This window comes from Caballeronia sp. A2-2 (assembly GCF_057612605.2).
The window spans coordinates 2,851,868-2,909,538 of sequence record NZ_CM172587.1 but is presented as its reverse complement, the minus strand read 5'-3'; the positions used below and the strand labels follow the sequence as shown (position 1 = coordinate 2,909,538).

Sequence of the window (57,671 nt, the reverse complement as noted above, 5' to 3'; positions counted from 1 at the left end):
ATACGGTCAGAACCGCTGGCTCGCCAACGTGACGCGCTTCATCAACGACATTCTGTTGTCGGCGCCGTCGATCGTGGTCGGTCTGTTCGTGTACGCGCTCGTGGTCGCGAAGATGGGCCGCTTCTCGGGCTGGGCCGGCGTGATCGCGCTCGCGTTGCTGCAAATACCGATCGTGATCCGCACGACCGAGAACATGCTCAAGCTCGTGCCCAACGCACTGCGCGAAGCCGCGTTCGCACTCGGCACGCCCAAGTGGAAGATGGTGATGTCCATCACGCTGAAGGCGTCGGTGGGCGGCATCGTGACGGGTGTGCTGTTGGCGATCGCGCGGATCGCGGGCGAAACCGCGCCGCTGCTGTTCACGGCGCTGTCGAACCAGTTTTTCTCGCTGGACATGAATCAGCCGGTGGCGAATCTGCCGGTCACGATCTACAAGTTCGCGATGAGTCCGTTCCCGCAGTGGCAATCGCTCGCGTGGGCCGGTGTGTTTCTGATTACGCTCGGCGTGCTGGGTCTGAATATCCTGGCGCGCGCGATCTTCTCGAAGAAATAAGGGCGGAGTGATTCCATGAACATGGTCGAAAGTGGTGTCAACCACCTCAATTCGAAGACTGAAGAGACGCCGGTCGAACGCGGTCCCGTGCCGGGCAGCGTGCGTCCGACGCATGGCTCGCAGCCGGCGGATTCCATCAAGCCGAAGATCGAGGTGAACAACCTCAACTTCTTCTACAACAAGTATCACGCGCTGAAGAACATCAACCTGCGCATTCCCGAGAAGAAGGTGACGGCGTTCATCGGTCCGTCGGGTTGCGGCAAGTCCACGCTTTTGCGCACCTTCAACAAGATGTACGCGCTCTATCCCGAGCAGCGCGCGGAAGGCGAAATCCTCATGGATGGCGCGAACCTGCTCGACACGACGAAAGACATTTCGCTGCTGCGCGCGCGCGTCGGCATGGTCTTTCAGAAGCCGACGCCGTTCCCCATGTCGATCTACGACAACATCGCGTTCGGCGTGAAGATGTTCGAACAGCTTTCGCGTTCGGAGATGGACGACCGCGTGGAATGGGCGCTCACCAAGGCGGCGTTGTGGACCGAAGTGAAGGACAAGCTGCAGCAGAGCGGCTACGGTCTGTCGGGCGGTCAGCAGCAGCGTTTGTGTATTGCGCGCGGCATCGCCATTCGTCCGGAAGTGCTGTTGCTGGATGAACCGTGTTCCGCGCTTGATCCGATTTCCACCGGCCGTATCGAAGAACTGATCGCGGAACTGAAAAGCGATTACACGGTGGTGATCGTCACGCACAACATGCAGCAGGCGGCGCGTTGTTCAGACTACACTGCGTATATGTATCTCGGTGAACTGATCGAATTCGGCGATACGGAAAAGATCTTCATCAAGCCGGCTCGCAAGGAGACGGAAGACTACATCACGGGCCGCTTCGGCTGATTTTTCTGCCGGACAAAAAGGACTTCAGGAGCATACACATGTCCGATAAACATCTGTCGAGCCAGTTCGACGCCGACCTCAACGCGGTGTCGTCGAAAGTGCTGGAAATGGGCGGTCTGGTCGAATCGCAGATCATCTCCGCGATGCAGGCGCTCAACGAATTCGATATCGGCGTCGCGGATCAGGTGATCGCCGCCGAAGTGCGTCTGAACATGATGGAAGTCGAGATCGACGAAGAGTGCAGCAACATCATCGCGCGCCGTCAGCCGGCTGCACGCGATCTGCGTCTGCTCATGGCGATCTCGAAGACCATCACTAATCTCGAACGCGCCGGCGACGAAGCCGAGAAGATCGCCAAGCGCGTGAAGCGCATCAACGAAGACGGCGCGGGCCGCACGGTGAACATCGCGGAAATCAAGCTCTCGGGCGAGATGGCGGTGTCGATCCTGCGCCGCGCGCTCGATGCCTTCGCGCGTCTGGACACGGTGGCCGCCGCGCAGATCGTGCGCGACGATAAAGCCATCGACGATGAATTCCGCGCCTTCGTGCGCAAGCTCGTGACCTACATGATGGAAGACCCGCGCACCATTTCGGCGGGCCTCGACTATCTGTTCATCGCGAAGGCGGTGGAGCGGATCGGCGACCATGCGAAGAACATCGCCGAGTTCATCATTTACATCGTGAAGGGCACGGACGTGCGGCACATTTCGCGCGACCAGCTCGAACGCGAAGCGCTCGGCTGATTGCTGCACTTTCAGCATCAAGCGCAAAACGTTTCACTATAAGCCCAAGGTCAAGAGGTGCCGATGCCCAGCAGTATTCTCGTCATCGAAGACGAACCCGCTATCTCCGAACTGATCTCGGTGAACTTGCAACACGCGGGACATTGCCCCATTCGCGCGTATAACGCCGAACAGGCGCAAAACCTGATCAGCGATGTGCTGCCCGATCTCGTGCTGCTCGACTGGATGCTGCCCGGCAAGTCGGGTGTGGCGTTCGCGCGCGAGTTGCGCAACAACGAACGCACGCGGCATATCCCGATCATCATGCTGACGGCGCGCGGCGACGAGCAGGACAAGGTGCTCGGCCTCGAAATCGGCGCGGACGATTACGTGACCAAGCCGTTTTCGCCGAAGGAACTGATGGCGCGCATCAAGGCGGTATTGCGCCGCCGTGCGCCGCAGTTGACCGAAGACGTGGTGGCGATCAACGGCTTGCGGCTCGATCCGGCGACGCATCGCGTGGCGGCGAGTCATTCGGGCAACGACATCAAGCTCGATCTCGGTCCGACCGAGTTCCGTCTCCTGCACTTTTTCATGACGCATCCGGAGCGCGTGCACAGCCGCACGCAGTTGCTGGATCAGGTGTGGGGCGATCATGTGTTCGTCGAAGAGCGCACGGTCGATGTGCATATCAAGCGTCTGCGCGCCGCACTGAAGCCCGCAGGCTGCGATGCTATGATCGAAACGGTCCGCGGCAGTGGTTATCGGCTGGCGAAGAGTGCTTGAAGAGGTTTGAGATAGGTTCGGTTTACTGGAGTCATCGCGTTAGTTCAAGCGTTGCTTGCATGACCTTACGCTAGACATTGCCGCATCAACCCGACGAACCCTACGCAACATGAATATCATCTGGACGCGGTCGATCGTGTCCCTCGCGCTGCTCGCCGTGCTATGCGCCGCGATCGGTGCGCTTGTCGGCGTGCGCACCGCGCTTGGATTCGCGGTGTTCATGCTCGTTTTGCAAAGCTTCTTTTCTACCTATCACACTCAGCGTCTGTGGCGTTTGCTCGAAGCGCCGGTTTATGGCGAGGTGCCGAGCGCGCTTGGTATCTGGGGTGAAATCTATTATCGGCTGCATAAGCTTGCCAAGCGTTGGCATGCGCAAGTGCGTCAGGTCGAGCAACAGCATTCGCGTTTCATTCAGGCCATTCAGGCGTCGCCGAATGGCGTGGCGATGCTGGACGATCACGATCAGATCGAGTGGTGCAATGCCATCGCCGAGAAACATTTCGGGCTCGATGCCAAGCGCGATCTTCGTCAGCACATCACTCATCTGGTGCGGCAGCCGGATTTCATTCGGTATCTGAATTCGCATCATTACGAAGAGATGCTCATCATGCGTGGCATGGGGGCGAACCGTCAGCGTTCGATCTCCGTGCAGGTTTTTCCTTATGGGGATAATCGAAAGCTCATTCTCACGCAGGATATTACGGAGCTTGAGCGCACGGATTCGATGCGGCGGGATTTCGTGGCGAATGTCTCGCATGAGTTGAAGACGCCGTTGACCGTGCTTTCCGGGTTCCTCGAAACCATGCGCGATTTGCCGCTCGATGAGGCCGATCGCTTGCGGTATTACGACATGATGGAGCAGCAGGCGCTACGCATGCAGAACATCGTGAGGGATTTGCTGGTGCTCGCGAATCTCGAAGGCGATATGCGGCCGCCGGGGGATGAGTTGCTCGATATGCGTGCTGTCCTTCGGCATCTTGAGGATGATGCTAACTCGTTGTCGGGGGGGAGGCATCGGATCGCTTTTCATAACGATGATTCTTTGACCGTGGCGGGGGTTGAGACTGAGGTTATGAGTGCGCTTGGGAATCTCGTTAATAACGCTGTGCGGTATACGCCTGATGGCGGGGCTATTGATGTGTCCTGGCAGCGCGCTGGAGAGCGGGCGGTCTTTACGGTCAAGGATAGTGGGTTCGGGATTCCCGCTGAACATATTCCTCGGTTGACCGAACGGTTTTATCGGGTGGATCGGAGTCGGTCGAGGGATACCGGCGGGACTGGGTTGGGGTTGGCTATCGTCAAGCACGTTTTGCAACGGCATCATGCGGAGCTTGATGTGAAAAGTGAAGTGGGGAGGGGGAGTACGTTTATTGTGCGGTTTCCGGCGTCTAGGACTGCTGCTCGGAGGTCGTTGGCGGCGTAGTTTTGTTTGGGGTGGTGTCGTGCAAGGGGCTGCTGTTGTTTGTGTCTTTATTGCAGTAGCCGCCTCCCCGGCGGGGGGGTAACTTTCTTTGCTGCTGCAAAGAAAGTCACCAAAGAAAGCAGCTTTTTACCCCATGCACGATGGCTGGAAAGGGTTGGTCTGGATTAATGGATGCAGTGGCCGCAATAGGACTTGCCACGTTTAACGGCCGCTTAGGCAACCTCGCGATTACACGCTCCAAAAATCTTCTCTCAGTGGACCGCATTCATTCCTTCGGCCAAGCGCTACGCGCGCCGAGAACTTCAGAACGGAATCCCGCAGCGTGCACGTGCCCAGCCACCCCACGCGCCATCGCTGTATTGTTATTCGGCCCTACGTTCGTTAGTGCTCCGACTAAAAGGCAATCGCTACCGTGACACCACGGCCCACGCGGGTTGAGCCTTGGCGCTTGCGTGACAGCCGCGCGTTTCGCGAAGGCACTAACCAAGGTAGGGCCGAATAGCAATCTTGCGGGGAGGTGTGAGGTGGCTGGGCGCTTATAGGCTGCGGGATTCCGTTCTCAAGCTCTCGGCGCGCGCAGCGCATGGCCGAATGAATGAGCGCGGTCCACTAACACCAAAAGATTCGAGCGCGTAATCGTTAGGTTGCCTACGCGCTTAACGAAACGTGGGACATCCTAACGCGGCCACTGCATCGTTAATCCAGACCAACACTCTCCAGCCAGCGTGCATGGTGTAAAAAGCTGCTTTCTTTGGTGACTTTCTTTGCAGCAGCAAAGAAAGTTACCCCCCCGCCGGGGAGGCGGCTACTGAATAAACAGCCCAAAAAACAGAAGCCCCTTCCACGACAACCAACCAACCCAAGCAAAACCTCAAGAGCAAAACTTAGCCAACAGTCCTAATTGCGCATTCCGAATAGCGCGCCCCGAGCGCCTCTTCCGATAATGCCCATCACTCTGCATGACCCACGCCGACTGATTATCCCCAAGACAAACCGAAAGCCCTTCAGCGATAACCCTTCTCTTGAGCCTCCGATCGCGAATCGGAAACGCCACCTCAACCCGTCGAAAGAAATTCCGATCCATCCAATCCGCGCTGGAGAGGAACACATCCTCCTTCCCATTAGCGTAGAAATAGAAAATCCGATGATGCTCCAGGAACCTTCCAACAATCGACCGAACGGTAATGTTCTCCGATAGATCCTCAACTCCGGGTTTAAGCGAACAAACCCCCCGGACGATCAAATCAATCTTCACCCCCGCCCGCGAAGCCTCATAAAGCGCGGCAATCACCGTAGGCTCGAGCAACGCATTCATCTTGGCCACAATCCGCGCCCGCCGACCCTCACGCGCATGATCGGCCTCGCGGCGAATGGCATCGATCAACTTGGCATGCAGCGTGAACGGCGACTGCCACAGCAGATGCAACGGAATCTCACCGCCGATCCCCGTGAGCTGCTGAAACACATGATGCACGTCCTCGCACATCTGCTGATCCGCGGTCATGAGACCGAAGTCGGTATAAAGCCGAGCCGTGCGCGGATGGTAATTCCCGGTCCCAAGATGCGCATACCGCTTGAGCACCATCTTCCCGCCTTGCGAAACCCGCCTGACGATCAGCATCATCTTCGCGTGGCACTTGTGGCCCACCACGCCATACACCACATGCGCGCCCACCGCCTCGAGCTGAGAAGCCCAGTTGATATTGGTCTCCTCATCAAAGCGAGCAAGCAACTCGACAACAACAGTCACTTCCTTGCCATTGCGCGCCGCCTGCATGAGCGCATCCATCAACGGCGAATCGGTGCCCGTGCGATAGATGGTCTGCTTGATCGCAACAACCTGCGGATCTTTCGCCGCCTGCAAGAGCAACTCGAGCACCGGCTGAAAGCTCTCGTACGGGTGATGCAGCAGGATATCGCCCTGATCGATGGCATCGAAGAGATTGGTGGTATTGGCGATGGCCTTCGGCACGGACGGAATATGCGGCACGAACTTGAGATCAGGCCGATCCACCATCTCCGGCAACTGCATGAGCCGCACGAGATTCACCGGCCCATTCACGCGATAGCAATCCTTGTCGCTCAACTGGCTCTCGTCGAGCAGACGGCGAATCATGTGCGGCGGCGTCTCCGATGACACTTCGAGCCGCACCGCATTACCCAGATGCCGCGCGGGCAATTCACCCTGCAACGCCACGCGCAGGTTCGTGATTTCATCCTCATCGACGAACAGTTCGCTATTGCGCGTGATGCGAAACTGATTGCAGTTCCTCACCATGAGATGCGGGAACAACTCGTTCACGAAGTGCTGCATGAACGACGACAACAACACGAACCCATGCGGATAACCCGACAGCGCTTCCGGCATGCGCACGAGCCGCGGCAACGCACGCGGCGCCTGCACGATGCCCATCATCGCCTGACGGCCGAACGCATCGGTGCCTTCGAGTTCGACCACGAAGTTCAGGCTCTTGTTGAGCACGCGCGGAAACGGATGCGCAGGATCGAGCCCGATCGGCGTCAACACCGGCAGCAGTTCGTTCAGGAAGTACTCGCGCGCCCAGGCGGTCTGCTGCTCGCTCCAGCTTTCCGCGCCGTGAAAGTAGATGCCTTCCATCTCCAGCGCGGGCAACACGATGTCATGCAGCATCGCGTATTGCTGATGCACGAGACGTTGCGCGCGTTCGGAAACGAGGTCGTACACGTGTTGCAGCGACATGCCATCCGGTGAAAGCGAGCCGGGGTTGTCGCGCATCTGCTCCTGAAGGCCCGCCATGCGGACCTCGAAGAATTCGTCGAGATTGGAGCTGGTGATGCAGATGAAGCGAAGGCGTTCCAACAACGGCACCGATGTATCGGCGGCCTGAGCGAGCACGCGCTCGTTGAAACCAAGAATGCCCAGTTCGCGATTGAAAAGCGGGTAGCGTATGGACATCGGGGGCGGGGAATAGATCTCTATAGGACAGGGACGAAAACTCTCGGATGTTCTCACAGTATGATGTACTTTTTATGACACAACGTATGACACAAATTCTACTCACATTGCAGGTAGCGTCGCTAGCGCGCGCCGTGCGTGTGGAAGAAAGTCTGTCGGCAGTCGGCTTAGAATAGAATTCGTGCGCTGCAACAGCAGCCTCATCCACCTCACGATTCCTGGATCTCCGATGGTCACTCATCCCCACTTGCTCGCAGCGGTAGACCTCGGATCGAACAGCTTCCGGCTGATCGTCGGTCGAGTCGAGGAAACGCCTGCCGGTAGTCAGATTTATCAGGTCGATGCACTGCGCGAACCGGTCCGGCTCGGCGGCGGTCTGTCGAAGGACAAGATGCTCGACCGCGCCTCGCAGGTGCGCGGGCTGGAAGCGCTCAAGCGCTTCGGCGAACGGCTGCGCGACTTCCATCCCGAACAGGTGCGCGCGGTCGCCACCAACACGCTGCGCGTGGCGAAGAACGCGCACGACTTCATCGTCGAGGCGGAAGCGGCGCTCGGGTTTCCCATCGAAGTCATCGCGGGGCGCGAGGAAGCGCGTCTGATCTACGCGGGCGCGGCGCATTCGGTGCCGGCGAGCGCGGGCAAGCGGCTCGTGGTGGATATCGGTGGCGGCTCGACGGAGTTCATCATCGGCTCGCATTACACGCCGATTCACATGGAAAGCCTGTATATCGGCTGCGTGAGTCATAGCCGCCAGTTCTTCCCGGCAGGCAACGTCGATGAATACACCATGCGTCAGGCCGAACTCGCGGCCAAGCGCGAAATCCAGATCATCTCGCGCGAATACAAGCAGACCGGCTGGGATCAGGCGATCGGTTCATCGGGCACGGCGCGCGCGCTCGCCGAACTGATCGAAGCGAACGATTTCAACGATCCGGGCATCACGCACGGCATTTCGCGTGGCGGGCTGGAACGGCTGAAACGCGCGGTCATCAAGGCGGAAAACGTCAATCGGCTGAAGCTCATCGCGCTCAAGCCCGACCGCATTCCGGTGCTCGCGGGCGGTCTGTCGATCATGCTCGGCGTGTTTGAGGAACTGGGCGTCGATTACGCCGATACGACCGATGCCGCGCTGCGTCTGGGCGTGCTCTACGATCTGCTCGGACGTTCGCAGCATCAGGACATGCGCACGGTGACGGTGGAAGGTTTCAAGCGCCGTTATGCCGTGGATGCCGCGCAGGCCGACCGCGTCGGCGAACTGGCGATCAGCTTCTACGATCAACTCGAAGAAGAGGACGAAGACTTGCGTCAGGAAAACCGCATGTTCCTCGCGTGGGCTTCGTCGCTGCATGAGATTGGCCTGTCAATCGCGCATAGCGCGTATCACAAGCATTCGGCGTATATCGCGAGCAACGCGGACATGCCGGGCTTTTCGCGCACGGATCAGGCGCGGCTCGCGGCGCTCGTGCTCGGTCACGCGGGCAAGCTCGGCAAGCTGGCGCAGGCGCGCGACATCGACTGGAAATTGTTGTTCTGTTTGCGGCTGGCGTGGCTGCTGTCGCGGCGTCGCGTGGATGTCGGTTTGCCCGGCATCGAGGTGAGGGAAGTGGCGGGCGGCTTCGAAGTGCGTCTGCCCAACGAATGGGTCGCGAGCAATCCGCTCACCGATTACAGCCTCGTGCAGGAATCGATGGAGTGGGAGAAGATCGGCCGGCCCTATCGCGTGATTTATACGGACGACTGATCTTTTCCCGATGCTTTCCCCGATGACTCAACGCGCCGTCATTTCGCCCATGAAGTGACGCGCGTATCGTGCGTTGATGTCCGACAGACGAAACAGCGTGAGAAAGTCCGCCGTGTTGAAATCCGGGTCCCATGCAGGCGCACCGCAAATCTTCGCGCCCAGACGCAGATAGCCTTTGACGAGCGGCGGCGGGCTGACTTCCACGCCCGTGCGCAGTTCTTCCACCGGCAGCGGCGTATGCGCGAACGCGCGATATTCCGGCGCCGTCAACGCGCTCGCAGCCAGCGAGCAATACAGATTGGCCGCGTAATGGCCGCCATCGACCATGCCGACGCTCGCGCAGCCGAGCATGGTTTCGTAGCCGTTCTGCATCATGTAGGTGGCGAGTCCACCCCACAGCGACATGATCACCGCGCCGTTCCGATAATCCGGATGCACGCACGAACGGCCGACTTCCACGAGCTTGGGACGCAGATGCGTGAGGCGCGAGACATCGAACTCGCTCTCCGCATACAACCGGCCGATGCGCGCGGCCTGATGCGGCGGCAGCACGCGATACGTGCCGACCACTTTCAGCGTGTCGAGATCGCGCACGAGCAGGTGATCGCAGAAGGCATCGAAGGCATCGACATCGAGTCCGGCGGGGCCGGAGAGGCGCGCGCCCATTTCTTCGGAGAACACACGATAGCGCAGACGTTGCGCTTCGCGAACCGCATCTTCCGAACGCGCCCACGAAACCTGAAGGCGATGCTGCTCTGTGACGGTTTCCGAATTGCGCGGGAGCTTGCGGCGCGAATCGAGCGTGCGCGATGACGCTCCGAGTTGCGGGACAGGCGTCGGACGATCTTGCATGGGCGTTCCTCGGCGAACTTAAGCGGGTGGCTTGAATTTCCGCCAGAGTAGTAACGCCGGGTGACGCTCGCATGGCATGGCAATGACGTTTCGATGAAACGACATTCGCATGAACGTGCGCTGACGCCTGCTTTCACCTCTTTAAGCTGCTCAAAGCATGTCGGGATTGATGACCGCGCGCAGCACCACTTGCCCGTCGCCATTGCGTGCGCGCTGCTGGAACCACCAGACGCCCGACTTCTTGATCGACCATTCGGCTTGCTGTCCGGTCATCAGCAACGACGCGACGCGCCCAAGCGTCGGTTGATGCCCGATTACAACAATCGTCTCCGCGATGCCTTCCGGCCAGCCCACTGCATCGAGCACGGTCTGCGCGCTTGAGCCGGGCGCGAGATCGTCGACGACGCTGTAACGGTCGCCGAACGCCTCGGCGGTTTGGATCGTGCGCGTGGCGGGGCTGGCGAGGATCATCGCGTCATCGTCGATGCGCGCCTTCAGCCACTTCGCGATGCCTTGCGCCTGTTTGCGTCCGCGCGGCGTGAGCTGGCGGGCGAGATCGCTCGCGGCCTGATCTTCCGCTTCGGCGTGACGCCAGAGAATGAGGTTCATCGAATGTCTCCTTGGATGATGCGGCGGACGACGTCCACACAGGCTTTCGGGGCAACAATCGTGCCCTTCACCAAGATATTTAGCAAAGACATTTGCGGCAATGAACATGACACGCTACAATCCGTGGCTCGACGGAGCGTAGCGCAGCCTGGTAGCGCATCTGATTTGGGATCAGAGGGTCGAAGGTTCGAATCCTTTCGCTCCGACCACGATACATGAAGGGGTTACAAGTTCAGGCTTGTAACCCCTTTGTCGTTTTCCAGGTTCCCAAGCTCAGGAAGGACAAGGACTCTCATGCCGCGTATCGTCGTTTCGCTCGTACTTGCAGCTTCCTTCACGTTGGCGCTCGCCGCGTGTTCCGCCGAATCGCCCAGCCAGAAACATCCGCCGCAAGATCCGCCCGACTACAAGGGCGTGCCGACCGACATGACGCCGCCGTCCATGGATACGCCGCCGTCTTCGAAGCCTCAATAAAGCCTCGATAAAAAGGCGAAGCCCCGATGCGGGCACACCGGGGCTTCTGACCCGCGCACACTGTTCGCGCAGAGAAAAACGCGGGCTGGCGACATTCTAGAAAGCACGCCGAACGATTGCTGTGTGCGCTTGTATCGGACCGTAACCGCTTGCAAGCCATCACGCACACAAACCTACGCGTGCATGGCACGCCAACCGTTTGCGCGGTAAAAATGTCGATCGGTCACGAATACTTGACCAAATAATGCTGCGGGCATTTGAGCGCATTTATTTCCGCCAGCGTATGATCCGATGACTTCATTGCAAAATGTCATCGTCATGGCTCTGCTGCTGGTTTTTGCCGCCGTCGCACCGCTCGCCATCGGATCGCTCGTGGCGTTCGCGGCGCATATCGATCCGCTGTCCGGGCACTGGAAAGCGCGCCGCGCGAAGCATCATCAAGCGAGCAGCCTGGACGATGCCGCGCTTACTGCTTGCAGCGGATCACCATCGACCGGTTCTTGACGTTCGCGCCGAAGATTCCACCCACCGAACCGCCCGCCGTCGCGCCGTTGTCGGTGTCCTTCGACACCACTTCGTAGCCGTACGCGCCGCACATCTCGCCTGCTTGTTTGTAGCACGCCGCCCAGCTCGTGCTGGCATCCGCGCCGCTGCAATTGATCGCAAAGCCCGTGTCGCCCGAAGGCAGGTAGGTCATGGTCGGGCCGTGCGCGCAGCCGGCCAGTGTCACGCTCAATGTCACGCCCAGCGCCGCGAGCAATGCGGCGGGTTTGATCCTCTTCATCGATAAATCCTCGTAGTCTTTTTTGGCCTTCTGTGTCCGGCGTTCAGCGTGCCGGCAGATAGCGCGCCGGGTCCGTCGAGCGGCCCAGATATCGCACTTCGAAGTGCAGCATGGTGCGATCGCTGTCGGTGTCGCCCATTTCGGCGATCTGTTGTCCTTGCCGGACCTGCTGGCCTTCTTTCACCAGCAGCACGCGGTTGTGTGCGTAGGCGGTGAGATAGTCGTCGTTGTGCTTAAGGATCAGCATGTTGCCGTAGCCGCGCAGGCCGTTGCCCGCGTACACCACGTTGCCCGCCGCCGCCGCGACGACCGGCGTGCCCGCCGCATTGCCGATGTCGATGCCCTTCGAGTTCTTGCCATCGAAGCCACGGATCACGCTGCCCTGCGCGGGCCAGACGAGCGACACGCCCGGTCCTGCCTTGGTTTGCGCGAGCGTGTCGGCGCTGGCGTCGCTCTTGGCGGTATTACCCGGCGTGGCAACAGTCGCCGTTCCCGCCGGCGGCGCGATACGCAGCACTTGCCCGACTTCGATCGCATCGGGATTGGCGAGCGTGTTCCATCGCTTGATATTGGCGACCGACGTGCCCTTGTCGCGCGCGATCTTGCTCAACGTGTCGCCACGCTCGACGCGATAGAAGCCCGGACCGACCGGAGCCGAGCCGCATGCCACCAATGTCGTGACCACGCACGCCGTCAACGTGGCGGCGAGAAGCTTTTTAAATCCTGTGTGCAAAACCAAAACCTGACCTCGCAAAGCGCCGCCGCGCAAGAGGGCGCGCGGCGGATCGAAAGGCGCGATTTTACCGGGTTGAACTTCGTCGTACAAAAGACCTCGATAACGCACGGTTCAATCGAGCGGTGTGACGACGAGCCTGAGCGATGCCGTCTCCGTCTTGCCCGGCGCGAGCCAGCGCAGACCGCGCCCGTTGTGGATGGCATCCGGCAGGCCGATCCACGGCTCCACGCAATAGAAGTCCGCCGTATCCGATTCGGTCCACGTGGTGACGGCGTACCACGGCACCGAATCCGGCTGATGCAATTCGAAGCTGATCGTGCGCTTCAGCCCCGGCAGATTCAGCCGCACCGGCTGGTCCGACGGTCCCGTGAAGCAATGGAAAACATCCACGATGCTTTTGTCGCCGAGCGAATAGCGCGGCTTGCCGGGCGTCGCTTCGCTGATCGCGCCATCGGGCAGTTGATGCCGTTCTTCCGTGCGCGGAAACTCCACGCTGCTCTCGGCGCGCTGCTCATGCGGCAGATGAAAATAAAAGTGATGCCCCGCGTAATAGGGCAGCGCGACTTCGCCCGGATTCGACGTGGTGAGTTCCACTTCGAGCGTGTTCGCATCGACGATGCGGTACGCCGCCTCGAAGCGAAACGCGAACGGATAGCCGGAACGCGTGGCATCGCTATCGACGAGCGTCATGCGCAGGCCGTGGCCGTCGGCATCGCGCGTGGACGAGAAGGGCAGATTGCGCGCGAAGCCGTGCGTCGCGAGATCGTGGACCACGCCTTCCGGATCGCGCCATTTGTTGATCTCGCCGTTCACGAAATGGCGGCCGAGAAACGGGAACAGCAGCGGATTGCCACCGCGAATCTTGGGCGCGTTGGCCCACGCGGCAGGGTCGAGCGGGTCCGGCCAGTGGATGACCGGCTGGCCGCCCACGCGCCACGACATGAGCCGTCCGCCTTCGGCAGGCGCGAGCTGGATCGCCGCGCCGTCGCGCTCGATTTCGATGATCTCGGGTTCGGATGACATGTTGGCTCGCCGTGTCGGTTGAATCGTTGAGTGAAATGGGCCGGCGGATTGCACACCGGACGCGACGATTCTGCCTGTGTTTTGAGTACGGAGAAACCCTTTGCGGGAAATCGCGACTGACGCCAGGAAGGGTGATGTGTTGTTATACGGTTCCAATGTGAGGAAGCAGACGGACAGGAGTCACCATGGACTTGGCGATGGCAATGGGTGTGTTGATGTTCGGCCTGTTCGGCGCGAGCACGGCTATTTTCCTGTACAAGCTCAAGGGCTGAGCGCAAAGCGGCTTTCTTAGTCGTTCGTTAGTGCCGTCTTAGCGAAGACTTTCCCCGAGCCTCCCTTCCGCCGACGATCTGCTTTCGTACACCTTTCTTGCGCGATTCGATGCGCATATCGCTTGGCGCTCGATAACCGGCTAGGCATAATCGGTCCGTTTCGCGCGCCGTATTCTCGTATCAATTCCCCGTTCCCATCCTTCCGGTTGCGATCTTCGCGATGTTTGCGAACTGCGGGGCACGGCGCGTCCATCCTCTCTTTTCACAAAGGACCGACGCGTGACTCTCTGGTTTCTCGTTTTCTTGAGCGTGCTGCAAGGCGTGACCGAACTCTTTCCGGTCAGCAGTCTCGGCCATACGTTGCTGGTGCCGGGGCTCATCGGCATGCATATCGACAAACATGCGCCGCAATTGCTGCCGTTTCTCGTGGCGCTGCATCTCGGCACGGCGCTCGCGCTGCTCTGGTATTTCCGCACGCGCTGGGTCGCGCTGATTCGCGGCTTCTTCGCCTCGCTCGGCGGTCGCCGCAACGACGATGGCCATATGATGTGGGCGCTCATCATCGGTACGATTCCGACGGGTATCGTCGGTCTCGTGCTCGAAAAGCGGCTCGAAGCGTTGTTTCATGATTTGCGGATCGTCGCGGCTGCGCTGATCGTCAATGGCGTGCTCTTGTGGTTCGGCGACCGCCTGCAAAAGCGCCGCGCGATGCAGGCGCCCGACAAGCTCACGTTCAAGCAGGCGTTTCTGGTGGGTCTGGCGCAGATCGGCGCGCTGATTCCGGGCTTCTCGCGCAGCGGTCTCACGATGATCGCGGGCGTCGGCGCGGGGTTGACGGCGGAAGCGGCGGCGGAGTTTTCGTTCTTGCTCGGCACTCCGATCATCTTCGCGGCGGGCGTGCTGGAACTGCCGAAGCTCTTTCACGCACCGTCGCAACTCGCCGATGCCTTGCTCGGCGGTGTGCTGACCGGCATCGCCGCTTATCTGAGCGTGCGTTTCCTGATGCGTTACTTCGAAGGCCACGGCAAGCTGGCGTCGTTCGGTGTGTACTGCGTGATCGCGGGGATTTTCTTCCTCGGCTGGTTCATGACGCATCCGCAGCCGCTTTGACGATGCAAGGCCGCGCGTTCTGGCGGATGAGGTAAAATCCCGCTCTCTTTGCCGGGCACGTGCTTGTGCTCGTGCTCGTGCAGAAACACCCGCCCTTAGCTCAGCTGGATAGAGCAACGGCCTTCTAAGCCGTAGGTCACACGTTCGAGTCGTGTAGGGCGGGCCAAGTGGGACAAGGAAAAAGCCCGGTCGGTGTGACTGGGCTTTTTGCGTTATGGGCTTCGTGTTGGCTCATGAGGAGATGAGCGTTTGAATGAAATTTGGCCTGTGTCGCGTCGATGCAATATCGGGTAGCGCAATAGTTATAGGTCAAGAGAAATTCTCGCCTTACTGTAATGATGCAGCATGCTTTAGTTTGATTAGCTCGCTGTCATCCAAAGCTCGAAACTCTCCGTCAAGTTCGGTGTGGCACAAGAATCGAGTGCCTTTATATGTTGCCGCGTACACGCCGCCTGACATCTGTTTTGGATCAAAAAGGTTCGGAGGATCGGAAAAGCAACCGTCCAACCCACACCAGCTGATCTCCGCTCCAGAGTCCACGAAAAACAACAATGTTCTTTGTGTCGCCGCCTTCCAATCCTCCGGATAGGCTGAAAATTTCAGATCCCACAGCCATACAACCCAGCTATCCCCATGTAACTTATGTTTTTTAACCTCAGTATTTTTGGGCCAAAGGAACAAAGGAAAGTCAGGCGAACTATATGCAATATCTTTCTTTAGAAGATAAAAAGTTTGTCCGCCTACTTCGCCAACGACACTGTCCCAATAAATTCCCAGTACCTGTTTCGTTTTCATAGTGTGATTCCCCAATTTGTTGCTTGCGCAGGACTTGGAATGACGGCCGTGGCGATTTGCCCTTGATTTGGCCCAGTTTTATAAACCATGATCGCAACTGTTTGTCCGTCGACAATACCAGAAAAACCTTTTACAGCATTTCCATCCCTTAAAACATGCTCGAATGTTTCAGCAGGATTTTCCAATATAGACACCGCTAAAGCTTTGAATGCAGCAGCGGTACTTTTATTCCAATTAGGAAGAACGCCGGCGTCGATCAAATGGCGAGCTGCATGCTGATTACGCGAGCCGTTTGAGAGGGCGCTTTCTCCTGCACCTTCAGCAAATCCAATGACATTTCCACAGCTTAATCCAAGCGGATCAGCCCATCCCAAACTGCTTGGTGCAAATTGATACGGATTGAGTCCACCAGCAAGTCCGATCGGATCTTGAGATATAAACGAGCCCGTACTCGGATCAAAGTACCGATGGCGGTTGTAATGCAGGTTTGACTCCGCATCGTAATACTGGCCTTGCAGCCGAATGGGCTGATCGATCCCATGTGCCTTTACGTGATCGACCGCACCCGTCACACCATAACGCGCTTCCCAAACAATGCTTCCATCGCCCGTGCGCAATCTCACTGGCGCACCATTGACGTCGTTCTGGTAATAGTACAAGTGCGCAGGCGGTGTCGGTACAGAAGCGGCGCCCGTAGCCGCATCAACCAACGCCACTTGCATCACCAACGGCACAAAGCTATCCGCATGGTACGCATAAAACCGCCCCTGCTGATTCGACAACGTACGCCGCACTTCACCCGCCATCGCATCGCCGTCCCACAGGAACCACGTCTGGGACCCATCATCGCGATGCGTCATGCCAACGTATTCCACCCCCGCCGCCAGCTTGCCGATGCGCCGCCCAAGCGCGTCATAGCGATACGCCCACCGCTCATTCTGCGTGTTCTCGAAGCGCGCGAGCCGCCCGAACGCATCCCACTCGAAACGTTGCACGCCGAGTTGTGCACCGTACCGCCCGATCAGTTGCCCGGCCGCGTCGAGCCGCCAGCGCGTGCCATTATCGTGTTGCAACTGGCGTCGGCCTTGGTCGATGTGCTGACCGATGAAGCGGTCGCCTTGCTTGTCGTACACGAAGTGCCGCAGGCGTTCGCCCGGATCGGTGTGCGCGATGATGCGCCCCAGCGGATCGTAGCGGTACTGATCGATTCCGAGCCGCGAATCGTCGCGCAGCGTGAGGTTGCCCAGCACGTCATAGCGGTAGGAAACCTGATCGATCGACTGCGCCCCGCGCATCGTCGTCTGACGCGCGAGCCGCCCCGCGCGATCGTATTCGTAAAGCTGCTCCAGCTCGCCGGTGAAGCTCACGCGGCTCAGACGTCCGGCCCGGTCGCGCGTGAAGCGGATCGGCGCCCGATCGTCGATCTGCAGAGATTGCGGCTGGTTCAGCGCATCGTAGCCATAGGTCAGCTTCTGCTCGAAGGCTGAGCCCGCGCCCGCTTGCATCGTGCGATGTTGCGTGGCGAGCCGTCCGGCTTCGTCATATGCATAATCGATCGCACCGCACAGCGTGGGCTGCTGCTGCGTCTCGCGCGTGAGCCTGCCATCGGCGTCGTAAATGCGACTGACCGTGCTGTGCGCGTTCGTCGCCTGCGTGAGTTGGCCCTTGCGGTTGTAGACGTAGCGTTCCTCATCGCCCGCCTGCGTGGTTCGACTGACGATGCGTCCCAGCGGATCGCACTGAACGGCCAGCGCCTGTCCCAACGGATCGAGCGTGCGCGTCAGATGCCCGGCGGGATCGTACGCGTAGTGCCGCGATTGCCCCCAGTAATCGACTTCTTCGATCAGCCGTCCGCTCGCGTCCCGTCTGAGCTGCCACGTTTGCCCGAGCGGATTGCTCACGCCGACGAGTTGTTCCTCGGTGTTGTAGTGATAGCGCGTGATGCTGCCCGGCGGCGTATTCGAAGGTGCCATCCGCGTCGGTGCGCGTATGTAACCGGCCCTGTCCGAAGTAGGTGAAGGAGGTGACCAGATCGCCGACATCATTCTGTTCGTAGCGCACGAGCGGGTGACGGTGGCCTTGTGCATCGTGCAGCGTGATGTTGCCCAGACATCCGCGAACGCTGCCGTGCCCGCCATGCACGACACGGCCCGTCGCCCGATCGCCCGCATACTCGACCAGCCGCATCAACGCCGAGGAGGATGCCGCTTGCCATTCGATGCGCCACGCGTTGCCGTTCAGATCGTTGAACCGGTCGGGCCAGAGCGCCAATGGCCGGTTCAGAGGTGCCGCGCAGGCGCGCTCCCGCCACTGATCGGACAAGGGGAAACGATATTCGACCCCTTCGCGCGTGCGCACGATCAGGCATTCGCGATCGAGATAGAGCGCATGACCACCGATACTTTCGATGATGCGCGCATCCCACCCTTGAGCGGACGGCATCTGATCGAAGGCAACGAGCTTGTCCGCAAACCAGACGATGCCGCCGATCTCATCGTCGTGTTCGAACAGTTCGAGGCGGATATCCGCGGGCGTGCGCCAGCCATGTCCGGCTGCGCCCGCCTGCATGTCGTGGCTGGCGTAATAGCGGTTCCACACGAGCGGCAGGCGTCCGCTCACGGTGAAATCGTGTTGCTCGACGATGACTTCGCCGGTCACGCCATCGACAGGCTCACCGAAGAACCATTGCGAGGCTTTCTTGACGAACTTGCCCCACCAGCCGTCGCCCATGCGATCCTGAATCGCCTTCGAGAGCTTGCAGAACTTCGGCTCGCGTTTCATGGCATGCGCTTTGGCCTTCTGCATGGCCATGCCCGCGAGCGCGGTGATGCTCGGCACGGGCGCACCGCCCACCAGAACCGGACGCCCGGCGGGAATGGGCAGCATCGTCGAGGTCGGCAGCGAGGCGGATTCGCGTTGGGTGTGCTCGCTGTTATGCGCGAACGATGCCATGCCCGCGAACCAGCAACTCAGCGCGGGCAGCACCGCGTAGGACATCGGATCGCCGTTGGCGCGCACGGACAGGCTGCCGAGGAACGATTCGCTGTTGCCGGCGGGCCTGGGCGCATCGGGGCCGGTGAAGACGCCGGGGAGGATCGGGAAGTGCAGACCGGGCAAATGCATGGTCTGCGTGCCGGCGGTGGTGCGCATCAGTCCGTTGACCCAGATCGGCCCGCCACCGCCGCCCGCGGCCATCATGACGCCCATGGCCGCTGCGCCGGCCGCCGCCGCGCCGACACTGCGCATGCCCATCTTGACGATGGAGCCGACCTGCATCGCCATCATGCCCATCGAGACCATGCTGCCCACGCCTTCGGGCAGCATGCTCAGATACTCCATCGGATCGAGCACCAGTCCGACGTGCGGATGCGGCAGGACCACCGGCGGCGCACCGACGGGCTGGATCATATGAGCGTCGACGCCGATGACCGGCGTGATGTGCGTGACCGCGAGCAAACCCATTACGCTCGCCCTTCGGTCTCTTGCGGTTGCGCCGCATGTGGCATTCGGTCGATGTACTGCCGTGTCACTTCTTCGGCGGGGAGTGGCCGGAGAGTGTCGGGCCAGTCCTCGCCATAGAGGGCGGCGAGGCGTGAGGTCAATTCGCTGCGCTGCTTATGAAATAGGCCGATACGTTTGAGCAGGCTGTGCGCGACGATTTGCAGGTTGCTGTTGGCGCGCAGTGGCACGGGAATCAAATGGCCCGCATCCAGCGCACGAAGGCCGGTATCGATGGCGCGTTCCTCTGCGCGCAACTGTGCGGAACACTCGCTGCACATGCGCCAGCCTTCGACCGCGAGCAAGCCATCCCGATCCGCTTCGGCCAGTCGCGCGGCTTGTTCGTAGCGATTGGCGGCGCTGCGATAGTCGGCTTGCATCCAGTAGACGGACGCTTCGCCAAACAGACCGTTGATGGTCAGCTTGTTGCCCGCAGGATGCTGAGTCTGGATTGCTTGCTCGCCGGCACGCGTCGCTGCCTCATAGGCAGATAAGGCGAGTTGCGGTGAATTCCACTTCAAGTAGGCCGCGCCCGCGATCAGATGAACGACCACGCTCTGATCGAACCATGCGTGAGCGTGAGTGATCGCCAGCGCTTGCGAGCGCAGTGCTTCGAGTTGCGAAGGCGTGCCGTTTTCCATGACGCCGCTCATCGCGACGAACATGCGGCGAAAGTCCGCTTCGGGTCCGCGTTGATCGGATTCGGCCACCAGTTCGCGCGGCAGCGCTTCCATGTGATAGCGACCGTGCAGTACTCTGATTTGATGGGCGCGCCGCTTCGTGAGCCACGGCAAGGGCTCAGGGTTCGTGCCGGTCAGCACGATACGCAGGCGGCGTGATTGCCACGCATCGCGTTCGAGGCAATCGAGCAGGGCATCGAGCCAGCGCTCGAAAGCGGAGGGCTTGCGGATCGGCTCGGGTTCGAGGATCAGCACGAGTTGCGGGAATACGTCCGGGTGATGATGCACAAGGCTATGCGTCAGCCTGAGCAGGTAAGACGTAGCGCCTTCGTTGCGGTCTCGCGCGGGCGATATCCAGTCCGCTCTGACGCCGTGCGCTTCCGAAGCTTCCTTGCCGTTCTCGTACCAGGCAGTGACTTCAGCGGCCAGGTCGGTGGCGTACTGGTCGGCATTGTCAAAACTGGATTGCAGACGCAGCACCGCGCTCGACAACGTGTCTTGTCGTTGAATGTAGGCCGCAAGGATGCGTTGATCGGCTTCGCTTGTTTGCCAATAAAGCAGATTGGCGTGCTCATTGTTGGCAAAAGTCATCCAGTCATCGTGAACGGCCATGAAGCGGCGTTCGACCGGATTGGTGGGAAGCCAGTTACCCATGAATTGCGTTCGCTTCTGAAAATATCGTAGGCCGAATTTTTAAGCCATTAACGAAGCGAAAGCAAAGCGAGTAATCCTAAAAGTGAGCGGCTTTTGCTTGTTGATTGTGATGAGTGTGATTGCTTATTGTCAGGGATTTTGAGTCTTGGATTTATGGTTTTCTGGGAGATGGGTTTGGCGGTTTCTCTTTTTGGGTCAGGACGTTATGATCTAGGGGTTGCTCTGCGCATGCGGAGATAGACCATCGGCGAGCGTGAAGCCGATCAGCGAGTTGTCGGTTGCTCTGCGCATGCGGAGATAGACCGCTACCCAAACTGTTCGCTCCGAGAGCCATCCGGGTTCCTCTGCGCATGCGGAGATAGACCCAAGGTCGCCTCAGGCATGGCGATGCATAAAAAGGTTCCTCTGCGCATGCGGAGATAGACCCGTCTCGACACGCGTGCGGCTGTATGCAGCCGTGGTTCCTCTGCGCATGCGGAGATAGACCCGGCGGATCCGACCGAGGAAATGGCGACTGAGTGGTTCCTCTGCGCATGCGGAGATAGACCTCCTTCAGTACGGTGAGTGAAGACATCGAGTTGGGTTCCTCTGCGCATGCGGAGATAGACCGGTCATGATGGCTTTGATCGGAGGCGCGACATTGGTTCCTCTGCGCATGCGGAGATAGACCGGTCATGATAGCTTTGATCGGAGGCACGACATTGGTTCCTTTGCGCATGCGGAGATAGACCGGCGCAGACGAGGCTGAAGGAAGTGGCGATGCAGGTTCCTCCGCGCATGCGGAGATAGACCGAATGTATGGCGCTTCAGATGATCTTCTACAGAGGTTCCTCCGCGCATGCGGAGATAGACCCGACGCGCCGGTCCATTCGTAGACATCGGGCACGGTTCCTCCGCGCATGCGGAGATAGACCGACTGGAAGGAGGCGCAGGACATCGCCTTTGAGGGTTCCTCCGCGCATGCAGAGATAGACCTCAGACGTACCGCTTTAAAGGTCTGCAATCGGGGGTTTCTCCGCGCATGCGGAGATAGACCGGACGGGTACGGCTGGACTGCTGATCCGCGTCGGGTTCCTCCGCGCATGCGGAGATAGACCGGGATGCTCGACTTTACGAAAGCGAACAATGAGGGTTGCTCCGCGCATGCGGAGATAGACCCACCTATTGCGAGAGAGAAATGAGCGAGATCACGGTTCCTCTGCGCATGCGGAGATAGACCCGGCTCGATGTCGGCCGCGTATCAAGACGCGAAGGTTCCTCCGCGCATGCGGAGATAGACCCACGATCGACGCATATCATCAACAATGCAGGCTTAAGCTTTGTTTGTTGGCGGGAAGATCAAGCGTCACTCGAAACGACGACATCTCATCCAACCTTCTCCGATGAGTCGAGTACCGGCTCAATTCATACGAATACTCACCAAGCCTTCTATTCTTCCAAAACCAACTCAAGGCCCCGGCCGCTCCACCACCTCACCCACCCCGCGCACCACCACCACATCCTCCACCACATCCTCCACCCCCACCACCCGCCACTCCGTCTGTCCAATCCTGATGCTGTCGGCAGGCCTCAACGCCGCCACATTCAAAAGCCGCGCCCCATTCAGATACGTCCCACCCCGCGACCCCAAATCACTCAAATACAGCACGCCCGACTCGAACCGAATATTCGCATGCCTACGCGATACCGAATCGTCACGCACGACGAGATCCCCGGCATCATCGGAACCGATGCGAACGTTCGGCTTTTCAATCGCGTATCGAACAGGCGCGCGCAGTGGCGCTTCACTGACGAGCACAGCAGCAGGACGGCCCGAAGCAGGCGGCGGAAACTGCGCAAAAATCGGCTCAGGCTGTCGGGCTACCGGTTGCGGCGACCAATCGGAACGCGGCGCGTCGGCCGGTTCTTGCGGTTGTTGCGGCTTGCCTCGAAACCGATAGGCGACCACCGAAAGCACGATCGCCAGTCCAACCAACGCGGAGAAGCCGAAGCGAGCAAGCGGATGATGGTGAACGCGCACGATGCCAGCGTTCACAGCACTCCCGCCCGCGCCCGACGCAGCCGCGCCGGCCCTCGCATAAATCGGCTGCACCGCGCGCACGATCATGCGCGTGACGTCCGGCTGAAGCATCGTCGCGGCATGCGAATCGACGCACGCCACGACGAGCACGCTCGCCGCGAACACGCGCAACGCAGAGGTCAATCGTCGGACAGGCAAGATGCCTCCGCTCTCGATCGGGTGCGGACGAGCCGGACGCATCGTGCGCCGGCTGAGCTTCGGCATGTGCAACAACGCACGAACGCTGGGTCAAATGGTCGACGCGAGATATTAGGGGAAACTAAGTATTTTCGATGCGCGTATCGCGTGCCCGACCTGCCTGCCTTCGTTTAGTCATAGCTCATGCCGCGCGAATCTTGCCGACATTGATCCGTCCATCGCCGCCACGCGCATCGCACTCAGGAAAGAAAGGCAAAATCAGAGATTTGATCTGATCATTCCGCCAAGAAAGCGCTGCGCAGGTTGGCCCACTTCCTGCCCTATGTTCACCGATGCCTCCATCGGAGCGGTCCGTGAAGCCGCCTCTGGCAAGGCATCGGAAAAAATTAACCATCTCGTACAAGACAACGCTCGGCCCGGTTCCGGTGCATGAATGCGCCATCGTGACGCATTCATGCGCGAATCCGCCTCATCGAAAGGGATCACGCAACCAGTGAACAATCGAGCATACGAAACCAGTCCCGCGCAATGCTCGCTGTGGAATCGCAAGCAGACGCGCGTGCTGCCAGAGTCGCGGCGCGTGTTGATCGCGCTGACCGAGCGCGTGCTCGGCGCATCGCTCGTGTCGTTGTTCGAACTGAAGGGCTTTCCGTCGCGGCTCGCGGTGGATGTCGCATCGCTCAGGGACAATGTGACGGAGTGGCAACCGCACGTGCTCTTTCTCGACACACGTGTTGGCGGATGCAACAACTATCCGCTCGTGCGCGAATTGCGCGAAGAGAGCGACAAGGCCGGAAGATTAGTGATCGCGATGAGCGGATTCCTGCCGGAAGAACCCATCGCGATACTGAAGGACGCAGGCTACGACGGACATTGCAGGCGTCCATGTCCGGTCTGGCAAATGACGGACTTGCTCGACGAATACTTCGCGTCTCACGCGGTGAGGTGAGGGCGCGCACGCTTCGTTTCGTGTTGCTGCAAGGCGCGCGCGTAACCGTTCGGCCCAAAGGCGCAATTCAAGGCGATCATCGCGATGAGGCTGGCGGCAAGCATCGCCCATGACAATGTGAAGCCGCCGCTCATGTCGCGCACGAAGCCGGCTGCAACCGGGGCGAGCGCCGCGATCACGAAGCCCACGCCCTGCACGAACGCAACGAGTTTCGCGGCGAGCGCGTGGTCGTCGGCGTGATCGAGCGTCAGCACGAGCGTGAGGGCGAACACGCCGCCCAGCCCGCCGCCGAGCATCGCGACGGCGGCGATGGGCGCAGCAAGTGGCGCGAACAGCAGCAACGCAAAGCCCGCCAGTTGCGCAAGAAGCCCTAAGGCGATCCACGGACGACGATCCTTCGCATCGCCAAATAAATGTCCAAAGCGCGATGCTGCCATCGGCAACAACAACGCGGACGATGCCTGAAACACCGTGAGCAGGGCGAGCAACGCGCCGCTCGCCTTCACGCTCTGGCCGAGTTGCTGATAGTACGCGGGCAACCACGCGACGAGGCTCGTATAACCGCCGTTGACCAGCCCGAAGAAAATACCCAATGCCCACGCGCGGCGGTTCGTGAAAAGCGAAGGCGCGTTCGATGCATCGACGTGCGTCGATTTGCGTGTATCCGCACGCGTCAGCAGCAACCATGCGATAAGCGCCACGAGTGCGGGAATGGCCCATGCGGCAAGCCCCGTTTGCCACGTGGCACGCGTGGCGATGGCAGGCGTGATGCTCGCGCCGAGCCCGCCGCCCGCCATGATCGATGCGGAATACAAGCCCATTGCGAAGGGCAAACGCGCGGCGAAGCGCGTCTTCATCACGCCCGGCAAAAGCGCCTGAATGATGGCGACGCCGGTGCCCGCGACCGCCGCGCTCAGCACGAGCGCGATGGCATCACCAGCAAAGAGGCGACCGGCACACGCCGCCGCGATGGCCAGCAACCCGATGGCCACGCCGCGCGCTTCGCCGATGGCACGCGTCAACGCACTCGCGCCGAACGCGCACAGACCCATCGCGACGACCGGCAATCCGGTCAACATCGATGCCCCGCGATACGAAAGTCCCGTGTCACGCAGGATCACGCCCATCAACGGACTCACGGACGTGAGCAAAGGCCGCAGATTCAACCCGATCGCGACGATGGCCGCAAGCCAGACAACTTGTGTAGCGCGCGTGTTCATCGTGTGAAATCCGCCGGGATGATGACGCCATTCGCCATGACAAGCCGCCGTGGCGGACGCATTGCGACGGCATGCGCGATGCTGTCGGCATCCACGAGCACGAGGTCGGCACGCTGGCCCGGCGCGAGTCCATAACGCGCGAAGCCGCATGCTTTCGCGGCCTGCGTCGAGACGCATTCGAAGGCGGCGGCGAGATCGTCGTCGCGACGCAGGTCGTAGCGCATGGCGATCAGCATCGCGCGTTCGAGCATGTCGGGCGAGCCGAACGGCGTCCATGTATCGCGGATGCCGTCATTGCCGCCGAACAGCGTCACGCCCGCCGCGCGCGCTTCGCGAAACGGCGGCACCGCAACGGAAGCGGGCGCTGTCGTGAGCAACGCGACATCAAGCCGCGCGATGCGTTCGAGCAGCTTGCCGCGCCGCGCATCGGGCAATGCGCCGAGACAAAACGCATGGCTCACGACCACGCGCCCTTGATAACCGTGCGCCTGCACGCGGTCGAGCAGCAGATCGAACGTGAACGCGCCGAGTTCGCCCGGTTCGTGCAGATGCAGGTCGATCGGTTTCGCGTACTTCGCGGCGACCGCGAAAGTGATATCGAGCGAGGCGGCCGGATCGCCATCGATGGAAGCGGGATCGAGCGCGCCGAGCACATCCGCGCCATCCTGCAACGCGCGATCGAGCAGTGCGCGCGTGCCGGCGCGTTTCATCACGCCGGATTGCGGGAACGCGACGATCTGCATGTCCAGCACGTCGGCGAGTGCATCGCGCGTGGCGGCGACGCCTTCGAGATGGCGCAGGCCGGCATCGGTATCGATATCCACATGCGTGCGGATTCGCGTGGTGCCGCGCCGCAAAAATTCAAGCGCGAGCGCGCGTGAGGCGGTGGCGGCATCGTGACCGCTTTGCGCGCGCCAGCGCCGTTCGTTGTCGATACGATCGGTCAGCAGCGGCCCCACGGCATTGCGATACCACGGCATGCCCCACGTGGTTTTATCCAGATGCGTATGACCTTCGACGAAACCGGGCAGCAATAGCGCGCCCTTGGCGTCGATGACCGTATCGCCTGCGTCCGGCCTGCGTTCGCCGTGCGCGGTCACGCTGTCGATGATCGCGCCATCGATGCGCATATCCACGGATGCATTGCCGAACGGTCGTGCGTCGATGATCCAGACCGGTGGTTTCATGAGCTTGACTCCTCGGTTTTGGTTGACCATTCTAACAATCTTTGGTCAACCAAACATGCGCGCGCGGTGATAGGCGAAATTTGCGCACGCGCTCGCTACAATGCGGAACCACTTCATATCGCACGCTTTCATGGCATCCCGCAAGGACACATCATCGAACGAAATCGCGCCGGACGAGCGCGTTCATGCCGCGATCACCTCCGCCTTGCTGCAGGGCAAGCTCGCGCCGGGCGCGCAACTCGTGGAGCGTGATCTGGCGGCCGCGTTCGATTGCACGCGCGGCACCATCCGCAAGGTGCTCGCGCGGCTCGGGGCGGAAGGCAAGCTGGTTCTGGAGGCGAATCGCGGTGCGTTCGTGCCGTCGCCATCGGTCGAGGATATCCGCGAGGTCTATCGTGCGCGGCAAGTGGTGGAGGCGGGCATCGTCGCGGTGCTGTGCGGTGCGTTGCGAACGCAGGACAAGCGGGCGTTGCGCGCGCATGTGAAGGAAGAAAAGCGGGCGCAGAAAAGCGGGAACGTGGCGGAAGGCGTGCAGCTTGCCGGGCGGTTTCATCTGCTGCTCGCGGAGATGGCGGGCGCGGCAGATGTTCAGGCGTTTCTCGGCAAGCTCGTTTCGCGCACGGAGTTGTACAAGGCGCTGTTCGATCCGACGAAAGGCTCGAATTGCGCCTGCGACGAACACGCGCGTCTCGTCGATGCGCTGGAACAAGGCGAACGGGATGCCGCGCTCGAAGCCATGCGTGAGCATCTCGACGAACTCGAAGCGCGCGTGCTGGCGCAAGCGAGCGGCACACGCACGAGCGATCTGGCATCCGTCTTCGCGAATCCTTGAAGTGCTTTCATTGCTTTCGTCGATGCTGTCGGAAACATGACGTCATCGTCGTGCAAAAGTAAGCGGGCCGCGTCATCAAGACCGCGGCCCGCTTTCACATCACCACGCGAGACTTACTGGCTGAAATCCAGCGCGTTGGTCAGATCGCCCATCGCCTTGCCGCCATTGGCGACCAGCGCGGCATCGCGTGCGGCGAGGCCCGTGAGCGTCGGCAGGCTATAGCGTTTCGTGATGAAGCGCAGGATCGACGTGGTGTCGTATTGCGTGTGATCCACGAAGCCCTTCTTCGCGTACGGCGAGATGATGAGCGCCGGAATACGCGTGCCCGGACCCCAGCGGTCGCCCTTCGGCGGCGCGACGTGATCCCAGAAGCCGCCATTCTCGTCATACGTCACGACGACGACCATGTTCTTCCACTGCGGGCTCTTCTGCAGATGGCTGATGAGGTCGGCGATGTGCGCATCGCCCGAGGCAACGTCCGTGTAACCCGCGTGCTCGTTCAGGTTGCCCTGCGGCTTGTAGAAGGACACGGACGGCAGCGTGCCCGCATCGATCGCCTTGATGAACTCCGTGCCCGCCGTGCCGCCGTCGAGCAAATGCTGCGCGCGGTTGGTCGTGCCCGGCGCGAGATCGGCGAAGTAGTTGAACGGCTGATGGTGCGTCTGGAAGTTCGGCACCGAGTTGGTCGAACCGTAGATCACCGAACGGCTCGCCAGCGCCGCGCCCCACGAACCGCCGTACCACGCCCAGCTCACGCCCGCGTTGTTCAGCAGATCGCCGATATGCTGCTGCGTCTGCGGCGGCAGCGTGGTGGCGGCGTTCGGGTCGGCCAGCGTCGCGTCGCCGCCCGTGGCCGGCGTGTTGCCGCTCGGCTGATACGGCGGCTGCATCGTGTTGACCGCGAAGAAATCAGGCGTGAGGTTGCCCGAGTTCTGGAACTTCGGAATGCCCGTCAACGCGGACGCCGGGGAATTCGACGCCAGTGTGAGCGTCACGCCATCCGGATTCACGACCGAGATCGACGGCTTGGCCGCGGCCTTGTCGGCGTTCGGATAAGTCGGCGTGCACGCGCAGATGAGCCATTGATGGTTCAGGAACGAACCGCCGAACGCGCCCATGAAGAAGTTGTCCGCGAGCGCGTATTGCTGCGCGATCTTGTAGAGCGGAAGCTGCTGCGGCGGCGTGCTGTAATGGCCCATCACCAGACCGCCCGAATCGGCCCATGCGGCGAACTTGTCGTTCTTGCCGCCGTCGATCTGCATCTGGTTTTCATAGAAGCGGTGATACAGATCGCGCGTCGTCACGTTGAGCGCGGTGTTGAAACCGTTCGCATCGTCGATGGCGAAGGGCGCGTTCGGCAGATTCGCCGTCATCGCTTCCGAGACCACCGGCGTGACGCCCGTTGCCGTCAGACCGCCCCAGACCTTGGGCAGCGTGGCGAGCACCGTGCCGTCGCGATCGAGCTGTTGCGCGCTCGCGGCCGTCACGTTCTGCAGACCGTTCGCGCCCGGAAAGTTGCCGTAGAGGTTGTCGAAGCTGCGGTTTTCCGCGTAGATCACCACGACGTTCTTCACTTCGTTGATGTCGTGATGGTCGTCGTTGCCGCCGCAGGCGTAGAGGCCGAATGCAGCGGTCGCCGCGAGCGGCACCGCGCAAACGAGTTTCTTGTTCATGAGCTCTCTCTTGTGTTGGGGACCGGCGCGAAACGCGGGCTTTGCTTTCGATGAAAGCCTTTGTCCGCCGGCGTGCGCAGTGTGGCGACGACGTTTTACATCTCCATGTAAAATCGCTTTCAATAACGTAATGTTGAGGAAATAAAGTTTCGATACGGCTTTCTGGGAACCGTCATTTTTGTTTGACACATGAAAGTCATCTCGACGACATACGCTTGCGCATCTTTCAATTTGCCTTTGCCAAGTCATGTCTTCGATGCGTTTGCCGTTGGTTCTATGTTCCCTTGCGCTGATCGTTTCCACCGTGGCCTTGAATGGCTGCGATTCACGCCCGGCGGATGCAGCGGAAACCACGGCAGTCAAGGTCGCGGCATCGCAAGGACAATCGCGCGCGGAAGTCTTCGCGCACGTCCGACAGATGTCCGCGCTTGGCGAAAAGCTGTTCGCCGATCCTTCGCTTTCCGGTTCGGGCAAGCTCGCGTGTGCGTCGTGTCATAGCCCGCAGCACGCGTTCGGGCCGCCCAATGCGCTGTCCGTGCAACTGGGCGGAAGCGACATGCATCGGCCGGGATTTCGTGCGGTGCCATCGCTCAGATATCTGCAATCGGTGCCGCAGTTCACCGAGCATTTTCACGATTCCGACGATGAGGGCGACGAGTCCGTGGATGCCGGTCCGACCGGCGGTCTGACCTGGGATGGCCGCGTCGATCACGGTGCGGATCAGGCGCGCATTCCGTTGTTGTCGTCGTTCGAAATGGGCAGCACGCCGGCGAAGGTGGTGGCGTCGGTGAAGGCGTCGCCTTATGCGGACGACTTCAAAAAGACCTTCGGCGCGAATGTGTTCGACAACGACGATCGTGCGTTCGAGTCCGTGCTGCAATCGCTCGAAGCGTTCGAGCAGTCGCCGCAGAAGTTCTTCCCCTACACCAGCAAATTCGATGCATTCCTCGCCAACCGCGCAAAGCTCAACGATGCCGAACTGCACGGTCTCGAACTCTTCAACGATGAGAAGAAAGGCAATTGCGCCGCGTGTCACATCAGCCAGCGCGCGAAGGACGGCACGCCGCCGCAGTTCAGCGATTTCGGTTTGATCGCGCTGGGCGTGCCGCGCAATCGCGATCTCGCCGTCAACAAAGACCCGAAATATCACGACCTCGGCGCATGCGGACCGGAACGCACCGACCTGAAAGGGCGCAGCGAGTTTTGCGGCATCTTCCGCACGCCGTCGCTGCGCAATGTGGCGACGCGCAAGACGTTCTTCCACAACGGCATCTACCATTCGCTCGATGAAGTCGTGCGCTTCTACGTGATGCGTGATACCAATCCGGAGAAGTTCTATCCGGTGAAGAACGGCGTCCTGCGCAAGTTCGACGATCTGCCGAAGCAGTATTGGGAGAACGTGAACGTCGAGCCGCCGTTCGATCGCAAGAAGGGCGACAAGCCCGCGCTCGATGAAGCGGAGATCAAGGATGTCGTGGCGTTTCTCAACACGCTGACCGATGGGTACGATCCCGCGAAGGATAAGGACTCGCAGAAGGGGACGGCGATCGGGGAGATGAAGGAGGCGAAGGAGTGAGCGGACGCTGATCCGCGGGGCGGCCGAACGCCCGACGTCATGCTATCCTCGTTGCGGCCCGCATCTTGCGCACGGCGCGCCGAGCGCCGTTCGTGAGTACCGCTTCACAAACGAATTCGCAACGAGGACACCACCATGCTTTCCCGACACTGCATTCGCGCTGTCATCGCCGGGGCGCTCATCGCGACGAGCGCGGGCGCGTTCGCCGCCAATCTCGGCTTCCTGAACAACACGCCGGTCACCTACATGAAGGAGCGCGATTTCACCGCGCTCAATACCGCCGCGCGCGAGGCGCTCGAAACGAAGAAGGACGGCGAATCGCTCGACTGGAGCAACAAGGGCACGGGCAACAGCGTGGCGATCCACGGCACGATCACGCCGAAGGAAACGCTCGACGAGGGCGGCCTGAAGTGCCGCAAGGTCGAACTCATCGCCATCGCCAAGGGACAAACGCAAACCTGGACGCCGACCGCCTGCAAGCAGGCCAGCGGCAAATGGGCGCTCAAGAAACAGTGATAGCAGTGATGACCGGGGAAGACACGCCATGACCGCCCGCAGCGTCTCCTGCGGCGTGGTCATCATCAATACACAGGGCGATGTCCTGCTGTGCCACGCAACCGAAACCACGCACTGGGACGTGCCCAAGGGCGCGTCCGATCCCGGCGAAGCACCGGTCGATGCCGCCCTGCGCGAACTCATGGAAGAAACGGGCATCGTGCTGCCGGCGTCGCGCCTGAAGGATCTGGGGCGCTTCGTCTATCGGCGCGACAAGGATCTTCACTTGTTCGCCGTGCGTGTGTCGGACGACGAAGTGCGGCTCGAAGACTGCACCTGCGTCTCCTACTTCCCGCGCTACAGCGACGGCACGATGATCCCCGAAATGGACGCCTACCGCTGGGTCAGCCCGCTCGACGTGGACCGCTACGCCAGCCGCAGCCTCGCGCGCCTGTTCCAGACCACGCTGTCGCTCGCCGACCTTCACGACACGCTCTGATCAATCCACCGTCCGGTCGTTCGGATGCGCGAAGAGCGTCTTCATTTCCTGCGACATCGGAAACTGAAGGTTGATGCCGTCCGGCGGAATCGGCTGCATGAACCACGTTTCGTAGAGCTTCGCCGCCGCGCCCGAGCGCTGCATGTTGGCGATGGTGTCATCCACGATGCGCTTGAACACCGGATCGCCCTTGCGCATCATGCAGCCGTAGGTTTCGTTCGCGAGCGAATCGCCTGTCACCATGTATTGCCGCCGCGCCGCGCCTTCCTGCGCGATCTTGCCGTAGAGCAGCGGGTCGTCCATCACGAAGGCGACCGCGCGATCGCTCTTGAGCGCGGCGAACGCCTCGGCGTGATCGCGCGCGCTGATGATGCGCAGGCTTAAGTTTCGGTCGATCGACATCTGCCGCAGAAGGCGTTCGTCGGACGTGCCCGCCGTGGTCGCGACGGTCTTGCCCGCGAGATCGTCGTAATCGCGGATACCCGACTTGCGCTTCACCACCATGCGAATGCCGTACTGAAAGAAGCTGTTGGAAAAGGACACGAGCGTGTCGCGGTCCGTCAGATGCGCCGTGGACCCGCACTCCAGATCCACCTGGTTGTTCACCACATACGAAATGCGGTTCGACGATGTGACGAGCACGTTCTTCACCGCGAGTTTCGGCAGATTCAGACGTTGTTTGATGTCGTCCACCACGCTGAGCGCGATGGCATAGGAATAGCCGACCGGCTGCTGTTTGTCGTCGAGATAGGAAAACGGCACCGACGATTCCCGCACGCCGAGCACGATCGCGTTGTTCTCCTGAATCTTGCGCAAGGTCGCGGAAGGCGGCGCCGGATCGGCGGTGGGCCCAACGAGATCAGCGGGTGTGGCGATGCACGGCCAGAGCGCCGCGATGAAACACAGCAACGCCGACGCACGGCGTCCGGCATTCGACGATACCCGCGCGGAAGAATGCGCGGGGGAGTGCGGCAGCTTCATATCGTCCTCGTTCGAAGCGGCGGCCAGACTCGATGAAACCGATGAGCCTGCGCCGGCCGCTGCGTGATCCGTTGCGATAACCGCCGAACCGCTCGCTCAGGCGGGCTTGCCCCAACTGTCGCGCAGGCTGACGATGCGGTTGAACACCGGCTTGCCCGGTTGCGAATCCAGCCGGTCCGCGACGAAATAACCGTGCCGCTCGAACTGGAAGCGGTCCTCGGCGTTCGCCTCGCGCGCGCCGGGTTCGAGATACGCGTTCACCACGCGCTTCGAGTCCGGGTTCAGCGCATCCAGAAACTCCGCGCCGCCCGCGCCCGGTTGCGGCTCCTTGAACAGACGGTCGTAGATACGCACTTCCGCCGCATACGCGCTCGCCGCGCTGACCCAGTGAATGGTGCCCTTGACCTTGTAGCCGTTCGCGCCTTCCGTGCCCGACTTGCTGTCCGGAAAGTAGTTGCAGTGAACCGCGATGATCTTGCCGTTCTCGTCTTTCTCCGCGCCCGTGCACTCGACGACGAAACCATACTTGAGGCGCACTTTATTACCGGGGAACAAACGGAAATAACCCTTCTGCGGCGCTTCCTGAAAGTCTTCGCGCTCGATCCACAACTCGCGCGAGAACGGGAACGTGCGAACGCCGCGCTCTGCATGATGCGGATGCACCGGCGCGCTGCACGACTCGCTCTGTCCTTCCGGATAGTTGTCGATGATGAGCTTGAGCGGGTCGAGCACGGCAATCGCGCGCGGCGCTTTCTCGTCGAGATCGTCGCGCAGCGCGCCTTCGAGCACGCTCATGTCGATCCACGAATCCACTTTTGTCACGCCGACGCGTTCCACCATCAGACGAATGCTTTCCGGCGTGAAGCCGCGCCGCCGAACGCCGACGATGGTCGGCATGCGCGGATCGTCCCAGCCATCAACATGATTTTCCTGCACGAGCTGCAGCAGCTTGCGCTTGCTGGTGATCGCGTAGGTGAGGTTCAGGCGCGAGAATTCGATCTGTTGCGGTAGCGGCCGCGCGAACACGCCGTCGTCCGCGAGTTGCGCGAGGAACCAGTCGTACAGCGGACGATGATCCTCGAACTCCAGCGTGCACAGCGAATGCGTGATGTTCTCCAGCGCGTCCGACACGCAGTGCGCGTAGTCGTACATGGGATAGATGCACCACGTATCGCCCGTGCGGTAGTGATGCGCGAAGCGAATGCGGTAGATGACCGGATCGCGCATGTTGAAGTTCGGCGCGGCCATGTCGATCTTCGCGCGCAGCACGTGCTCGCCTTCCTTGAACTCGCCCGCCTTCATGCGGCGGAACAGATCGAGGTTTTCCTCGGGCGACCGGTCGCGATACGGCGAGTTGATGCCCGCTTCCGTGGCCGAACCGCGCGTGGCGCGCATTTCCTCGGCGGTCTGGCTATCGACATACGCCTGACCTTTCTTGATGAGCATCTCGGCGAACTCGTACAGCTTGTCGTAGTAGTCGCTCGCGAAGTACTTGTGCTCCGTGCCGTTCTTGTTCCAGTCGAAGCCGAGCCATGTCACGGCATCGATGATCGAATCGACGTATTCGGTGCTTTCCTTCTCGGGATTCGTATCGTCGAAACGCAGATGGCACACGCCGCCGTAATCTCCGGCCAGGCCGAAGTTCACGCAGATGCTCTTCGCATGGCCGATATGCAGATAGCCGTTCGGCTCGGGCGGGAAGCGCGTTTCCACCCGCTGCGACCATTTGCCGGAGCGGTTGTCGTCTTCGATGATGTTGCGAATGAAATTGGATGGCGCGGGGGCGTCGTTGCGATCGGTGTTCATGCGAAAAGAGTGGCCAGCGGGTGCGCTTGCGCGCGTGAGCGATAGGGCAAGCGCTCCATGCAGCCGGAACGCTTTCGTATGCCATTGATATGAGGTTGATTCTACATGACGCAACCCTCGAAGGCTGACGGTTGCGACGCAGCGGTCAAAGCGCGTGCCGTCGCGGGTGCCGGGGCGCTTTTTCAAGGGCTTTATAATGCTCGTCCTCCGCGCGTTCGCCGCGCGACGAATAGCCCGCCAGATTCCCTCGAATCTCGCTTTTTGTAGTCGAAGTCCTGCTGTCGATGCAGGTGAAGTAAAAGGAAGGCCCGCGTGGAGCATCTTTTCCAGACCGTGAACGCATTCTTCGCGTTCATTGCGCCCATCTCCGACTTTCTCTGGGATTTCCCGACGAACTTTTCCGCTTATGCGCGCCTTCCCGTGCTCGGGCAGTTTCCGTTTGCGATCCTGCTGCTGATCGGCGTGGGCGTGTATTTTTCCTGGCGCACGCGCTTCGTGCAGACCATGAGCCCGCGGCGCATCGTGCGGATGATGTTGCGGCGTCAGACATCGCGCACCGGCGTCAGCGCGCTTGCGTCGTTCATGCTCGGACTCGCGATGCGTGCGGGGCCGGGGAATATCGTCGGCATTACCGGGGCGATTTCCGTGGGCGGGCCGGGCGCGTTGTTCTGGATGTGGATCGCCGCGTTCTTCGGGATGGCGACGGCGTTCATGGAATCGACCCTTGCGCAGTTGTTCAAGGAAAAGAAGGGCGATGAATTCGTCGGCGGGTTGCCGTTTTATGGGCGGCGCATTCTCGGCGATCGGCGCGCGGTGGGGACGTTTTTGTCGCTGGTGTTCATCGTGTATGCGTTGTTCAATGTGCCGCCGCAGACGTTCAATGTGTTCACGGCGATTGGCACTATTGCGGATACGGTTTCCGGCGAGCATCTCGCGCGTACTTCGAGTGTGTATTACGGGATCGCGGTCGTGCTGGTGGTGGCGTGTTCGTTCATCATCATGGGCGGGATTCGGCGGGTGACCGCTTATACCGATGTTTTGGTGCCGATCAAGGCGACGTTGTTTTGTCTCATGTCGCTGGTGATCATCGGGATCAATCTGCCGTTGGTGCCTTACTTTTTCCATGAGGTGATCGTGGGGGCGTTCGCGCCGCATGCGCTTTTCGGCGGTGCGATGGGGACTGCGTTGGCGCAAGGGGTGAAGCGTGGGCTCATGTCGAATGAGGCGGGGCAGGGGACCATTACGATGGCTGCTGCTATTGCGGATAACGATCATCCCTGCGAGCAAGGGTTCGTGCAGAGTCTCGGCGTGTTCTTCGACACCATGGTCATCTGCACGATGACGGGCTTTATCGTCGTGATGGCGCATGTATGGACCGGGGCTTTGGATGGGCAGGCGTGGGAATCGGTCAGGGCTTCGAAGATCACGGTTTATCTGGGTTCTGTGCAGGCGTTGGTGCCGGGGTTTGCGGCGCATGCGGTCAGGATCATCATGTGTGCGTGTTATGGGCTTTTTGCTTTTACCACGCTGCTTGGGATGATCTCCTTTGCCGAGATTTCGGCGAATTTCATTTCGCGGAGTTCGCGGTTTATTCTTGGGATTCGGGTTTTGGGGTCGCTGGTTTTTGTGCCCTTCGGTGCTTTGACTGTGCTTGCGGGGCTTGAGCTTCCTAATTTATGGGCACTGTCGGATCTTATGAATATCGTGATGGTTTTGTTGAATGTGCCGATTTTGTTGGTGGGGCAAGGGGTGGTTTATCGCGCGCTTGAGGATTATCGGCGGGGGACGAAGGGGGTGTTTGAGTCTTTGAGGATTGGAGTTCTTACTAGGTGTTGGAAGGGTTAAGGGCGTTGGTGTCGTGCAAGGGGCTGCTGTTGTTTGTGCTTTATATTCAGTAGCCGCCTCCCCGGCGGGGGGGTAACTTTCTTTGCTGCTGCAAAGAAAGTCACCAAAGAAAGCAGCTTTTTCAACCAGACAGTGCAGCTTGAAAGGGCAAGGGGATTAATGGTCGCTCTTGGTGACAATAGTCACCCACCTCGGAGGCCTGCGCGGGGCTTGGTACGCAGAGATCACGCACCTCTCTTGGTCAAGCAAAGTGGTCCGCAGTCATACGCGCGGCGTTTTTGGCGCTCACGCGCCATCGCCGTAGGGGTCTGCACGTGAACCCGGCAGATCGCCGAGGCTCACAACTCATCAAATCTCCCCGCTTTAACGCTATTCGGCCCAACCACGTTTGGCGCTTCTTTGCTGATGATCTCAAAGCCACGCTGAGGCTGAATGGAAGCATCAGTTTTAACTACTGGCCAACGGTGTTTGGCGCTTCTTTACTGCCGACCTCAAAGTAACGGTAGGGCCGAATAGCATTAAAGCGGGGACATGTGATGAGTCGTGAGCCTTGCTGATCTGCCGGGTTCACGTGCAGACCCCTACGGCGAAGGCGCGTGAGCGCCAAAAACGCCGCGCGGATGACTGCGGACCACTTCGTTTGGCAAAGAGAGGTGCGTACTCGTTGCGTACCAAACCCCGGGCAGGCTTCCGGGGCCGGTAACTATTGTCACCAAGGGCGCGCATTAATCCCGTTGGCCTTTCAAGCGGCAGTGTCTGGTTGAGAAAGCTGCTTTCTTTGATTACTTTCTTTGCAGCAGCAAAGAAAGTGATCCCCCCGCCGGGGAGGCGGCTACTGCAATAAAAACACAAACACCAGAAGCCCCTTGCACGACACAAACCTCAAATAACCTTAAGCCGCCGCAGCAAAGCAACCTCCTCCACCCCATACCCCAACAAATCAGCAAGCACAGAATCAGTATGTTCACCCAACAACGGCGGATGCCGCAAAACCTCAACCGGAGTGCCACTCATCTTAATAGGACTAGCCACAACCTTAACCACCCCCGCAGAAGGATGCGGCAACTCAATCTGCATCCGCCGAGCCACAACCTGAGGATCCTCAAAAACCTCGGCAAGATCATTGATAGGCCCACAAGGCACCCCGAGCGCCTCAAGCGCAGAAAGCCACTCATGCTTACCGCGACCAACAACCATATCCGCGAGCAAAGGCACAAGCACATCCCGATTCCTAACCCGTGAAGGATTAGAAGCAAACCGCGGATCATCCGCAAGAAACCCGCATCCCCCGGCTTCGACGAATCGACGAAACTGCCCGTCGTTACCAACAGCAACAATGATCCACCCATCGCTCGTCTGAAACGTCTGATACGGCACGATGTTCGGATGCGCATTCCCCCACCTGACCGGCGCCCGCCCGCTAGCCAGAAAATTCGTGTTCAGATTGGCGAGCATGGCCACCTGCACATCGAGCAAAACCATGTCGATATATTGCCCCTCGCCCGTGCGATCCCGATGGCTCAACGCCGCCAACACGCCCACCGTCGCATACATCCCCGTCATGAGATCGGCGATCGCCACGCCCGCTTTCTGCGGCCCGCCACCCGGCTGCCCGTCGCGCTCGCCCGTCACGCTCATGAACCCGCCGATACCCTGAATGATGAAGTCATACCCCGCGCGCTGCGCATAAGGTCCGGTCTGCCCGAACCCCGTCACCGAGCAATAAACGATATCCGGCTTCACCAACTTGAGCGATTCATAATCCAGCCCGTATTTCTTCAACTGCCCGACCTTGTAGTTCTCCAGCACGACATCGCTCTTAGCGGCAAGCTCACGCACGATCCGCTGCCCCTCGGCCGTCGCGATATCCACCGTCACCGAACGCTTGTTGCGGTTCGCGGCAAGGTAGTACGCCGCCTCGCGCGTGTCCTCGCCTTCAGGCGTCCGAAGATACGGCGGCCCCCAATGACGCGTGTCGTCGCCGACCTCGGGCCGCTCGATCTTGATGACGTCCGCACCCAGATCGCTCAAGGTCTGCGCGCACCACGGGCCCGCCAGCACACGGGTCAGGTCCAGCACGCGGATATGGCTCAACGCTCCCATCGATGTCTCGCTCTCGAAGTAGTGGCTCGGGAACGGCGACTTTCGCACAGAACGCACGCGCGCGCGACAGTCGGCCTGCATCGCATCGCCCGAAAAGCCCGGCGCCACGGCCTGCGCGCCCGGTCCGGCGTGCCGAATCCCGTATAATCGAAAATCACCTGAATCTGGCAGAAAACCCTGATAACGCATAGCCGCAGGGCTTATCCAGACGCCATCAAAACCGCATCAGAAAACGCAAACGCGCCACGTACGCCATGAAAGCCGCCGAAATACGAGAGAAATTCCTGAAGTTCTTCGAATCGAAGGGCCACACGATCGTCCGTTCGTCGAGCCTCGTGCCCGGCAACGACCCGACGCTGTTGTTCGTCAACTCGGGCATGGTGCAGTTCAAGGACGTGTTCCTCGGCACCGAACAGCGTCCGTACAAGCGCGCCACCACCGCACAGCGCAGCGTGCGCGCGGGCGGCAAGCACAACGATCTGGAGAACGTCGGCTATACCGCGCGGCATCACACGTTCTTCGAGATGCTCGGCAACTTCTCGTTCGGCGACTACTTCAAGCGCGACGCCATCCACTATTGCTGGGAACTGCTGACCAAGGTCTACAACCTGCCGCCGGAAAAGCTCACCGTCACCGTGTACCAAGAAGACGACGAAGCCTTCGATATCTGGGCGAAGGAAATCGGCGTGCCGGTGGAGCGGATCATCCGCATCGGGGATAACAAGGGCGCGCGTTACGCATCGGATAATTTCTGGCAGATGGCCGATACCGGCCCGTGCGGCCCGTGCTCCGAAGTGTTCTACGATCACGGCCCGGAAATCTGGGGCGGCCCGCCCGGATCGCCCGAAGAAGACGGCGACCGCTTCATCGAGATCTGGAATCTCGTGTTCATGCAGTTCAATCGCGACGCGCAGGGCAACATGACGCCGCTGCCCAAGCAATGCGTCGATACGGGCATGGGTCTGGAACGTCTCGCCGCCGTGCTTCAGCATGTGCACAGCAACTACGAAATCGATCTGTTCCAGACGCTCATCAAGGCGGCATCGCGCGAAACGAACACGCCCGACCTGGAAAACAACTCGCTGAAGGTGATCGCGGACCACATCCGCGCATGCTCGTTCCTGATCGTCGATGGCGTGATTCCCGGCAACGAAGGCCGCGGCTACGTGCTGCGCCGGATCGTGCGCCGCGCCATTCGTCACGGCTACAAGCTTGGTCAGAAGGGCGCGTTCTTCCACAAGCTGGTGGCGGATCTCGTCGGCGAAATGGGCGCGGCGTATCCCGAACTCACCGAAGCGCGACAGCGCGTGACGGACGTGCTGCGTCAGGAAGAAGAACGCTTCTTCGAGACCATCGAGCACGGCATGTCGATTCTCGAAGGCGAACTGGCCGAACTGGACAAGAAGGGCGTGAAGCAACTGGACGGCGAACTCGCGTTCAAGCTGCACGATACGTACGGTTTCCCGCTCGATCTGACCGCCGATGTCTGCCGCGAGCGCGGCGTGACCGTCGATGAACCCGCCTTCGACGATGCCATGGCGCGCCAGCGCGATCAGGCGCGCGCAGCGGGCAAGTTCAAGTTCGCGGCGGGCCTCGAATACAGCGGCGAAAAGACCACGTTCCACGGCTACGAGAAGGAAGCCTTCGACGACGCGAAGATCATCGCGCTGTACGTGGATGGCTCGTCGGTGAATGAAGCGAAGGCTGGCCAGCAAGCAGTCGTCGTGCTGGATCACACGCCGTTCTACGCGGAATCGGGCGGTCAGGTGGGCGATCAGGGCGTGTTGGTGAACGCATCCACGCGCTTCGCGGTGACGGACACGCTGAAAGTGCAGGCCGATGTCGTCGGTCATCACGGCACGGTCGAGCAGGGCACGCTCAAGGTCGGCGACGTCATGAACGCGCAAATCGACGCCGTGCGCCGCGCCCGCACCGCGCGCAATCACTCGGCCACGCATTTGATGCACAAGGCGCTGCGCGAAGTGCTCGGCGGCCACGTGCAGCAAAAGGGTTCCCTCGTCGATGCCGACAAGACCCGCTTCGACTTCGCCCACAACGCGCCGATGACCGACGACGAGATTCGCCGCGTCGAGCAGATCGTGAATCAGGAAGTGCTGCTGAACTCGCCGGGCGTGGTGCGCGTGATGCCATACGATGAAGCGGTGAAGGGCGGCGCGATGGCGCTGTTCGGCGAGAAGTACGGCGACACGGTGCGCGTGCTCGATCTCGGTTTCTCGCGCGAGTTGTGCGGCGGCACGCATGTCCGGCGCACGGGCGATATCGGCTTCTTCAAGATCGTGATGGAAGGCGGCGTGGCGGCGGGCATTCGCCGGGTCGAAGCCATCACGGGCGATAACGCCGTGCGTTTCGTGCAGGAACTGGATCAGCGCATCAATGCGGCGGCGAGTGCGCTCAAGGCGCAGCCGGTGGAACTCACGCAGCGCATCGTGCAGGTTCAGGATCACGTGAAGACGCTGGAAAAGGAACTGGCGGCGCTCAAGTCGAAGCTCGCTGCAAGTCAGGGCGATGAACTCGTCTCGCAAGCCGTGGATGTCGCTGGCGTGGCGGTGCTCGCGGCGCAACTCGAAGGCGCGGACGTCAAGACCTTGCGCGAGACGGTGGATAAGCTCAAGGACAAGCTCAAGAGCGCGGCCATCGTGCTGGCTTCGGTCGATGGCGGCAAGGTCAGTCTGATCGCTGGCGTGACGGCGGATGCATCGAAAAAGGTGAAGGCGGGCGAACTCGTCAACTTCGTGGCGCAGCAAGTCGGCGGCAAGGGCGGTGGCCGGCCCGACATGGCGCAGGCGGGCGGCACGGAACCAGCAAATCTGCCGGCGGCGCTGGCTGGCGTGACGGGTTGGGTGCAGCAGCAGATGTGATCTTCTTTTAACCAAGAAGATGGGCGGCCCGGTCGGTGTAAATCGACCGGGCCGTTTTCATTTGGCTGACAGGCATACCCCGTGCATCTCCATCGATTACCAACCAGAAAGGGAGATGAATCATGAGTCGCAAACTTACATCGATCATGTTGACGGCGGCGCTTCTCGCAACCACGGGTCTCGCGCAAGCGAAGGGCTGTGTCGAAGGCGCGGCGGTGGGCGGCGTGGCGGGTCACGTCGCGGGCAAGCACGGTACCGCGGGCGCGGTGGGCGGTTGCGCGATCGGCCATCACGAGGCCAGCAAGAAGGATAAGAAGGCGCAGGAAGCCAACGCGGCGAGCGGAACGGGCGCGAAGTAAGCGCTAGCTGCCTTCACGGAAAGACGGGGCGCCCCACACGGCGCTCCGTTTTTTTTATGGCCTCATCGCGCTTAAGCTCAATAACCCACGGCGTAGTTCAGAACGTAGTGACTCGGATAACCCGTTCCGTTTTGCGTGACGCCGAAATCGCTCTTGAGCGCCGCGAAGAACAGCCGGAAACCATCGGTGTAGTCCGCCGCATAAAACTCGGAGCAATACTCCGTGCCGTCTGCGGTGCGAAGCGCGTAACCAATCGCGACGTAGCCGTTCATGTTCAAGATGTACGGAATGGTGCCGGTGCGCGTGTCGAGCAGTTGCGCGTTTCCGCATGAGAGCGGAGGCGAAGCCACGGTAGACGCGCCGAGCGAAACACCGCTCACCACGCCGTTGTTCGCGATGAGCGTCACCGGCAAGCCGAACTCCAGCGAAGGCATCAGCAAGACGTCTCGGTTCTGCGTGGGATCGGTGGCCGGTGGAACTTGCGCACAGTATTGAACGCCTCCGGGAAGCTGAAGGACGTAATTGACCGTGCTCAGATCATCGCGATGAATCTTGCCGACGATCACGCCGCTGGCCGTGCCGTTCAGCACGTTCTGCACGCAACTCAGCGATGGCGCTGCGCCGACTGCCAGTTGTGTGACCACGTGACTGGCATCGCCGGTGATGACGACCGACTGGCCGGTCCTCAGCGCCATCATCATTGTGCTGATCTTGTCGCTTTCGCTGGCCGGCGTCTGGCAGCAGTAGTCCAGGCCGTCGTTCGCGTGCAGAACGTAGTTGATGTAGCCCCAGTCATCCCGATTGATGATTTGCGTGATGACACCGGTCCGCGTGAGGGTGCTTAACATGGTGTTCGCACACGATGGAGAGGGCGTAGTCACACTCTGCGAGCCGACGCTGACTGCCGTGATGTAACTCGCCGAATTCACCGAAACATAGATCGGCAGGCGGTTGACCAGCGCCATCTTCAGCAGGTCGCGTCGATTCGCCAGCCCGCTCGCACCATAGTCCGCGCAGTATTGCGCGCCACTCGAATCCTGCAGCACGTACTTGACATTGGCCCACTGGTCGCGATCGATGATATCGACGATCTGACCGGTCTTGCTTCCCGTGAGCGGCGTGCCCGTGCAATCGAGCGAAGGATACGTCGTGCTGCGAATGCCGATGGCCGCATCGGTGATATCGGCAGTCGCGTTGCAGATGATCGTGACCGGCAAGGACGATTCGAAGGCCGTCAGCAGCAGATCGTGCCGCGATGCATGCGCGGTCGTGTCGATGCGCGCGCAGAATTCGAGGCCCTCGGGCGTTTGCAGGGCGTAGGTGGCGTAGACATCGCCGTGAGCGCGCATGACGCGGCGGATGGTGCCGGAACGCGTGCCGGTGGGCGCGGCATCGGTGCAGGTAAGAGACGGGAAAACAGGGATATCGCATTTCATGGTGATCTCCTGATTTGATACGGAATACCAAATAATTTACGGAATCGAGAAAAGCTGCGTTAGCGTTATTGCCCGACCGCGAAGCTGGCCAGCACGCCGCTCGCGCTCGCCGTTGCCGTCACACCCAGGCCGGACGTAAGCGCGTCGGTCAACAGGCGATTGTTGACGTCGAAGTTAGTCGAGTCGAGTTGAAGGCAGTAGCCCGTGCCGTCTCCGGTTTCGAGCGTGTAGCCGACGGTGGCGGCGGCATCGCTGTCGGTGATGTATTGAATCAGCCCGGCGCGCGTATCCGTGAGCGTGGCCGAGCCACAACCGGGCGTGGTGGCGGCCGCCGCGCTCTGCGATGCCACGGTCACCGCCGTGAGATAACCGGTTGCATCGCCGGACGCCGTGATTTGCAGGCCGAGTTGCAAGGAGAGATCGAGCAACGCGTTTCTCACGCGGTTCGGATCGTCGTCGTTCTTGTATTGCGCGTAGTAGATCGTGCCGGAAGTGGATTTCAGAGCCCACGTCGTGTTCGCCTGAGCGTCGTCGATGATTTCACGGACGATCACGCCGGATTGCAGTCCGACGAGCGGAAGGGGCGCGGGATCGCGCGGTGAACGGTTCGATGTTTGGAAAATCATATGACACCTCGTTTCGTGATATTCGATGGAGACAAAGCACGCCGATCAGCTATTTCCAATGACGACTTTGGTAATGTGCCCGCTATCGTCGGTGGTGACCGCCACGGTCGCGCCCGAATCCAGTGCAAATAACAGCGCGTAAAACTTCTTTAATTCATTCGGATTGGCCGAAACACACCAGGACGTTCCGTTCGCTTCCTGAATGACATAAAAAACTTGCCACAGCGTATTCTCTTTGATGATTCGAATGATCTGGCCGATTTTCGTGTCGCTGGTAAGCGGCGGGGCCATGCAGTCGAGCGCGGGAAACTGCGAATCGCCATTGCCGAGCGCCATGTCGGTGATATAAGCCGTATCGCCGCCGACCAGCGTGATCGGCATGTTTTGAATCAGGGCGATGCGCAGCATCATGGCGTTGATGTCGGACGAATCGCCGGGGCTGTGGAACGCGCAATACGTGCTTTGATTCGCAGCCTGAAGCGTGTAATTCAGATTGCCGGATATGAGTTCGTCGTACACCTGGCGGACATACACCGATTGCTGCGACGTGAGCGGCGCACCGGTACATGCGATGACCGGCGCAGTAGTGCTGCCGCCATGCCCGATCGCCACCGCCGTCGCGTTGCCGTAGTTGTCGCCGGTCACGGTCACCGGCAGGCACGATTCGAATGCCAGCATTAAAAGATCGTTGCGGCTGACATGGGCGGCGGTATCGAGGCTGACACAGAATTGCAAGCCATCGGAAGTCTGCAATACGTAATTGGCGATAGTCGAATCCGCCGTTTCGATAATCCGCGCAATGACGCCGCTTCGCGTGTCAGTGAGCATGGCTGTTGCACAAGCCAAAGAGGGTGAAGCAAAGCGTTCCATTTTCATGAGAAAACTCCCTGGGTAAATTAAACAACGCTTGGATACACCGGTTCGATCGGAATACTTAGTAATTCCTTTGTCTCGATTTAGGAGTCTTATAACAACATCAAGAATCCTAAATAAATGTTTTATCAATCGAAGCCGGTGTGAATAGAGTCTAGTCAAATAAACCGAGTTTCTTTAAGGCGGAGCGCGTCAAATTGTGTGTCGCTTTAATACGTACGATTAATTAAATCGATACATGCGCGCTTGACGTGAAAGCGGTACTTATCCGATCCGTGCGAGATATCACGCATCCCTGCGCGCGGATCTCCTCCGTTCAAAAAGCCAAACCGCTAAAATGCACGAACTTGTTCCACGCCGTCACCATGCAAACGCCGATGCCGACTCGACAACACTTCGCCTCCGGCAACTACGCGGGCATCTGTCCCGAAGCGCTGGACGCGCTGATGCGGGCCAACACGAGCGGCCACGATTTGTTCCAGACCGATTGCGATTGTGCCAGTCGTACCATTCGGCGATCGAATGCGGCAAGACACCGTGGAACGTTTCACAGACGGAGTGCGCGCACGCTGCGCCTGAAAACAATAAAAGGAGCCTTTGAGACCGATGACCAAGCCGACCCCGACCCATCGCGCGGACTACGCGCATTTCCTGGCGATCAGCACGCGCTGGGCCGATAACGACGTGTACGGTCACATCAACAACGTCGTGTATTACAGCTATTTCGACACCGTGGTGAACGAGTATCTGCTGCGCGCGGGCGTGTTGGATTTCAGCGAAGGCGAGACCATCGGGCTGGTGGTCGAAACGCGCTGCAATTTCTTCGCGCCGGTCGTGTTTCCTGAACGTATCGATGCCGGTCTGCGCGTGGAAAAGCTCGGCAACACGAGCGTGCGCTACGAAGTGGCCATTTTCGCGGAAGGCGCGGATCAGGCCGCCGCGCAAGGGCATTTCGTGCATGTTTATGTCGATCGCGCGACGCGTCGTCCCGTGCCTTTGCCTGCGCCGCTGGTGGCTGCGCTCACGCCGCTCGTCATCGCCTGAGGAACTCTTTTCGATGCAGTGGTTCAGCGTCAGTCTGCTCAACGGCGTAAGCGCGGGCTTGCTGTTGTTTCTCTTGTCCGCAGGCCTCACGCTGATTTTTTCAATGCTCGGCGTGCTCAACTTCGCGCACGCGAGCTTCTACATGCTGGGCGCTTACGTGGGTCAGACGCTTGCTGCGTTCGGCGGTTTCTGGTTTGCGTTGATCGTGGCGCCGGTGATCGTCGGCGTGTGCGGTGCCATGTTCGAGCGCGTGTTGCTGCGTCGCGTGCATGCGCGCGGGGCGCTCGCGGAAATGTTGCTCACCTTCGGCGCGGCCTTTGTGATCGGCGAGGGCGTGAAACTCGTGTGGGGACTCGGGCCGTTGCCTGCATCGATTCCCTTGATGCTGGACGGCCCCTTGTTCACGCTTTACGGTGTTCCGTTCCCTCGTTATCGCGCCTTCATGATGATGCTCGCCATCTTGACGCTCATCGCCTTGTGGCTCGTCTTGCGGATGTCGCGCACCGGGCTGATCGTGCGCGCGGCGCTGACGCATCCGCATATCGTCGAGACGCTCGGCCACGATGTGCCGCGCGTCTTCACGATGGTCTTCGCCATCGGCACCGCGCTTGCCGCGCTCGCGGGCGTGATCGGCGCGCCGCTCGCGGTGATCGAGCCGGGCATGGCGGATGCGATGGGACCGATCGTGTTCGTCGTCGTCGTGATTGGTGGAATCGGTTCGTTGTCGGGTGCGCTCGCGGCGTCGATTTTGATCGGCTGCGTGCAGACTTTCGCGGTCGGCGCGACGGCGACGGTCGGCGGTATCGCGCATGTTTTCGATGTGACGTTGCCGCCCGCGTGGGCCGCGCTCACCGTCACGCAACTCGCGCCAGTGCTGCCTTATGTGTTGCTCGTCGCGATGTTGGCGGCGCGTCCGCAAGGCATGTTCGGCGAACGTCCACGCGATGTATAAGTTCGTCATCCTGATCGCCGCGCTTGGCGTTCCGCCGCTCATCTCCGATCAATCGTGGCTGCTCGCTTATCTCGCGCAAACCGCGACGCTTATCGTCTTCGCGCTCTCCTATAACCTGCTGCTTGGCGAAACCGGCTTGCTTTCGTTCGGTCATGCCGTGTATTCGGGATTGGGCGCGTTCGCGGCAGCACACCTGTTCAATCGATACGGCGTGCCTTTGCCGCTGCTTCCGCTCGTCGGCGGCGTGGCGGCAGTGTTCGTCGCGATGATCTTCGGCGCGATCTCGACGCAACGCGGCGGCACCGCCTTCGCGATGATTACGCTGGGCATCGGCGAGCTTGTCGCGGCGAGCGTGTGGCTTGTGCCGGGTTGGTTCGGCGGGGAAGGCGGCGTGACGATCGATCGCGCGAGCGGTCCGGCGTTTGTCTCGTTGACGTTCGGGCCTTCGCGACAGGCTTATGCGCTGATCGCGTGCTGGTGCGTGCTTTCTTGTTTTGCGATGTTCGCGTTCACACGCACGCCGATGTGCCGGCTCGCGAACGCGGTGCGCGACAACCCCGCGCGTGCGGCGGCAATCGGCTTCGCGCCGCGCCGCGTGCGCTTCACGATGCTCGTTGTATCGGCGTTTTTCGCGGGCATCGCGGGCGTGTTGTCGCTCGTCAATGTGGAACTCGTGTCGGCCGAAAGCGTCGGCCTTGCGCGTTCGACGAGCGCGCTCGTGGCCACGGTGATCGGCGGCGCGGGATCGTTCTTCGGTCCGATGATCGGCGCGGTGCTGTTCACGTTCTTCAGCGTCGCGGTGGCGAGCGTGTCCGGCGCCTGGCCCATGTATCTCGGGTTGTTTTTCGTGTGGGTCGTCATGATTGCGCCGGATGGCATCGCGGGAATGTTCGGGCGCGGCTGGCGGCTTGCTGTGTTGAACCTCGTGGTATGGGGGATCGCGGCGGTTGTTATCGTGGAGACGCTTTATGCGCGCTCGGTTCATCTCGCGTCGATTATCGCGCTGCCTTGCGTGTTGCTTGGGCTTTATCTTGTGCGTATCACAAGAAGGAAGGCGTCATGAACGGCGCACTCGAATTGCAACGGATCACTAAGCGATTCGGCGCGACGCATGTCTTGCGTGGCGTGGATTTGCGCATGGAGGCGGGCGAGCGTCATGCGCTAATCGGACCGAATGGCGCGGGCAAATCCACGCTGTTCGATATCGTGTCCGGACGCATGCGGCCCGACGATGGACGCGTTCTCGCAAACGGAATCGATCTCACGGGCAAACCGCCGCAGCGCGTGAGCCGCGTGCTTGCCCGCAGCTTCCAGACCACGAGCGTGTTCGGCAAGCTCTCCGTGCTCGATAACCTGCGATGCGCGGCGCTGGGCGCGGCATCATCGTGCTGGCTCGACCGGTGGTTACCGTCGCGCACAATCGAAGCGAAAGCGCACGCAATGCTCGACGCCATCGGCCTGACTTCACGCGCGAACGATCCCGCCGCGCTCCTGACCTACGCGGAGCAACGCGCGCTGGATCTGGGCATCGCGCTCGCGACCAAAGCGCCGCTCATTCTGCTCGACGAACCCACCGCGGGCATGAACCGCGCCGAAGCCGCGCGTGCGCTTGCGCTGATTCGCGCGACGACGCAGGGCCGCACGCTTTTGGTCATCGAGCACGACATGGATGCTGTCTTCGGGCTCGCGGACCGCATCTCCGTGCTCGTGCAAGGCCGCGTGATCGCGACGGACACGCCCGAGGCCATCCGCATGAACCGCGACGTACGCGATGCCTATCTCGGAGCGATGCCATGAGCGCCGGCGCATTGCGCATCCGCGATCTGCGCGCGTGGTACGGCGCGGCGCAAGTGCTGCAAGGCGTGAATCTGTCGATGGAAGCAGGCGAGGTCGTCGCGCTCATCGGCCGAAACGGTTCGGGACGCTCGACGCTGGCGAAAGCCATCATGGGCCTTGTGCGATGCGATGGTGAGTTGACTTACGGCGACGAGTCGTTGATTGGACTGAGGCCGTTCGATATCGCGCGCCGAGGCGTGGGTTATGTGCCGGAAACGCGCGATGTGTTTCCCACTTTGACTGTGCGCGAGAACTTGTTGCTCGGCGCGCGTCCATCTTCCCGCTTTACGCTCGATGACGCGTATCGTTTGTTTCCCGTGCTGGATGAGCGTGCGTCTGTGAAGGCGGGTGCGCTTTCCGGCGGCGAACAGCAGATGTTGTCACTTGCGCGCGCGTTGATGGGCGACCCGTCGTTGATCGTCGTCGATGAACCCGGCGAAGGGCTCGCGCCGCGTGTGCTCGCAGAGGTCGCCGCGTGTCTGGCGACGATGCGTGATCGCGGTGTGGCGGTGCTGCTGATCGAGGAGCGGCTTACGATTGCCCGCATGCTCGATGCGCGCGTCGCGGTGATGGGGCAGGGTGCGGTGAGGTTCGAGGGGACGTTGGAGGAGTTGGATAGGAGCCCGGCCGTTGTGCTTGAATGGCTTGCTGTCGTTTGATCTGTAGACGGTAGCACTTGACCCGACAGACTTCTGTCATGCAAAGCGCCGCTGTTGTTTGTGCTGCTTTTTCAGTAGCCGCCTCCCCGGCGGGGGGGTGACTTTCTTTGCTGCTGCAAAGAAAGTCACCAAAGAAAGCAGCTTTTACCCCCATGCACGCTGGCTGGAAAGTGTTGGTCTGGATTAACGATGCCGTGGCCGCAATAGGACTTGTCACGCATAACGAGTCGCTTAGGCAACCTGGCGATTACGCGCTTGAATAACCAACGCTTAGTGGACCGCATTCATTCTTTCGGCCATGCGCTTCGCGCGCCGAGAACGTAAGAACGGAATCCCGCAGTGTATCAGCGCCCAGCCACCTCACGCTTCCCCGCAAGATTGCTATTCGGTCCTACCTTGATTAGTGCTCCGACTAAAAGTGACTTGCGTTGGTGTACAAGCTTTGCCCAGAAGCGCTTACCAAGGTTGGGCCGAATAACGATATAGCGGTGACGTTTGATGTGGCTGGGCGCTGATACGCTGCGGGGTTCCGTACTAAAGCTCTCGGCGCGCGAAGCGCATGGCCGAAAGCATGAATGCGGTCCACTAAAGTAAATGAATTCGAGCGCGTAATCGCAGGTTGCCCACGCGCTAAACCAACCGAGGGACATCCTATTGCGGCCACTGCATCGTTAATCCAGACCAACCCTTTCCAGCCATCGTGCATGGGGTAAAAAGCTGCTTTCTTTGGTGACTTTCTTTGCAGCAGCAAAGAAAGTTACCCCCCCGCCGGGGAGGCGGCTACTGCATAAAAAGCCCAAAAACCAGTAGCCCCTTGCACGACATGTACACAGCAACACCGATAGCTCAAGCACCGCCCAATACACTTAATCAAGATCCCTTACTATCCCTCTCCACGATCCACTCATGCCTCGGATCGTTCTTGAAGTGCCAGGTCCGCTTATCCCCCGCCATCACATTGAGATAATAATTATCGTACCCATAAGGCACGACCACCGGATGATACCCACGCGGCACCATCACCACATCCTGATTCTCAACCGCCATGGTTTCATCCAGATCGCGCTCATCGGTGTACACGCGCTGAAACGCAAACCCTTGCGGCGGATCGAGCCGGTGATAGTACGTCTCCTCAAGCGAACTCTCCACCGGCACATTATCCCGATCATGCTTATGCGGCGGATAACTCGACGCATGCCCGCCCGGCGTGCGCACTTCGACGACAAGCAAGGACTCCGCATCTTCAGTTTGCGGAAGAATATCGCACACGTATCGCGTATTCGCGTGCTTGCCGCGCGTCGAGCGCTTCATCTGCGAAGGCTCGATCAATCGCGGCGGATAGATGCCCTTGGCCGGCGCGCTCGCCACGCCGATCTCGGCATCGCGTTCGGCGCGCACGATGGCCGCGAGCTTCGGCGGCACATACACCGCGTACGGCGCGGCATCCTCGAACACGCTGTCGCGCTTGCCCAGCGACTTCCAGTGCTCGTCGCCCGCCTCGATGCTCACCGTGCCCGTCAGCACGACGATGCAGCTCTCGCGCCCGGCATCGTAAATATGCACCACGTCGCCCGCATTCACGCGATACGCCGCGAACCCCACATGCTTCCATCCCGCCGAATCGGGCGTGACGCGCGCGATGGTCTGTCCTTCGCGCGATGCTTTCACCAGCAGAGTCATGCCGCCTCCTTGAATGTTCCGTCGACCAGTGCGCGCAGCGTGCGATAACCCTTGTCCGCATACGCGTAACTCGGCGCGATGACCGGGTCCTGTTCCGCCTCGACCACGAGCCACCCGCTGTAATCATGCTTCGCCAGACACGCGATGATGCCCGGATAATCCAGCGCGCCATCGCCCGGCACGGTGAACGCGCCGTTGATGACCGCATCGAGAAAACTCCAGTTACGGTTGCGTGCGAGCTTTACGATCTCGGGCCGCACGTCCTTGCAATGCACATGACACACGCGCGTTATGTGCTTTTGCAGCACGGTCAACGCATCGCCGCCCGCAAAGGTGATGTGTCCCGCGTCGAACAGCAAACCGACTGCGTCGTTCGTGAGCGCCATCAAACGATCTACATCCGCAGGCGTTTCCACATACGCGCCCATGTGATGATGATAGGCCACCCGCACGCCGCGCGAGAGCGTGTATTCGGCGAAGCGGTTCAGTCGCTCCGCATACTGCTGCCACTGCGCATCCGAGAAAAAACGCGGACGTTGATACAGCGGACGCGGCGCGCCCTGAATCGAATTCGCCACTTCGCCATAGACCATCACGGTCGCGCCGTTCTTTGCAAGCAAGTCCAGATGCGGCCCGACCGCTTCGATTTCTTCCTCCGCGCTTCGCTCCGCGAGGCGGCCCGAATACCATCCCGACACCAGCGCGAGATCGTATTGCGCGAGCAGCGTCTTCAACGCCTGCGGTTCGCGCGGAAACTTGTTGCCCAGTTCGAACCCGTCATAGCCGATCTGTTTGCCCTCGGTGAGCGCGGTCGCAAGTGGCGTTTCGCCGCCGAGCGAGGGCAGGTCGTCGTTCATCCACGACAAAGGATTGATGCCGATGCGCACGTTCAAAGCCATGTCTTCATCCTCAAGCGTTAAGTCGAGCCTTCCGCGCGTGCCTTCAAAGCCCGCTCATAGTCCTCGCGCGCCGTGTTGACGGCCGCACGTTCCGATACTTCCGGCACGGCCACTTCCCACCACCAGCCGCCTTCTTCCGTGGGGCGCGCGGGATCGGTATCGATGGAAATCAGATAGCTGCGGTCAGCGGCACGCGCGCGCTTCATCGCGGCTTCGAGTCCGCCGATATTCGATACGTGCTCGGACATCGCGCCCATCGCGCGCGCATGCATGGCGAAGTCGATGTCCGGCGCACCGCCCGGCCCCTGCTTGCTATCCGCGATGAGGTTGTTGAACGGCGCACCGCCGCACGCCTGCTGCAAGCGGTTGATGCAGCCATACCCGCGATTGTCGAGCAACACGACGATGATCTTCGCGCCCAGCATCACAGACGTCGCGAGTTCGCTGTTCATCATCAGATAGCTGCCGTCGCCGACGATCACGATCACCTCGCGTTCCGGCTTCGCGATCTTGGCGCCCAGCGCGCCCGCGATCTCGTAGCCCATGCACGAATAACCGTATTCGACGTGATAACCGCCCGGCGTGCTGGTGCGCCAGAGCTTTTGCAAATCGGCGGGCAATGTGCCTGCCGCGCACACGACGATATCGTTCGACGCCGAATCGTCCGATGAACGTTGCACCGCGCCGATCACATCGGCTTCGCGCGGAAGCACGCCATCGGAGACGGGTGTGTTCGTCACGTGCGCCACCGTCTCGCGCCATTCGTTCGCCAGTTGATGCGCGCGCGTGGTCCATTGCGGCGATGCCTTCCATTCGCCAAGTGCCTGCGACAGCGCTTCGAGCGCGAGCGCGGCATCAGCCTGCACGGCAATAGCGTTGCGCTTCAAGGCATCGAATGGATTGGGGTTGATCGCGATGAGCGGCGCCTGCGAAAACAGCGTATTCGAGCCGGTCGTGAAGTCCTGCAAACGCGTGCCGAGCGCGATTACGCAATCGCTCGACTGCGCGAGTTCGTTCGCCGCCGTCCCACCCGTCACGCCGATGCCGCCCGCATTCAACGCATCGTCCCAGGCGAGCGCGCCTTTGCCGGCTTGCGTCTCCGCAACCGGAATGCCGTGCTTGTGCGCAAATTCGCGCAGCGCCGCGACGCCCAGACCGTAGAGCACGCCGCCGCCCGATACGATCATCGGCTCGCGCGATTCGCGCAGGATCGCTGCAGCGCGTTCGATCTCGCGAGGAATCGGCGCGGGCGCGTGGAAATCCACCGTGCGCGGCTCAAAGAACGAAGCGGGGTAGTCGTAAGCCATCGCCTGCACGTCCTGCGGCATCGCGAGCGTCACGGGGCCGCATTGCGCGGCATCGGTGAGCACGCGGATCGCACGCGGCAGCGCCGACAGCAATTGCGCGGGATGCACGATGCGGTCGAAGTAACGCGACACGGCTTTCAATGCATCGTTGGCGGATGCGCCGCCATCGTGCGCATCCTCGACTTGTTGAAGCACCGGGTCCGGCGCGCGCGACACGAAAATATCGCCCGGCAGCAACAGCACCGGCAGACGGTTCACATGCGCGAGCGCGGCGGCGGTCACGAGATTCGTCGCACCGGGACCGATGGACGTCGTCACCGCCATCATGCGGCGTCGCATGTGCGCCTTGGCGTAGGCAATCGCGCTATGCGCCATCGCCTGTTCGTTGTGCGCGCGATACGTCGGCAACGCTTCCCGATGCGCGTAAAGCGCCTCGCCGATGCCCGCGACATTGCCATGCCCGAAGATCGCGAACACGCCGCCGAACAGCGGCTCGCCGTGTTCCGTGCGCTGCGCCGCGAGATAGCGCACGAGCGCCTGCGCGGCAGTCAGCCGAACGGTCGCGTTCGCGCCGGTCTTGGTTTCCTGCTGAGTTGCACGCTGGTTCATGCTGCCTGCTCCTGTCTGACGTGACGCGGTTGCGCATTCGACGCTTCCGGTCGCGCGTCGCGCCACGCGGCGATCAACGTTTCGAATGTGCGGCGCACGCGCGCGATGAGTTCGTCATCGCCGATCTCATTGGCAAGCCATGCTTCGCTCGGCTCATGAAAGATCGTGCGGCCGACCGTGAAACCCTTGCATGTCTTCGATTGCGCCGCCGCTCTGAAACCGTCGCGCAACTGATCGACCGCCGCCGACAGACCGAGCAATACCACGCCGTGACAATACGCATCGCGCTCGGCGATCAGCGCATCGACCGCTTGCCATTGCTTCGCGCTCATCGGCTCCAGCTTCCACCATTCCGGGTAGATGCCGAGGTTATAGAAGCGCTTGAGCGCGCGCAGCACGGTGTCTTCTTCCACGGGCGGTCCGTTCTTCGGCACGATCACTTCGAGCAGCAGATCGTTGCCGGTGGCCTGACACGCATCGTAGAGCGCGCGAACCTGCGCTTCCTGTTCGAGCCTCAAATCATGCGGATGATCGGGGTGATACTGCACGAGGCACTTCACGATCTGTTCGCGCGGCCAGTGCGCGAGCGTCGTGCCGATGGAGCGGCCATGATCGAACACGAGCGGCAACGAACCCGGCAACTCGACCGGACGGCCGACCCACCATCCGCGACCGGTGGCGGCGTTGAGCGCATCCTGTCCGTAGCGATCATCGATCAGTACGCCGATGCGTCCGTTCAGCCCGAGTTGCTTTTCTGTTTGCGCGACGGCATCGACGAAAAGATTTTTAAGCTTCGAGATGCGTGCTTCATCCGCGCCGGTGCGCTGCGCCAGTTCGAAAAACTGCGGACGATGATCGAACGCGAAGCCCAGCACTTCGTCCCATTGCCTGCGGTTCGGGCTCACGCGATGCAGCCGCGCAAGCGTCGCATCGAGGTCCGGGCGGCGCATGCGGGCGGGGTCTTGTTTCGCGGCGGCGAGGAAGTAATCGAGTTCGGCGGGCGTCGGCATGGCGGGCGCGCAACCATGACGCGATACAACCAGCGCGCCGCTCGCGTTGGCCGAACGCGCGCAGGCATCGAGCGGTTCGTCGCGCAGCCAGCCAGAGAGGAAGCCTGAAGCGAAGGCATCGCCTGCGCCGAGCACGTTGAGCACGTCGACCTGCACGCCGCCGTGAATCGGCGCATCGTCAATGCTCTTAGGCACCGCGCCTTCGACGATCGAACAACCGAGCGGACCGCGCTTCACGACAAGCGTTGCCGCAGTGACCGCACGCACCATCGACAGCGCATCGATCAGATGATCCTTGCCGCCCGCGATGCGAAACTCTTCTTCCGTGCCGATGACCAGATCCATCAACGGCAGAATGTGCTGCAAATGCGCGGTGACGCCTTCGTTCGCGACGAAGCGCGTTTCGCCATCCGCCTTGCCCGTGAGGCCCCACAACACCGGACGGTAATCGATGTCGAGAATCGTGCGCACGTTGTTGCGCCGCGCGTATTCCAGCGCGCGGCGGCTCGTGCGGTTCACTTGTTCGGTGGAGAAGTGCGTGCCGGTAATCAGCAGCGCCTTCGATGACGCGATATACGCTTCGTCGAAGTCTTTTTCATCGACGGCCATGTCCGCGCAGTTCTCGCGATAGAACACGAGCGGGAAGGTGTCGCGATCTTCAAGACCCAGCAGCACGAGCGCGGTGAGACGTTCATGATCCACGCGAACATGGCTCACATCGCAGCCTTCGCGTTCCATCGTTTCGATGAGAAAGCGCCCCATGTGATCGTTGCCCACGCGCGTGAGCATCGACGATTTCAGCCCGAGCCGCGCGCAGCCGAACGCGATATTCGCCGACGACCCACCGAGATACTTCGCAAACGTCGATACGTCTTCGAGCCGCGCGCCGACTTGCTGCGCGTACAGATCCGCGCCGAGCCGCCCGAGGCATACGATATCGAACGTGCGATCCGGCGCGAAGCGTGATGATTGTTGTGTTGTCATGGCCATGATTCCTCAGATCGTCGCGCCTTCGAGTTCGCTGATCATCGTCTGCATCTCAGCGCCGCCCGCCATCATGTCGAGCACTTCGTTCTTGCTGATGGTGTCCTTCGTGAACGTGCCCATCGAGCGGCCGCGATTGAGCAGCGTGAACGAATCGCCGATGGGATACGCGTGATGCACGTTATGCGTGATGAAGATCACCGAGATGCCTTTTTCGCGCGCCTTGTGAATGAGCTTGAGCACGTTGAAGCTCTGCTTCACGCCGAGCGCGGCGGTGGGTTCGTCCAAAATCAGCACGCGTGCGCCGAAGTGAATGGCGCGCGCAATCGCGAGACATTGCTTCTCGCCGCCGGACATCGTGCCGATCGGTTGATGCGCGTCGCGCACGTTGATGCCCATTTCCGCGAGCTTGGCGCGCGAGGTGTCGGCGGCGAGGTCGAGGTCCATCACCGTGAAGATGCCGAAGCGTTTTTTCTGCGGCTCGCGTCCCATGAAGAAATTGCGCGCGACGGACAAGAGCGGCACGAGCGCAAGATCCTGATAGACGGTCGCGATGCCCACGTCCAGCGCTTCCTTCGGCGATTCGAATTTCACCGGCTTGCCATCGACGAGATATTGTCCGGCAGAGGGTTGATGCACGCCCGCCAGCGTTTTGATGAGCGTGGATTTGCCCGCGCCGTTGTCGCCCAGGAGGCAATGCACTTCGCCGCGTCGCAGCCGCAAGGTCACGCCGCTCAGCGCGATCACCTTGCCGAAGAACTTGCTAACGTCTTCCAGCGCGAGGATATAGTCGTCCTTTTCATTTACGGTATTCATGTCCGTTCTCCTCTTACTGAGCCTGCGATACGCGGCGGCGCACGTAGTGATTGAAAAGCACGGCGAGCAGCAGCATCACGCCGAGGAACACGCGGAACCAGTCCGAACTCACATTCGTATAAGTAATGCCGATCTGCACGACGCCGAAGATCAGGGCACCGAAGCATGCACCGACCACCGAGCCATAACCGCCCGTCAACAGCGACCCGCCGATCACCGCCGCGATGATCGCCTCGAACTCTTTCTGCAAGCCGCGATCCGCCGCCGCCGAGCCGATGTCGCACACTTGCAGCACGGCGAACAGGCACGAGCAGAACGCGGTCAGCACGAACAGCGAAATCTTCACGCGCCGCACCGGCACGCCGACGTTCTTCGCGGCGTTGGCGTCGCCGCCGACGGCGAGAATCCAGTTGCCGTAGCGCGTCTTGGCGAGCACGAACGCGCCGACCGCCGCGAGCGCCAGCCACCAGATGATGACCTTCGGGATGCCCGGCACGAGCGGTTCGCCGCTATCCAGCAACTTGCCGATGCCCATGTGCGCCAACGAAGTGAACAACCCGTGGAACGCCACGCCATGAAAGAGAAAGTTCGACACGGGATCGTTCTGCGCGAGATCGCCCACGCCGGAAATGATGGTGCGGTCCGCGAACATGATCGACAGCGCGAGCGTGAGACCGCGCAGGATGAACAGGAACGCCAGCGTCACGATGAAGGACGGCAGGCGCGTCTTCATCACCAGATAGCCGTTGAGTGCGCCGAGCAGCATCGAGCAGACGAAGGCGAACACGATGGCGAGCCAGATCGGCCAGTGCGCGTAGACGGCGGGGAGCGCCACCATCATGCCCGCGAAGCCGATCATCGAGCCGATGGAAAGGTCGAATTCGCCCGCGATCATCAAGAGGCACGCGCCGACCGCGAGCAGGCCGAGATAGGCCGCGACCTGCGACCAGTTCATCACGCCATCGAGATTGAACATGCCCGAGGAGCCGGCGCCAAAGCCGAACACCAGAAACACGAGCACCGCGCCCGAGATCGCCGCGAATTCCGGCCGGTTCAGCAGATGGCCGAACCAGGATTGCGAACGCACGCGCTCATCGGAGGCTTTCACCTTGTCCGATGCTTCGGCGCTGTCGTCCGTGGGATTTGCGTGAGGAGGGTAGTGCTTTCCGGCTACGCCCATGATGGCTCCTTGAAACCTGATTGCGATGCAGTGGCGATTTCGACGCGCGTGTCCCGGCCGCATCCGCACGCGGACGCAGCAAGAGACACAAGTGTGTTGAGAAACGCGGGCGGTTCTATTAAAGCAACCGCCCGAAGAAGGTCACGCGGCGATCAGCGATACTGACCGGCGTATTTCACGACCTTGTCGAGATTGTCTTTGGTGATGAAGCCCGGGCCCGAACGAATGTTCTTCGGCCCGTACGACGGTTCCAGCCCGTAGGTGGCGAGGCGTTCCTTGAACTTCGGGTTCGCTTCGAGAATCTGACGGATCTTGGCCGGGTCGGTCGTATGTTCCTTATGCACGATGGCGAGCACCGCGACCGGGATATAGCCTTGCAAGTACGGCTGCTGATCGATCGCGAACTTGATCGTGCCGTCCTTGATCGCCTTCGCGATGTCATCCGAGAAGTCGAAAGTCACGAAATAGATCTTGTTTTGCAGGCCCATTTGCGTGACGGCCTTGAGCGTCGCGGCAGCGGGAACCGGGCCGAGCGTCAGGATCGATTGGGTATCCGGATGATTGCGCAGATACGCCGACACCTTCGACTGAATTTCCGTC

The 57,671-nt window shown here is 60.8% G+C and carries 48 protein-coding genes, 2 tRNA genes and 2 pseudogenes (2 of these 52 running past the window's edge); 25 read left to right on the top strand and 27 right to left on the bottom strand.

Going from position 1 to position 57,671, the window contains the following annotated elements:
• From pstA to phoR, 5 genes are all read left to right on the top strand, one after another.
• A protein-coding gene (gene pstA, locus ACZCWR_RS13785; RefSeq protein WP_487301298.1) for a phosphate ABC transporter permease PstA crosses the window boundary here: on the top strand, positions 1–553 show its 3' portion. The gene continues 335 nt to the left of window position 1, outside the view; 553 of the gene's 888 nt are visible here — the last part of the coding sequence; its start codon lies beyond the left edge, outside the window; its stop codon occupies positions 551–553.
• 15 nt (positions 554–568) lie between these two features.
• Complete coding sequence (pstB, locus tag ACZCWR_RS13780; protein WP_487301297.1) at positions 569–1,444, top strand: phosphate ABC transporter ATP-binding protein PstB; 876 nt, start codon at positions 569–571, stop codon at positions 1,442–1,444.
• Between the two features lie 38 nt (positions 1,445–1,482).
• Complete coding sequence (phoU, locus tag ACZCWR_RS13775; RefSeq protein ID WP_487301296.1) at positions 1,483–2,187, top strand: phosphate signaling complex protein PhoU; 705 nt, start codon at positions 1,483–1,485, stop codon at positions 2,185–2,187.
• A 63-nt stretch (positions 2,188–2,250) separates the two neighbouring features.
• Positions 2,251–2,952, top strand: a complete 702-nt coding sequence (gene phoB / locus ACZCWR_RS13770; RefSeq protein WP_487301295.1) for a phosphate regulon transcriptional regulator PhoB — start codon at positions 2,251–2,253, stop codon at positions 2,950–2,952.
• Positions 2,953–3,061: 109 nt separating this feature from the next.
• On the top strand, positions 3,062–4,375 hold the full coding sequence (phoR, locus tag ACZCWR_RS13765) for a phosphate regulon sensor histidine kinase PhoR (protein WP_487301294.1): 1,314 nt from the start codon (positions 3,062–3,064) through the stop codon (positions 4,373–4,375).
• Between the two features lie 871 nt (positions 4,376–5,246).
• Here the strand turns inward: phoR and ppk1 are convergent.
• The gene (gene ppk1, locus ACZCWR_RS13760) at positions 5,247–7,310 is read right to left on the bottom strand and encodes a polyphosphate kinase 1 (RefSeq protein ID WP_487301293.1); all 2,064 of its coding nucleotides are present in this window, start codon (positions 7,308–7,310) and stop codon (positions 5,247–5,249) included.
• 229 nt (positions 7,311–7,539) lie between these two features.
• Between ppk1 and ppx the strand changes: the two genes are divergently transcribed.
• Positions 7,540–9,051 carry an exopolyphosphatase gene (gene ppx, locus ACZCWR_RS13755; RefSeq protein ID WP_487301292.1) on the top strand — a complete coding sequence of 504 codons (1,512 nt, stop codon included), beginning with the start codon at positions 7,540–7,542 and terminating at the stop codon, positions 9,049–9,051.
• A 27-nt stretch (positions 9,052–9,078) separates the two neighbouring features.
• Here the strand turns inward: ppx and ACZCWR_RS13750 are convergent, their stop codons facing one another.
• Complete coding sequence (locus ACZCWR_RS13750) at positions 9,079–9,903, bottom strand: GNAT family N-acetyltransferase (RefSeq protein ID WP_487301291.1); 825 nt, start codon at positions 9,901–9,903, stop codon at positions 9,079–9,081.
• A gap of 150 nt (positions 9,904–10,053) precedes the next feature.
• Positions 10,054–10,512, bottom strand: coding sequence for a SixA phosphatase family protein (locus ACZCWR_RS13745; RefSeq protein WP_487301290.1), 459 nt, complete (start codon positions 10,510–10,512; stop codon positions 10,054–10,056).
• Positions 10,513–10,644: 132 nt separating this feature from the next.
• Here ACZCWR_RS13745 and ACZCWR_RS13740 point away from each other — a divergent pair.
• The 3 genes from ACZCWR_RS13740 (at position 10,645) to ACZCWR_RS13730 (ending at position 11,490) form a co-directional block, all read left to right on the top strand.
• Positions 10,645–10,721 (top strand) — tRNA-Pro (locus tag ACZCWR_RS13740).
• Between the two features lie 85 nt (positions 10,722–10,806).
• Positions 10,807–10,986: a hypothetical protein gene (locus ACZCWR_RS13735; protein WP_487301289.1), complete on the top strand. Its 180-nt coding sequence runs from the start codon at positions 10,807–10,809 to the stop codon at positions 10,984–10,986.
• A 291-nt stretch (positions 10,987–11,277) separates the two neighbouring features.
• Positions 11,278–11,490: a hypothetical protein gene (locus ACZCWR_RS13730; protein WP_487301288.1), complete on the top strand. Its 213-nt coding sequence runs from the start codon at positions 11,278–11,280 to the stop codon at positions 11,488–11,490.
• On the opposite strand, the gene ACZCWR_RS13725 is transcribed toward ACZCWR_RS13730, so the two are convergent.
• From ACZCWR_RS13725 to ACZCWR_RS13715, 3 genes are all read right to left on the bottom strand, one after another.
• Complete coding sequence (locus ACZCWR_RS13725) at positions 11,453–11,770, bottom strand: hypothetical protein (protein WP_487301287.1); 318 nt, start codon at positions 11,768–11,770, stop codon at positions 11,453–11,455. The genes ACZCWR_RS13730 and ACZCWR_RS13725 overlap by 38 nt on opposite strands.
• Positions 11,771–11,813: 43 nt before the next feature.
• The gene (locus ACZCWR_RS13720; RefSeq protein ID WP_487301286.1) at positions 11,814–12,503 is read right to left on the bottom strand and encodes a peptidoglycan DD-metalloendopeptidase family protein; all 690 of its coding nucleotides are present in this window, start codon (positions 12,501–12,503) and stop codon (positions 11,814–11,816) included.
• A gap of 114 nt (positions 12,504–12,617) precedes the next feature.
• Complete coding sequence (locus ACZCWR_RS13715) at positions 12,618–13,529, bottom strand: aldose epimerase family protein (RefSeq protein ID WP_487301285.1); 912 nt, start codon at positions 13,527–13,529, stop codon at positions 12,618–12,620.
• 551 nt (positions 13,530–14,080) lie between these two features.
• Here ACZCWR_RS13715 and ACZCWR_RS13710 point away from each other — a divergent pair.
• Together ACZCWR_RS13710 and ACZCWR_RS13705 are read left to right on the top strand one after the other, a co-directional pair.
• Positions 14,081–14,911: an undecaprenyl-diphosphate phosphatase gene (locus ACZCWR_RS13710; protein ID WP_487301284.1), complete on the top strand. Its 831-nt coding sequence runs from the start codon at positions 14,081–14,083 to the stop codon at positions 14,909–14,911.
• 89 nt (positions 14,912–15,000) lie between these two features.
• A tRNA-Arg gene (locus ACZCWR_RS13705) sits at positions 15,001–15,077 on the top strand.
• 161 nt (positions 15,078–15,238) lie between these two features.
• Here the strand turns inward: ACZCWR_RS13705 and ACZCWR_RS13700 are convergent.
• The 5 genes and pseudogenes from ACZCWR_RS13700 to ACZCWR_RS13680 all read right to left on the bottom strand — a co-directional run bounded on the left by ACZCWR_RS13700 (position 15,239) and on the right by ACZCWR_RS13680 (position 22,756).
• Positions 15,239–15,706 (bottom strand): hypothetical protein, encoded by a 468-nt coding sequence (locus tag ACZCWR_RS13700; protein WP_487301283.1) that lies wholly within the window; start codon positions 15,704–15,706, stop codon positions 15,239–15,241.
• Positions 15,703–17,679 (bottom strand): RHS repeat-associated core domain-containing protein, encoded by a 1,977-nt coding sequence (locus ACZCWR_RS13695; protein WP_487303327.1) that lies wholly within the window; start codon positions 17,677–17,679, stop codon positions 15,703–15,705. Before ACZCWR_RS13695 ends, ACZCWR_RS13700 begins: the two co-directional genes overlap by 4 nt.
• 511 nt (positions 17,680–18,190) lie before the next feature.
• Positions 18,191–18,436 (bottom strand): annotated as a pseudogene (locus ACZCWR_RS13690) (DUF6531 domain-containing protein); the annotation flags it as partial.
• Between the two features lie 731 nt (positions 18,437–19,167).
• Entirely contained in the window at positions 19,168–20,538 is a 1,371-nt protein-coding gene (locus ACZCWR_RS13685; RefSeq protein ID WP_487301282.1) for a hypothetical protein, read from the bottom strand.
• 1,447 nt (positions 20,539–21,985) lie between these two features.
• Entirely contained in the window at positions 21,986–22,756 is a 771-nt protein-coding gene (locus ACZCWR_RS13680) for an FHA domain-containing protein (protein WP_487301281.1), read from the bottom strand.
• A 493-nt stretch (positions 22,757–23,249) separates the two neighbouring features.
• Between ACZCWR_RS13680 and ACZCWR_RS13675 the strand changes: the two genes are divergently transcribed.
• Complete coding sequence (locus ACZCWR_RS13675; RefSeq protein WP_487301280.1) at positions 23,250–23,705, top strand: histidine kinase; 456 nt, start codon at positions 23,250–23,252, stop codon at positions 23,703–23,705.
• Here the strand turns inward: ACZCWR_RS13675 and ACZCWR_RS13670 are convergent.
• On the bottom strand, positions 23,690–24,925 hold the full coding sequence (locus tag ACZCWR_RS13670) for a cyanate transporter (RefSeq protein WP_487301279.1): 1,236 nt from the start codon (positions 24,923–24,925) through the stop codon (positions 23,690–23,692). The two genes, ACZCWR_RS13675 and ACZCWR_RS13670, sit on opposite strands and share 16 nt — an antisense overlap.
• The gene (locus ACZCWR_RS13665) at positions 24,922–26,112 is read right to left on the bottom strand and encodes an amidohydrolase family protein (protein ID WP_487301278.1); all 1,191 of its coding nucleotides are present in this window, start codon (positions 26,110–26,112) and stop codon (positions 24,922–24,924) included. The genes ACZCWR_RS13670 and ACZCWR_RS13665 overlap by 4 nt, the downstream gene beginning before the upstream one ends.
• 130 nt (positions 26,113–26,242) lie before the next feature.
• On the opposite strand from ACZCWR_RS13665, the gene ACZCWR_RS13660 reads away from it, so the two are divergent.
• Entirely contained in the window at positions 26,243–26,944 is a 702-nt protein-coding gene (locus ACZCWR_RS13660; RefSeq protein WP_487301277.1) for a GntR family transcriptional regulator, read from the top strand.
• Positions 26,945–27,057: 113 nt separating this feature from the next.
• On the opposite strand, the gene ACZCWR_RS13655 is transcribed toward ACZCWR_RS13660, so the two are convergent.
• Positions 27,058–28,617 carry an acid phosphatase gene (locus ACZCWR_RS13655; protein ID WP_487301276.1) on the bottom strand — a complete coding sequence of 520 codons (1,560 nt, stop codon included), beginning with the start codon at positions 28,615–28,617 and terminating at the stop codon, positions 27,058–27,060.
• Between the two features lie 247 nt (positions 28,618–28,864).
• Between ACZCWR_RS13655 and ACZCWR_RS13650 the strand changes: the two genes are divergently transcribed.
• From ACZCWR_RS13650 to ACZCWR_RS13640, 3 genes are all read left to right on the top strand, one after another.
• The gene (locus ACZCWR_RS13650) at positions 28,865–30,193 is read left to right on the top strand and encodes a cytochrome-c peroxidase (protein ID WP_487301275.1); all 1,329 of its coding nucleotides are present in this window, start codon (positions 28,865–28,867) and stop codon (positions 30,191–30,193) included.
• Between the two features lie 135 nt (positions 30,194–30,328).
• Positions 30,329–30,709, top strand: a complete 381-nt coding sequence (locus tag ACZCWR_RS13645; RefSeq protein WP_487301274.1) for an RT0821/Lpp0805 family surface protein — start codon at positions 30,329–30,331, stop codon at positions 30,707–30,709.
• A gap of 28 nt (positions 30,710–30,737) precedes the next feature.
• Entirely contained in the window at positions 30,738–31,187 is a 450-nt protein-coding gene (locus ACZCWR_RS13640) for an NUDIX hydrolase (protein WP_487301273.1), read from the top strand.
• Here ACZCWR_RS13640 and ACZCWR_RS13635 read toward each other — a convergent pair whose 3' ends face one another.
• Both ACZCWR_RS13635 and ACZCWR_RS13630 read right to left on the bottom strand, forming a co-directional pair.
• Positions 31,188–32,168 carry a transporter substrate-binding domain-containing protein gene (locus ACZCWR_RS13635; RefSeq protein ID WP_487301272.1) on the bottom strand — a complete coding sequence of 327 codons (981 nt, stop codon included), beginning with the start codon at positions 32,166–32,168 and terminating at the stop codon, positions 31,188–31,190.
• 96 nt (positions 32,169–32,264) lie between these two features.
• Positions 32,265–33,974: a glutamine--tRNA ligase/YqeY domain fusion protein gene (locus ACZCWR_RS13630; protein ID WP_487301271.1), complete on the bottom strand. Its 1,710-nt coding sequence runs from the start codon at positions 33,972–33,974 to the stop codon at positions 32,265–32,267.
• A 312-nt stretch (positions 33,975–34,286) separates the two neighbouring features.
• On the opposite strand from ACZCWR_RS13630, the gene ACZCWR_RS13625 reads away from it, so the two are divergent.
• Positions 34,287–35,819, top strand: coding sequence for an alanine/glycine:cation symporter family protein (locus tag ACZCWR_RS13625; RefSeq protein WP_487301270.1), 1,533 nt, complete (start codon positions 34,287–34,289; stop codon positions 35,817–35,819).
• Between the two features lie 882 nt (positions 35,820–36,701).
• Here the strand turns inward: ACZCWR_RS13625 and ACZCWR_RS13620 are convergent.
• Positions 36,702–37,922: a CaiB/BaiF CoA transferase family protein gene (locus ACZCWR_RS13620; RefSeq protein WP_487303326.1), complete on the bottom strand. Its 1,221-nt coding sequence runs from the start codon at positions 37,920–37,922 to the stop codon at positions 36,702–36,704.
• 254 nt (positions 37,923–38,176) lie between these two features.
• Between ACZCWR_RS13620 and alaS the strand changes: the two genes are divergently transcribed.
• Positions 38,177–40,801 carry an alanine--tRNA ligase gene (gene alaS / locus ACZCWR_RS13615; RefSeq protein ID WP_487301269.1) on the top strand — a complete coding sequence of 875 codons (2,625 nt, stop codon included), beginning with the start codon at positions 38,177–38,179 and terminating at the stop codon, positions 40,799–40,801.
• Between the two features lie 122 nt (positions 40,802–40,923).
• Complete coding sequence (locus ACZCWR_RS13610; RefSeq protein ID WP_487301268.1) at positions 40,924–41,160, top strand: hypothetical protein; 237 nt, start codon at positions 40,924–40,926, stop codon at positions 41,158–41,160.
• 77 nt (positions 41,161–41,237) lie between these two features.
• Here the strand turns inward: ACZCWR_RS13610 and ACZCWR_RS13605 are convergent, their stop codons facing one another.
• The 3 genes from ACZCWR_RS13605 to ACZCWR_RS13595 form a co-directional block, all read right to left on the bottom strand.
• The gene (locus ACZCWR_RS13605; RefSeq protein WP_487301267.1) at positions 41,238–42,596 is read right to left on the bottom strand and encodes a hypothetical protein; all 1,359 of its coding nucleotides are present in this window, start codon (positions 42,594–42,596) and stop codon (positions 41,238–41,240) included.
• A 65-nt stretch (positions 42,597–42,661) separates the two neighbouring features.
• Positions 42,662–43,222, bottom strand: a complete 561-nt coding sequence (locus tag ACZCWR_RS13600; RefSeq protein ID WP_487301266.1) for a hypothetical protein — start codon at positions 43,220–43,222, stop codon at positions 42,662–42,664.
• A gap of 45 nt (positions 43,223–43,267) precedes the next feature.
• The gene (locus ACZCWR_RS13595) at positions 43,268–44,257 is read right to left on the bottom strand and encodes a hypothetical protein (protein ID WP_487301265.1); all 990 of its coding nucleotides are present in this window, start codon (positions 44,255–44,257) and stop codon (positions 43,268–43,270) included.
• Between the two features lie 203 nt (positions 44,258–44,460).
• Here ACZCWR_RS13595 and ACZCWR_RS13590 point away from each other — a divergent pair.
• The 6 genes and pseudogenes from ACZCWR_RS13590 to ACZCWR_RS13565 all read left to right on the top strand — a co-directional run.
• Positions 44,461–44,589, top strand: a pseudogene (locus ACZCWR_RS13590) (threonine aldolase); the annotation flags it as partial.
• Between the two features lie 112 nt (positions 44,590–44,701).
• Complete coding sequence (locus tag ACZCWR_RS13585; protein ID WP_487301264.1) at positions 44,702–45,139, top strand: acyl-CoA thioesterase; 438 nt, start codon at positions 44,702–44,704, stop codon at positions 45,137–45,139.
• Positions 45,140–45,152: 13 nt separating this feature from the next.
• Positions 45,153–46,091, top strand: coding sequence for a branched-chain amino acid ABC transporter permease (locus ACZCWR_RS13580; RefSeq protein ID WP_487301263.1), 939 nt, complete (start codon positions 45,153–45,155; stop codon positions 46,089–46,091).
• On the top strand, positions 46,084–47,154 hold the full coding sequence (locus tag ACZCWR_RS13575; RefSeq protein ID WP_487301262.1) for a branched-chain amino acid ABC transporter permease: 1,071 nt from the start codon (positions 46,084–46,086) through the stop codon (positions 47,152–47,154). Before ACZCWR_RS13580 ends, ACZCWR_RS13575 begins: the two co-directional genes overlap by 8 nt.
• Positions 47,151–47,888, top strand: a complete 738-nt coding sequence (locus tag ACZCWR_RS13570) for an ABC transporter ATP-binding protein (RefSeq protein ID WP_487301261.1) — start codon at positions 47,151–47,153, stop codon at positions 47,886–47,888. The genes ACZCWR_RS13575 and ACZCWR_RS13570 overlap by 4 nt, the downstream gene beginning before the upstream one ends.
• On the top strand, positions 47,885–48,586 hold the full coding sequence (locus ACZCWR_RS13565; protein WP_487301260.1) for an ABC transporter ATP-binding protein: 702 nt from the start codon (positions 47,885–47,887) through the stop codon (positions 48,584–48,586). The genes ACZCWR_RS13570 and ACZCWR_RS13565 overlap by 4 nt, the downstream gene beginning before the upstream one ends.
• 870 nt (positions 48,587–49,456) lie before the next feature.
• Here the strand turns inward: ACZCWR_RS13565 and iolB are convergent.
• From iolB to ACZCWR_RS13530, 7 genes are all read right to left on the bottom strand, one after another.
• The gene (gene iolB, locus ACZCWR_RS13560) at positions 49,457–50,266 is read right to left on the bottom strand and encodes a 5-deoxy-glucuronate isomerase (RefSeq protein ID WP_487301259.1); all 810 of its coding nucleotides are present in this window, start codon (positions 50,264–50,266) and stop codon (positions 49,457–49,459) included.
• Positions 50,263–51,165, bottom strand: a complete 903-nt coding sequence (gene iolE, locus ACZCWR_RS13555; protein ID WP_487301258.1) for a myo-inosose-2 dehydratase — start codon at positions 51,163–51,165, stop codon at positions 50,263–50,265. Before iolE ends, iolB begins: the two co-directional genes overlap by 4 nt.
• Before the next feature lie 17 nt (positions 51,166–51,182).
• Positions 51,183–53,081, bottom strand: a complete 1,899-nt coding sequence (gene iolD, locus ACZCWR_RS13550; RefSeq protein WP_487301257.1) for a 3D-(3,5/4)-trihydroxycyclohexane-1,2-dione acylhydrolase (decyclizing) — start codon at positions 53,079–53,081, stop codon at positions 51,183–51,185.
• Positions 53,078–55,075, bottom strand: a complete 1,998-nt coding sequence (locus ACZCWR_RS13545) for a bifunctional 5-dehydro-2-deoxygluconokinase/5-dehydro-2-deoxyphosphogluconate aldolase (RefSeq protein ID WP_487301256.1) — start codon at positions 55,073–55,075, stop codon at positions 53,078–53,080. The genes iolD and ACZCWR_RS13545 overlap by 4 nt, the downstream gene beginning before the upstream one ends.
• Before the next feature lie 12 nt (positions 55,076–55,087).
• On the bottom strand, positions 55,088–55,891 hold the full coding sequence (locus tag ACZCWR_RS13540; RefSeq protein ID WP_487301255.1) for an ATP-binding cassette domain-containing protein: 804 nt from the start codon (positions 55,889–55,891) through the stop codon (positions 55,088–55,090).
• Between the two features lie 13 nt (positions 55,892–55,904).
• Positions 55,905–57,071, bottom strand: coding sequence for an ABC transporter permease (locus ACZCWR_RS13535; RefSeq protein ID WP_487301254.1), 1,167 nt, complete (start codon positions 57,069–57,071; stop codon positions 55,905–55,907).
• A gap of 152 nt (positions 57,072–57,223) precedes the next feature.
• Positions 57,224–57,671 carry the 3' end of a sugar ABC transporter substrate-binding protein gene (locus ACZCWR_RS13530; RefSeq protein WP_487301253.1) on the bottom strand. It continues 605 nt past the right edge of the window, so only the last 448 of its 1,053 coding nucleotides appear in the window; its start codon lies off the right edge, out of view; its stop codon occupies positions 57,224–57,226.

Bases quoted from the DNA above. Each gene is read 5' to 3' on its own strand.
- pstB (WP_487301297.1), top strand. From the start codon at position 569: ATGAACATGGTCGAAAGTGGTGTCAACCACCTCAATTCGAAGACTGAA.
- phoU (WP_487301296.1), top strand. From the start codon at position 1,483: ATGTCCGATAAACATCTGTCGAGCCAGTTCGACGCCGACCTCAACGCG.
- phoB (WP_487301295.1), top strand. From the start codon at position 2,251: ATGCCCAGCAGTATTCTCGTCATCGAAGACGAACCCGCTATCTCCGAA.
- phoR (WP_487301294.1), top strand. From the start codon at position 3,062: ATGAATATCATCTGGACGCGGTCGATCGTGTCCCTCGCGCTGCTCGCC.
- ppk1 (WP_487301293.1), bottom strand. From the start codon at position 7,310: ATGTCCATACGCTACCCGCTTTTCAATCGCGAACTGGGCATTCTTGGT.
- ppx (WP_487301292.1), top strand. From the start codon at position 7,540: ATGGTCACTCATCCCCACTTGCTCGCAGCGGTAGACCTCGGATCGAAC.
- ACZCWR_RS13750 (WP_487301291.1), bottom strand. From the start codon at position 9,903: ATGCAAGATCGTCCGACGCCTGTCCCGCAACTCGGAGCGTCATCGCGC.
- ACZCWR_RS13745 (WP_487301290.1), bottom strand. From the start codon at position 10,512: ATGAACCTCATTCTCTGGCGTCACGCCGAAGCGGAAGATCAGGCCGCG.
- ACZCWR_RS13735 (WP_487301289.1), top strand. From the start codon at position 10,807: ATGCCGCGTATCGTCGTTTCGCTCGTACTTGCAGCTTCCTTCACGTTG.
- ACZCWR_RS13730 (WP_487301288.1), top strand. From the start codon at position 11,278: ATGACTTCATTGCAAAATGTCATCGTCATGGCTCTGCTGCTGGTTTTT.
- ACZCWR_RS13725 (WP_487301287.1), bottom strand. From the start codon at position 11,770: ATGAAGAGGATCAAACCCGCCGCATTGCTCGCGGCGCTGGGCGTGACA.
- ACZCWR_RS13715 (WP_487301285.1), bottom strand. From the start codon at position 13,529: ATGTCATCCGAACCCGAGATCATCGAAATCGAGCGCGACGGCGCGGCG.
- ACZCWR_RS13700 (WP_487301283.1), bottom strand. From the start codon at position 15,706: ATGAAAACGAAACAGGTACTGGGAATTTATTGGGACAGTGTCGTTGGC.
- ACZCWR_RS13695 (WP_487303327.1), bottom strand. From the start codon at position 17,679: ATGGCACCTTCGAATACGCCGCCGGGCAGCATCACGCGCTATCACTAC.
- ACZCWR_RS13685 (WP_487301282.1), bottom strand. From the start codon at position 20,538: ATGGGTAACTGGCTTCCCACCAATCCGGTCGAACGCCGCTTCATGGCC.
- ACZCWR_RS13670 (WP_487301279.1), bottom strand. From the start codon at position 24,925: ATGAACACGCGCGCTACACAAGTTGTCTGGCTTGCGGCCATCGTCGCG.
- ACZCWR_RS13665 (WP_487301278.1), bottom strand. From the start codon at position 26,112: ATGAAACCACCGGTCTGGATCATCGACGCACGACCGTTCGGCAATGCA.
- ACZCWR_RS13660 (WP_487301277.1), top strand. From the start codon at position 26,243: ATGGCATCCCGCAAGGACACATCATCGAACGAAATCGCGCCGGACGAG.
- ACZCWR_RS13655 (WP_487301276.1), bottom strand. From the start codon at position 28,617: ATGAACAAGAAACTCGTTTGCGCGGTGCCGCTCGCGGCGACCGCTGCA.
- ACZCWR_RS13650 (WP_487301275.1), top strand. From the start codon at position 28,865: ATGTCTTCGATGCGTTTGCCGTTGGTTCTATGTTCCCTTGCGCTGATC.
- ACZCWR_RS13645 (WP_487301274.1), top strand. From the start codon at position 30,329: ATGCTTTCCCGACACTGCATTCGCGCTGTCATCGCCGGGGCGCTCATC.
- ACZCWR_RS13640 (WP_487301273.1), top strand. From the start codon at position 30,738: ATGACCGCCCGCAGCGTCTCCTGCGGCGTGGTCATCATCAATACACAG.
- ACZCWR_RS13635 (WP_487301272.1), bottom strand. From the start codon at position 32,168: ATGAAGCTGCCGCACTCCCCCGCGCATTCTTCCGCGCGGGTATCGTCG.
- ACZCWR_RS13630 (WP_487301271.1), bottom strand. From the start codon at position 33,974: ATGAACACCGATCGCAACGACGCCCCCGCGCCATCCAATTTCATTCGC.
- ACZCWR_RS13620 (WP_487303326.1), bottom strand. From the start codon at position 37,922: ATGGGAGCGTTGAGCCATATCCGCGTGCTGGACCTGACCCGTGTGCTG.
- alaS (WP_487301269.1), top strand. From the start codon at position 38,177: ATGAAAGCCGCCGAAATACGAGAGAAATTCCTGAAGTTCTTCGAATCG.
- ACZCWR_RS13610 (WP_487301268.1), top strand. From the start codon at position 40,924: ATGAGTCGCAAACTTACATCGATCATGTTGACGGCGGCGCTTCTCGCA.
- ACZCWR_RS13605 (WP_487301267.1), bottom strand. From the start codon at position 42,596: ATGAAATGCGATATCCCTGTTTTCCCGTCTCTTACCTGCACCGATGCC.
- ACZCWR_RS13600 (WP_487301266.1), bottom strand. From the start codon at position 43,222: ATGATTTTCCAAACATCGAACCGTTCACCGCGCGATCCCGCGCCCCTT.
- ACZCWR_RS13585 (WP_487301264.1), top strand. From the start codon at position 44,702: ATGACCAAGCCGACCCCGACCCATCGCGCGGACTACGCGCATTTCCTG.
- ACZCWR_RS13580 (WP_487301263.1), top strand. From the start codon at position 45,153: ATGCAGTGGTTCAGCGTCAGTCTGCTCAACGGCGTAAGCGCGGGCTTG.
- ACZCWR_RS13575 (WP_487301262.1), top strand. From the start codon at position 46,084: ATGTATAAGTTCGTCATCCTGATCGCCGCGCTTGGCGTTCCGCCGCTC.
- ACZCWR_RS13570 (WP_487301261.1), top strand. From the start codon at position 47,151: ATGAACGGCGCACTCGAATTGCAACGGATCACTAAGCGATTCGGCGCG.
- ACZCWR_RS13565 (WP_487301260.1), top strand. From the start codon at position 47,885: ATGAGCGCCGGCGCATTGCGCATCCGCGATCTGCGCGCGTGGTACGGC.
- iolB (WP_487301259.1), bottom strand. From the start codon at position 50,266: ATGACTCTGCTGGTGAAAGCATCGCGCGAAGGACAGACCATCGCGCGC.
- iolE (WP_487301258.1), bottom strand. From the start codon at position 51,165: ATGGCTTTGAACGTGCGCATCGGCATCAATCCTTTGTCGTGGATGAAC.
- iolD (WP_487301257.1), bottom strand. From the start codon at position 53,081: ATGAACCAGCGTGCAACTCAGCAGGAAACCAAGACCGGCGCGAACGCG.
- ACZCWR_RS13545 (WP_487301256.1), bottom strand. From the start codon at position 55,075: ATGACAACACAACAATCATCACGCTTCGCGCCGGATCGCACGTTCGAT.
- ACZCWR_RS13540 (WP_487301255.1), bottom strand. From the start codon at position 55,891: ATGAATACCGTAAATGAAAAGGACGACTATATCCTCGCGCTGGAAGAC.
- ACZCWR_RS13535 (WP_487301254.1), bottom strand. From the start codon at position 57,071: ATGGGCGTAGCCGGAAAGCACTACCCTCCTCACGCAAATCCCACGGAC.